Consider the following 56,163-nt stretch of genomic DNA (forward strand, 5'->3'; position numbering starts at 1 on the left):
AGAAGGACGTCGCGCCCCAGACCCGGGCGATCGCCGCCTGGGCGTAGTCGCGCTGCTCATTCGTCGAGTCCTGGGCGATGTAGACGCGCGCCACCCGGCTGTGCGCGACCTCGGCGGGCGGCGCCCACGGGGCCCGGTCGCCCCAGAGGACGCCGGTGTAGCTGAGCACCAGGTCGCCGCGGGACGCCCAGAACGCGGCGGTGCCGATCGGCGTCACGGACTCCTCGTCCTCCTCGAAGGTGACGTCGCCGTGCACGTCCCAGCCGGCGGCGGCCAGCCGGTCCCGGGCGCCCCTGGCGTAAGCGAGCACGTCACGGGTCCCGTCGTCGTGCTCGATCCAGTAGTCGGCGAAGCCGTAGACGGTCTGCTCGCCGTCACCACTGGGCACGAAGGTCTCCGCGTCGCCGCCGCCCCACACCTTCCGGCCGGGGAAGACGGTCTCGCCCAGCGCCCGCGACTCGGCGCCGGACGGCAGCGACGGGGCGGCCGCCCAACCGGCCCGGGCCGCCGCGGCCGCCCCGAGCAGGCCCGAGGCGAGCGCGATCAGGACGGCCAGGACCACCACCGCGGTGCTCGCCGGCCGGCCCAGGCGAGCGCGTAGGCCGTACCCCACGAGGTTGAGGATCTCCCGGCCGGTGGGCCGGACGCGCTCCGGCGGAGCGCACTCCAGGAGGGTCGCGAGCATCTCGGCGCGGCGCGGGCCCGGCGGAGAGAAGCGCAGCCAGAACGCATAACGCCGGGTGAGCCGGTCGCTCATGACGACACCGGCCCCAGGCCGAATCGGCGACGGGCCGCCAACTGGGCGGTGGCGGCCTCGACGCTCGCGCGCAGCCGCTCGGTCTCGGCGTCCAGCGCGGTCGCGCCGCCCGCGGTGAGCCGGTAGTAACGGCGGGGACGGCCGTCGACGGTCTCCTCCCGGTCGAGCTCGACAAGGCCGAGGGCGACGAGCCGGTCCAGGGCGGCGTAGAGCGTGCCCGCCTGGAGGGTGATCCGGCCGTCGGAGAGGCGGCTCACCTCCTGGATGACCGCGTAGCCGTAGCGAGGCTCGGGGGCCAGCGCGGTGAGGATCCAGAACGTCGGTTCACGCATGGGTGCGGGCGGCATGCGGCCCAATATAAAGATGATCTGACTATGGGGTCAACCGATGTTCGCCTTTGGCTGTTTGTGAACGAGTGGGCTCGAACGATCGCGTGAACGTTCACATCATTACCAAGGTGTTGCCAGACACGTTCCCCGCGTGGAAGGACGAGACCTTGAGACCCACCCTTCTCCGAGCCGTCATCGGCGGCCTCACCGCGCTGGCGCTGATCCCCCTCGGCGTCGTCACCGGGGCGTCCCCGGCGGCCGCCGTCACCAACCAGTTCCGCGGCATGAACTGGGCCGTGCTCGGCGACAACTTCAGCACCGGCCCGCTCGTCGTGCAGGGCCTGAGCCAATCCGACAGCAACGCCACCGTACGGGCCAAGGCCAACGCCCTCTACGACGACATGGCCGCGATCGGCGTCAACACGGTCCGGCTGCCGATCAACACGCACACCGTCGGAACGACCTGGTGGAACGCCTACCGGGGTGCGATCGACGCGGCCACCGCACGCGGCTTCAAGGTCATCCTCGCCTACTGGGAGGACGGCGCCGCATCCGGCGGGCGGATCACCAACATCGCCGCGTGGAACACCATGTGGTCCAACGTCACCTACCTGTACGGCGCCAACACCAACGTCTACTTCGAGCCGATGAACGAGCCGCACGGCTACAGCTCGGCCGAGTGGCGCAACGTGGCCGCGAACTGGATGAGCTACCACTACTCGGCGGTACCGGCCCGGACCCTGATCGGCGGCACCGGCTACAGCCAGGACCTGCGCGACGTCTGCAACGACAGCCGGTTCAGCGGGACGCTCCTGTCGTTCCATCACTACGCCTTCTTCTACAGCGCCATGACGTACGACGCCTTCCGCAGCCACGTGCAGACCCGCCTCGGCAACTGCGCCTCCCGCGCGGTCGTCACCGAATACGGCGCGCCCATGTCGACCGGCCTCAACTACGCCGATGCCGGCAGCACCGACAACTTCGTCCGCCACATCAGGGCCGTCACCCAGGTCATGCGCGACAACCAGATGGGCGGCGTCTACTGGCCGGCGCTCGGCGGCAAACCCACCGGGACCTCCGGCTTCGACTACTACTCGATGTTCGCGTTCAGCGGCAGCGGCACCAACCTCAACCTCGCGGTCCGCAACACGTCCGGCCGCGACCGCATCCGGTACGGGTGGGGCCTCTAGAGAGCGTTCGGAATCAGGGTGTGTGCCGGCGTCGGCTGGCCATAGCTCAGCCAGGTCATGACGTCGCCGGCAGCCCGTTCACGCCGCGGTTCACGGACTGGTCGCCGAGACGTCGCTGCCCTCGGCCCGGGGGACTGGCCACCAAGACGTCTCCGGCCCATCGCCCCGGGGGACTGGTCGCCGAGACGTCCGCTGCCCTTGCCCCGGGGGACTCGTCACCAGGACGGTCCCTGCCTTCGCCGAGCACGAGGACGAGCACAGGCGCACACGAACACCGATCGTGCGACCCCAGCCACGCCCCCACAACCACCAGCGCACACGAACACCGATCGTGCGACCCCAGCCACGCCCCCACGACCACCAGCGCACACGAAACCCCGATCGTGGGCTCTCACCAACGCCAGGGCGACGACCAGCGCACACGCAACCGCTACGTGTGCGCCCATCACCGCCAGCGACCACAGAGAAAATCGACCACACGGACCACTGACACGCGCGGGCCGGCTCGCCGACGCCGGTGCCGCGCCGCACTCGCACCCGAGCAGCGGTTCGCGCGGGCACAAAACCCATCACCGGGCCGTCCGGCGCACCCGGTAGGGGAACCCGGGCTCAGCCACCGACCGTAGACGGCGGCGAGAACACCCGAACCCGGCAGGTAGGCCGGCCCGGGGCGGCGGCGACCTGGCACAGACCCTGACCTCGGAAGCTCCCAGCCACCGAACCGGACCGGGGCGGCCGGGCCACGGCGTGGCCCGGCCGCCCCGAGCGAGCTGTGCCGAGGCAGACTCCGACTTCAAACGGTGGCTAGCCTCGAAGGATGATGCGCGACGAGTTGGTACGGCTGCGAGCGGAGTTCACCGCCTCGGCCGCGACGCTCGCCGCCGACCTGGAGGCGCTGTTCGAGGCGTCCCGTGACGTCAACGGCGACGACGAGCACGACCCGGAGGGCGCCACCGTCGGGTTCGAGCGCGCCCAGCTGACCGCGATGCTGGCCGCCGCACGGCAGCGCGTCGACGAAGTGGACGAGGCGCTGCGGCGGATGGAGACCGGGAGCTTCGGTGTCTGCGAGGGTTGCGGCCAGCCGATCCCGTCGGAGCGGCTGCGGGCTAGACCGTTCACCCGCAGCTGCGTGACCTGCGCCTGAGTGGGAATGTCGTACCCCCGTGGCAGGCTCGGGGGGTGTACGAGGAATGGGCGTCACCGCTGCCGCACGTCGTCGCATGGCGCAGTGTCACGCCGCCCGGCGAGGGCCGGGCGAAACGGATTCTGCCGGACGGCTGCCTCGACCTGATCTGGCAGGACGGCTCGGTCTTCGTCGCCGGACCGGACACCACGGCCCAGATCGGGCGTCCCCCACCCGGCAGCCGCTATGCCGCGCTGCGGTTCGGCGCCGGCACCGGGCCGGGCGTGCTGGGGGTGCCCGCCTGCGAGCTGGTCGACCGCCAGGTGCCGCTGGAGGCGCTGTGGCCGGCCGCCGAGGTCCGGGCCGTCGCCGAGGCCGACGACCCGATGGCGGCGCTCACCACCGCCGCGGGCCGGCGCTGGCAGGGCGCCGATCCGCTGATGGTCGCGCTGGCCGGGGCCGCGCGGGCCGGGTCACCGGTGGGCGCGGTCGCCGAGCGCTGCGGGCTCAGCCCACGGCAACTACAACGGAGGAGCAATGCCGCTTTCGGGTACGGTCCGAAGACCCTCCACCGGATCCTGAGGCTGCAGCGGGCCGTCGCGCTGGCCCGGGCCGGCCGTCCGTTCGCCGCCGTGTCGGCCGACGCGGGCTACGCCGACCAGGCCCACCTCGCGCGGGAGGTGCGGGCCATGGCCGGCGTGCCGCTGCGTGACCTGCTCTGACCCCGCTCCCGCCTGCTCCGGCTTCGCCTCCCGCACGCGCCCACTGCCACGCCCCCGCGAGCGCCGCCTTCCCGCGCCCCGCGAACGCCGCCTCCTGCACGCCTGCCGCGCCCCTACTGCCGCGCCCCCGCGAGCGCCGCCTGCCGCTACGCCTCCCGCGCGCCTGCTGCTATGCGTCCTGCTTCGCCCAGGCGAAGAGGTCGACGACGTTGCCGTCGGGGTCTTTCACCTGCGCATACCGCTGGCCCCAGGGGGCGTCCCAGGGCTGGTGGACCGACGGGTGGCCGGCGGCGACCAGGTCGGCGTGCACGCTGTCGACCTCGGCCGCGTCGGCGCAGAGGAAAGCCCAGCCGCCCGACGGTGACCCCGGCTCGTAACCGGGGTCGAAGGTGCGCAGGGAGGCGTGCGTGTCCCACATGAGCCGGATGCCGCCGGCGACCACCGCCTCGGTGTGCGGCTCGAGTTCGGCGCCGTCCGGGAACTCCAGGCCCAGCCGCCGGTAGAAGGACAGGGACGCTGCCATGTCGGCCACAGCCAGGCCGATCGCGTTGAAGGTGGGTGCCATGGACCTGACGCTACGAGACACCGGGAGGCCGGGTCTTGAACGAATCAGACATCGGCGTCGTAGGCGGTGCGGGCCGCGAGGACCGACTCCTGATGCCGCACCGACCAGTGCAGCAGCTCGGTCAGCGGGCCGGCCAGGGCACGACCGGGCGCGGTCAGCTCGTATTCGACCTTCGGCGGCACGGTCGCGTGGACCGTACGGGTGACGAGGCCGTCGCGTTCCAGACCACGCAGCGTGTGTGTGAGCATCCGCTGGCTGATGCCCTCGGCGGCGCGCATCAGCTCGGTGAAGCGGCGTGGTCCGGGCAGCAGCAGCACCACGACGATCACCGTCCAGCGATCGCCGATCCGGTCGAGGGTGTCACGCAGCGGGCACTGCTGTTTCATCGCTGGTGTCACCGTCATGCCGGGTGGCAGCAGTAGTGCGAGCTCCATCGGTTACTCCCGTGTGCCTGGGGCAGGAAACAGTGCGTTCTTCCGGGTGGGCGGATGCTCGCCGACGATGGGCGGCATGGGCAAACGAATTGCGGTCACCGGTGGGGCCGGGGCGCTCGGGTCAGCGGTCGTGCGCCGGCTCCGCGGCCGGGCGGAGCTCATCGTGCTGACCAGGCGGCCGGAGACCGTACCCGCGGGGGTGGAGGTTCGCCGTGCCGATTTCGACGACATCGGCCCCTCAGCGTTCGCCGGGGCCGATGCGGCGCTCGTGGTCAGCACCGATCACCGCGACAACCGTCACCGGGCGGCCCAGCATGCGGCAGCCGTCACGGCGGCGGCCGAGGCCGGAGTCGGGCATCTCGTCTACACGTCGCTGGTCGGCTGCGACGGGCCGCCCGACATGCTCAACGCGGCCCACCGGGCGACCGAGGCCTCGCTGCGCGCTTCCGGGGTGCCGTGGACGGCCCTGCGCAACAACCTGTACCTGGAGGGACTCGACGGTCTGCAGGCCGCCGCGGCGGCGACGGGACGGCATGTCAGCAACGCGGGCGGCGGCGCGGTGTCCTATGTGAGCCGGTCACGGTGCGCCGAGTTCGCGGCCGAGACGCTGCTGGGTCCGGCACGGGGTGTGGTCGAGGTGCACGGCCCGGTGCCCCTGGACACGGTGGCGGTGGCGGCCCTCCTCAGCGCGCGGCTGGGTCGCCCAGTCGAGCCGCTCCTGCTGGACGACGAGCAGTACACCGAGCACCTGTTGTCGACGAGCGCCCCACCACCGTTGGCGGCCGCGCTGGTCGCCCTGGGCCGGGCCGTACGAGCCGGCGTCTACACCGGCCCACCGGCCCACTCACGCTGAGCGAATCGCCGCCACGATGTGATCGTGCGCAACCTGATCGTGCGCGACCTGCCCCGGCCCGCCCATCACGCATGCCCGTCACAGCGAGCCGGACCCTGCGGGGGCCGTCCTGCTGTGCGACAGACGGCTCGTCGCCACGGCTTCGGTCGAGTTGCCGGCGGAGTTGCGGGCCGAGGCGGCCGGACGGCGGATCCTGCTGCATGCGATGCACTCCGTCTCCGACGCGTTGACGTTCGCGGTGTGGGAGGACGGGAGGCTGGTCCGCTTCCTGAGCCTCTCCCCGGATACCGGCGTCGTGCGGAATCTCGGCGAGCCGTTTCCCTTCGAGCGCCCGTACTGGGCCGGCGAGCACCCGGTCACCTCGGTCATCCCCGGCGTGGGCCCCTATCCGCTGCCGTTCCACCCGCTGGATCTCGGCGAGGAGGCGCTACGCGCATTGTTCGGCTTCATCATCGAAGGCCGTCTCCAACCTGACGACGTCGACGCCGAAGCCGTCACGCTGCACGGTTTCCGGGTCGCCGACCCGACCGGCCGGGAGACAGCCGAGACCCGGACAGCGCCGCCCCGAACGGCCGAGACCCGAATACCGTCGCCAACCGGCACGACGCTCCAAATGGCCAAGACCGGCAACGCTCCGGAGCGGCCCAGGCCCGCAAGGCTGCTCAGACCCGCAAGGCTGCTCAGCCGTCAGCGGCCCGGACCGCGGCGGCGACCGGTTCCAGTCCGGCGATCAGCTCGTCGAGCTCGTCGGGGGTGAGCACCTCGTACGGCGGAGCCGCCAGCTCGTCGGTGAGTGCCTCGATCCGCTCCCTGGTCTGCCGGCCGGCCGTGGTGAGACCGCCGTCGGCGTCCACGAGACCTCCGGCGCGTAACCCGTCGACGACCGCGGCCAACTGCGGCCGGGGCAGGTGGTGGACCCGGCCGAACTCCTCCGCCCGCATGCCGAGGGCGAGAGCGAGCAGGACGTGGGCCTCGGTGCCGCCGATGCCGTGGGCGACCAGGGCCACCGTGTGGCCGTCGCCGCGGTGCTCCCGCAGCAGCGTCGCCGCGTGCCAGAGCCGGGCGACCGTCTCGTCGGGCACGGCGAGCACCCGGAGCCCGGCATAGAGCGGCCGGCCCTCGGTCGGCGCGCTGACCGCGGCCCGGGTGGCGAGCTCGGCCAGGCGCGCCAGACCGGGCGAGTCGGCGAGCTCCCCGATCATCCGCCGCAGCGCGGTGGCGCTGCCCCGCTCGCGCACGACGATCGCCTCCCGCGGGGTGATCCTGCCCCACACCCACGGGATGTGGCGTGCCACCTCACCGTCGGCGAAGTTGTAGAAGACCGCGTGCACCACCTCGGCCGGCGCCGTGCCCAGCGGCGCGGCCCGGCCAGCGAAGTAGCCGTCCCAGTAGTTGCGCATGCCGACGGCCAGGAACGCCTCGTTCGGCACGTCGGAGAAGGTGACGGCGCCGATCGGCTCGACCAGCTCGAACATGCGGTGGATCTTGGCAGGTGGGTGTGGCATCGGGCGACGGCTCCCGGTGGTCGGCTATACGGGCTTCCAGGTGTACCGGATGTCGGGGGCCTTCTCCTCGTTTCCGGAGCCGTCGGTCGTCTCGGCCTCGGTGAAACCGTGACGGAGGTAGAGCTCCCGGGCCCGGCCGTTGGAGGCGAAGGTCCACAGCTGCAGGCCGTCCGGGCGGCGCGACTTGGCCAGCTCGACCAGGCGCGAGCCCAGGCCATGGCCGGTGGCGGACGGCTCGACGTAGAGCTGGTCGATCCAGTCGTCCTCCAGCACCAGCACTGCCAGCGGGCGGCCGTCCGGCGCCTCGGTCAGCCACACCTCGCGGTCGGGGACCACGACGGCGGCGACCCACGCCCGGATCTCGTCGTCGGTGTGGGCCGGCGGTGGGATCGCGTCGCCGGCGCCGCGCCGGGAACGGATCAGCACGTCGGCGACGGCCGGGGCGTCGGCCGGCCCGGCTCGGCGAGTCACGCCCGGCAGAGTCATGACCGCCATCCTTTGCACGGCCGGTCACGGGCGCAACCGCATTTCGAGTGTCCCGGCCCGGGCGTCTCCCGGCGGGTGACGATTCGTACGCTGCCGGGCATGCAGATCGAGTTGGTCGCCCTGATCGTCGACGAGTACGACCCCGCCATCGCGTTCTTCACCGGGGTCCTCGGTTTCGACCTCGTCGAGGACTCGCCGTCGCTCACCACCGACGGGCGAGCCAAGCGCTGGGTCGTCGTCCGGCCGCCCGGCGCGCGGACCGGCCTGCTCCTGGCCAGGGCCGACGGGGACCGCCAGAGCGCCGCGGTGGGCGATCAGGCGGCCGGCCGGGTCGGGTTCTTCCTGCGCGTCGACGACTTCGACACCACCTTCGCGCGGATGGTGGACGCCGGCGTCACGTTCGTCCGGCCGCCGCGCGCGGAGCCGTACGGTCAGGTCGCCGTCTTCCTCGACATCGCCGGCAACCGATGGGATCTGCTGGGCGCCCCGCCGGCCGACTGATTCCGGCGAAGGCCGACAGATTCCGGCGAAGGCCGGCTGACTCCGGCGAAGGCCGGCCGGGTCCACCGCCCGCCGGCTGATTCCGCCGCCGACCGTGAAGATCAACATCGAGCCCCGCCAATCAGAAGGGACACTGGGCTACGAGAGGCAACGATGGGTGGACAAACGATCGGCGAGGTGGACGTGGCGGGTCCCGATGCCGATGTCGCCGCGCTGCTGCGGTCGCGGACCGAGCCGGAGTGCTTCGCCGCGCTTTTCGAGCGCTATTTCGCGGCCCTGCACGGCTACGCGTCGCGCCGGCTGGACGGGGCGGGTGGCGACGATGTGGCCGCCGAGACGTTCCTCATCGCGTTCCGGCAGCGGGACCGGTTCGATCCGGCGCGCGGGTCGGTCCGTGCATGGCTGTACGGCATAGCGACCAACCTGATCCGGGCGAGGCGGCGCGAGGAGGCGCAGGGCTGTCTGGCGTACGCCCGGGCCGCCGCCCATCCGCCGGACGAGCCGGTGCACGACGAACGGACGGCCGACCGCGTCACGGCCGAGGCGGCCGGTAAACGGATCGTCGCGGCGCTCGCCGAGTTGTCGGCCGGGGACCGGGACGCGTTGCTGCTGGTGGTGTGGGGCGAACTGTCGCACGAGGAGACCGCGGCCGCTCTCGACATCCCGGTCGGCACGGTCGGCTCCCGCCTGCACCGGGCCCGCCGCAAGATCCGTGCCGCGCTGGACGACGTCGATCCGAGCCGCCCGACCGAGAGGACCGCCCGCCATGGATGAGCTCGATCTGCTGGCCGGCGCCCGGCCGGTCCCGCCACCGGACGCCGACACCACGGCGGCCGCCCGGGCCCGGCTGTTCGACCTGATCAACGCGGAGAAGACCGCGATGGGCCGGCACCGCTTCCGTCTGTTCGGGCCGGCGTTCACCACGAGGACCGCACCGCGGGCCCGGCTGTCGAACACGTCGGACCCGACGCGCCGGGCCCGGCTGTTCGGATGGGGCCTGGTCCCGGTGGTGGCCGCCGCCGTCGCGCTGGTGACGGTCCTGACGATGCCGTGGACGCCGCCGGACGATCCGCCCGGCCGTGACGTCGACATCGCCGACGCCGGCCCGCGTCCGCCGCAGGAGCTGCGGAATCTCCTGCTCGCCGCGGCGGATCGGACGGCCGGCGACGACCCGGCCGCCGGGCGCTTCTGGGTCTCCGAGGTCGAGTCGGGGACGCTGATGCAGGTGGGACCGGCCGACCGCCGGTACGCGATCATGGGCCGCACCCTGGAGACGACGTGGCACACGACCCGCGGCGACGACCGGGCCGTACACCTGCAGCAATGGGCCGGTGGCGCGCCCGCCTCGGGCGCCGACCGAGCCGCGTGGGAGCGTGCCGGCTCGCCGTCGAGCTGGCTGAAAGACGAGTCGTGCCCCGCGTCGGGCACCGTGACCGCCGGGCCGGGCGCGACGCGCACGGTGGTGAGCGAGCCGGGGGCGAGCACGTTCGCGATCGGCGGCGTCGACCTCACCGCGGCGCAGGTGCGTGAGCTGCCGACGGAGGCCGGCCGCCTGCAGGTGCACCTGATCGGCTCGCTGCTGCGGACCAGCCCGGAGCTGACCGCGGCCGAGCTGTCGGAGGCCCTCTTCCACTCCATGACCAACCTGCTCTTCCAAGCCCCGAGCACGCCGGCTGTCCGGGCCGCCGCCTACCGGCTGCTGGCCGATCTGCCCGGACTGCGCGACCTGGGACCGGTCACCGACCCGAAGGGCCGCGCCGGCAATGCCGTCACGCTCGTCACCAACGAGGAGACCCCGGGCGTACGGCAGGCCGACACCGGTGGCGCACGGGAGGAACGCCTGATCTTCGACCCGCGGTCGGGGCGGCCGTTGGCGCGGGAGACGCGGGTCCTGCGGCCGGCCGACTACCTGTCGTGGGTGCCGGCTCGTGCGGTCTTCGACTACGAGGTGGTCCTGCGGACGCGGTGGACCGGGGACGTCCCGCCGCCGACCGGGGGCGCCCTGCCGGAGGACGTGCTGGAGCAGCCGGCCTGTTGAGCCGCGGCCGTTCGCCGGGGCGTGAGGGGGACGCCCCGGCGGACGGCCGCCCCGGGCGAACACGTCGCCGACAGCCTGCCCCTAGTCGTGGCCGTGCAGGTCGGCCAGGGCCCGCAACCGGCGGACCTCGTCGACGACGAGCCGGTCGTCGGCCTCCGGGAGCCGCAGCACCGTCGCGAGCGTGGCGAGCAGGTCCCCGGACGGGGCCGCGTCGAGCTCGCGCAGCATCATCTGCACCGCCCCGTCCACCTGGGCCCGGTCGTAGCCGCGCAGCACGACGGTGAAGTCGGCCGCCCGCAGCGCCTCCCGTGCCCTCGCACGCTGTGCCGCGTCCTCGGCGTCGAGTGCCGCGGACGCCCGGCCGAGCTCCGCGTCGACCTGGCCCCGGTCGTAGCCGCGCAGCACGATGGTGAAATCGAGCCTCATGCCGGACATCCTAGAGACGACGCGCACCCGTCACCGGCGGCCGTCGGCGGGCTCGTCGTCGGTGGCCAGCCACAGCCAGACGACGAAGGCGATCGCCACCACCGCGGCGATGCCGGCCGCCCCGGTGACCATGGTCAGGCGGCTGGGCTCCGGGGAGGCCGCCGTCATGGCGTCGGACGACTTGCCCACGAGCAGCCCGGCGACCGTGGCGGGCACCCCGACGGCGGCGGTGATCAGCAGCGGCACGGTGGCCAGCCGGGTCGGGCGGCCGGGCGCGGCGACGGACCGGCGGGCACGCAGCAGCCGGACGCCGAGGACGGCGACGGCACCCCACGCCAGGACCACCAGCAGCGCGGCGATGATGTCACTGGGCCGGTGCCAGCGGGCCCACACGGTGCCGATCGCGATGGCCGCGGTGTAGCCCGCGCCGACCAGCGCGGCCGGCCCCCGCAGCGCCGCCGGTAACACGATGACCAGCGCGAACGCGACCGAGGCGGCGGCCGTGGTGTGGCCGCTGGGCAGCGAGTTGGGGTAGGTCAGGCCGTCCAGTGTGGGCCGGGGCAGCCAGTCCTTGAGCAGTTGGGTGGTGGCGTTGCCGCCCAGCACCAGGACGGCGGCCGCGATCGCGAGGTCGAGGCGCTTGCGGACCACACCGACGGCGGCCGCGATCAGGCACACCAGCACGAGGCCGGTCAGCGTGGTCGCGTTCAGGACGGTGCGGAGCAGGTCCTCCAGGCGCGGGTGGTGCACGTCGGTGCCGAGCATCGCCGCGGTGTCCAGCCACTGGCCGGAGATGGTGCGGACGAACACGTGGTAGGTGGCGAGCAGGCCCGCCCCGGCGGACACGCCGATGAGCACCGGCGCCGCCAGGTACGCCGCGCCGGGGCGTTTCCCGACGCGCTCCCGCACGCTGTCAGGACTCAGCGTGGTCATTCGTGGCCACCTCCCGGTTCGCCGTGACGGCCGAGCCTACGGACCGCCGTCAAACGCGCCGACGACGCCGAGGAGCTCCAGTCTGCCGTAGCTGTCGGAGCCCGGCACGGCCGTGTACACCAGTAATGAGTGTCCCTGGTCGGGGTCGAGCAATGCCTGGCAGGTCAGCTCCAGGGCGCCCACCTCGGGATGGACGAAGCGTTTGAGGTGGGCGTACCGGATGCCGATCTCGTGCTCGTTCCAGACGGCGCGAAACTCCGCGCTGCTCTCCAGCAGCAGGCTCTGCAGGTGGGCGGCCCGGGAGCGGGGGCCGCGGAGGGTGACCACATGACGCAGCCCGGAGGCGAACACGCGGGAGTGCATCGGGTGGTCGTCGGGGTGGTAGAGGGCACGGCAGGCGGGATCGGTGAACCAGCGGTAGCCGATGCTGCGGGCCGGCCCGGTGAACCGGGTGAGGTCACCGTTGAGGGCGACGCCGAGCCGGTTCTGCCGCAGGGTCTCGCCCAGCTCGGTGACGATCTCGGCGGGTGTGTCGGTGAGCCGGTCGAAGATGCGCAGCAGGCCGGGGCTGATGTGCTCGCCGGATCCGCCGCGGACCGGCGGGTGGTGCCCGGCGAGCCGGAACAGGTGGTCGCGCTCGTCGTGGGACAGGTGCAGGCCCTGCGCGATCGAGGCGATCATCTGCTCGGAGGGGTGCGGGCCACGCTCGCGCTCCAGCCGGCTGTAGTAGTCGGCGGAGATGTGGCAGAGCGTGGCCACCTCCTCCCGGCGCAGGCCGGACGTCCGGCGGCGTTGCCCGCGCGGCAGGCCGACGTCCTCGGGTTGCAGCGACTCGCGGCGCCGGCGCAGGAACTCGGCGAGACCGGCTCGATCGATCTGCATCACGTCACCGTATCTGCGCGAAAGACGTCTCGGTCAACTCCTCGGAGGTCCGCCACACCCGCTCGGCCTCCTCGCTGCGCAGACGCGAGTACAGCTTCTGCTCGGCCGGCGCGCCACCGAGGTGCCCCGGCCCGCTCGGTCCGTAGAAGCCGCCGTCACGCCCGGCCGTGGCGGCGAGAACGGCGGGCAGCGCCGCGGAGCCGGCCGTGCCGAGCAGGACGCCGCGCGCCGAGAGCGCGCCGATGAGCCTCCGGGCGACGGTCTCGCGGGATCGGCCGACCTCGGGGCGGGCGGCGAGCAGGCTGGTCGGCGCGACGCCGGGATGCGACAGGTTGCTGGTGACGCCCCACCCGTGCAGGCTGCTGCGCCGGGCCAGTTCAAGACCGAAGAGACCAAAGGCGATCTTCGACTGGCTGTACGCGCGCATGCCGTCATAGGAACGTTCCCAGTTGAGGTCGTCCCAGTTCACGGCGTTGGAGTTGGCGGCGACGCTGATCTGCGAGACGACTCGTGCCCGTCCGTCCCGTAGCAGCGGCATCAGGTGCGCGACGAGCGCGAAGTGCCCGAGATGGTTGGTCCCGAACTGCAGCTCGAAGCCGTCCGCGGTCACCTGCCGGTCGGGTGGTGTCATCACCCCGGCGTTGTTGACGAGCAGGTGGATCGGCCGGCCCTCGTCCCGCAGCTCCGCGCCGAGCGCCGCCACCGATGTCAGCGACGACAGCTCCAGGCTGCGCAGCGACAGTGCGGCGGCGGGGGTGCGCCGGCGGATCTCGGCGATCGCCGCCTCGCCCTTGCGGGGGTTGCGGACCGGTAGGACGATCTCGGCTCCGGCGGCGGCAAGGCGGGCGGCGATCTCGAGGCCGATCCCGTCGCTCGCACCGGTGATGACGGCGCGCTTGCCGGTGAGGTCGGGAACGGTGACGGTGGGTTGTCTGCGTGGCATGTGACCAGCATGCGGCCGTTCTCCGGGCGTATCCACGGCCTGACGATCCCAGGCTCGGGTGCGGTCAGCCGCGGCTGTTGAGGTAGCCGAGGACCAGGGCGGTCCACCAGGCGGCCTGCGAGATCGTCGTGGCCAGCCCGGAGCGGACCAGCAGGGACGTCGGCGGTTCGGGGTGGCGGGTCAGCTCGCGCAGGAGCACCGCGGCGTACACCCCGTTGACGCCGATGACCAGGACGGCGAGCGCCTTGGGGCCGGCCGGCATGCCGAGCAGGGCGCCGGAGGCCAGCAGACCGGCGAAACCGGCCCAGATCGGGACGTGGGTGCCCCGGGCGGTGCTCAGGACGTCGGCGAAGCCACGCCGGCCGGCCAGCCACAGCAGCCCGAACCAGTCGACGGTCAGCACCGCCCCGAACCCGATCACCATCGAGCCCAGGTGCACGAGCAGAGCCAGGTCGTGCACCCGCGGGGACACGTGCCGGTACGGGCTGACGGCGAGCACCGTCAGCCAGCACACCGCCACGAGCACGGCCTGCCCGACGGGCGAGGCGGGCCGCCGGTGCCGGCCGATTTCGACAACCACATACGGGAGACGGTGGCCGGCCCGGCGGACAACAGAAACTTCAGATCATGACCCAGGCGCGGGTACGCACGGAGTCGAGCACCGCATCGAGGACGGCGGCGGCCGCGGCCGCGTCGTCGAGGGTCGGGCCGTGCGGCGCGCCGTCGGCGATCGACCGCAGGAAGCCCGCCGCCTCGATGACCTTGGTGTCGTCGTAGCTCATGGCGATCCCGGCCCCCGGCTGGAAGGCCCCGAAGTCGCCCTGCCCCGGACCGGCGAAGACGGTCCGCCAGCTCTGTGACTGGAAGTCCTCGCCGGTGCTGACCGACAACTCCCCCATGCGGCGGAAGTCCCAGGCCAGCGCCCCGGTGGTGCCGTGCACCTCGAAGCCGTAGGTGTTCTGCTCGCCGACCGCCACCCGGCTCGCCTCCAGGACTCCGCGGGCGCCGCCGGCGAAGCGCAGCAGCGCGTGGACGTGGTCCTCGTTCTCGACCGGCCCGGGCGGTCCGTCGGCGCGCGAGAAGTGGCTGGCCGCGCCGGTGACGGTGGGCCGCCGCGGTATCACCGTGGTGGTGTCGGCGACCAGGGACTCGATGTCGCCGAGCAGGTGCCGGGCCAGGTCCACGGCGTGCGACGCCAGGTCGCCGAGCACGCCGCTGCCGCCGTGCGAGCGGGTGAACCGCCACGACAGCGCGCCCTCGGGGTGGGCCGCGTAGTCGCTGAAGAACCGGAACCGGGCGTTGGTGACCCGGCCGATCGCTCCACCGGCGATCAGGGCCCGGGCCTCGGCGACGGCCGGCGCGGCCCGGTAGTTGAACCCGACCGTGCTGCGCACCCCCGCTTTCGTGGCGGCGTCGGCCACCGCACGGGCGTCGTCGCCGGTCAGGCCGACCGGCTTCTCGATCCACAGGTGACGCCCGGACGCGGCGACGGCGGCGCCGATCTCCCGGTGCAGGAAGTTCGGGGCGGTGACGCTGACCGCCTCGACCCGCGGATCGCCGAGCAGCTCCCGCCAGTCGGTGGTCGCGCCGGCGAAGCCGTACTGCGCGGCGGCGGCCTCGGCCCGGCCCGGTTCCGGGTCGGCGACGGCGACGAGGTGGGGCGCGATCGGCAGGTCCGGGTAGTGGTGGCGCAGACGCAGATAGGCGCGGGTGTGCGCGTGCCCCATCCACCCGAACCCGACGACCGCGACACCGAGCGGCCGGGTCATCGGGCGACCCTGGTGAGAAGGCGGCCCGCCGACGAGGACGCCCCGGCGGAGAGGGTCATGACGGCTCGCGTTTCAGCTCGTGGGCGAGCTGGTCGAGCTCGGCGCCACCGGCCATCATTCGGGTCAGCTCGGCCAGCGACAGCTCGCTCTTGGCGAAGTCACCGAGGCTCTTCCCCCGGTTGAGCAGCAGGAACCGATCGCCCACCGGGTATGCGTGGTGCGGGTTGTGGGTGATGAAGACGACCCCGAGCCCCCGGTCGCGGGCCCGCGCGATGTAGCGCAGGACGACCCCGGCCTGTTTGACGCCGAGCGCCGACGTGGGCTCGTCGAGGATCAGCAGCCGCGCCCCGAAGTGGACGGCCCGGGCGATCGCCACCGACTGCCGTTCGCCGCCGGAGAGGGTGCCGACCGGCTGGTCCGGGTCGCGGATGTCGATGCCCATCTCGGCCAGCTCACGCCGGGTGGTCTCGATCGCGGTGGCCCGGTCGAAGCGACGGAACGGCCCCCACCCCTTGGTCGGCTCGGAGCCGAGGAAGAAGTTGCGCCAGATCGCCATCAGCGGCACCATCGCCAGGTCCTGGTAGACGGTGGCGATCCCGGCGTCCAGCGCCTCCCGCGGGCTGCCGAGCCGGACCGGTGCCCCGTCGATCAGCAGTTCACCGCCGTCCGGCTGGTGCACCCCGGACAGGATCTTGATGAATGTCGACTTGCCGGCGCCGTTGTCGCCGAGCACGCAGGTGACCTGCCCGGCGCGGACCGTCGTGGAGACGCCGCTGAGCGAGATCACGCTGCCGAACGTCTTGCTGACGTCGCGGATCTCCAGCAGTGGAGCGTCGGTCATCGCTACCTCCTCGACAGTTCGGCGAAGCGACGGATGTACTGGTTGGCCAGCACCGCGAGCAGCAGCATCGCGCCCAGGAAGAACTTGAACCAGTCGGCGTCCCACCCGGCGTAGACGATGCCCTGCGAGGTCATGCCGAAGATCAGCGCGCCGACCGACGCCCCGATCGCCGAGCCGAACCCGCCGGTGAGCAGGCAGCCGCCGATCACCGCGGCGACGATGTAGATCAGCTCCTGCCCGAAGCCGGCCTGCGCCTGGATCGAGGTGAGCCGCACGATCTGGGTGGTGCCGACGAACCACGCCGCGAACGACGTGATCATGAAGAGCGAGATCGTGGTACGCGCCACCGGAACCCCGACGTTGCGGCCCGCGTTCGCGTCACCGCCGGTGGCGAAGATCCAGTTGCCGAACCGGGTGCGCAGGAGCAGCCACGAACCCAGGATCGTCGCGACCACCCACCACAGGATCGCGATCTGGAAACTGGCCCCGGCGATCGTGATCTCACTGGCGAAGACGGCGTGCAGTACGTCGTACCCGATGATCTTGTTGAAGTTGTTGACCTGCACGGTGTTGGTCACGAGCTTGGTGATGCCCAGGTTGAGTCCCTGCAGCATGAGGAACGTGCCGAGCGTGATGATGAAGCTCGGCAACCCGGTCCGCACCACGAGATAGCCGTTGACGAAGCCGATGCCCAGGACGAGGGCCAGCGAGATCAGCAGCGCGACCCAGGTGTTGACGCCGTAGTAGGTGGTCAGCAGCCCGCTGGTGAGCGCCGCGGTGCCGGTCTGCACGCCCGCGGACAGGTCGAAGTGGCCACCGATCATCAGCAGCGCCACAGCGACCGCCATGATGCCGAGCGTGGAGGCCGGGTCGAGCCAGTTCGCCACCCCGGCCGCCGACCGGAAGACGTCGGAGAGGGCGGCGAAGAAGACGAAGACCAGGACGGCGCCGATCAGGGCGCCGAGCTCCGGCTTGAGCAGTACGCGTTTGAGCGGGCCGACCCGGGCCACACGTTCGTCCGGGCCGGCCGATGTGACGGTGTCTGCCGACATGTCAGCGGGTCCCGGCCGCCGCGAGCTGGGCGATCTGGGCCGCGTTGTCCTTGGTGACCAGGGCCGGGCCGGTCAGCACCTGCCGGCCGCCGCCGAGGACGTTGAGGTTCGACTTGTACTGGGTCAGCATGACGACCGCCTGGTAGCCCTGCAGGTAGGGCTGCTGGTCGACGGCGAAGAGGATGCTGCCGTCCTGGACTGCCTTGGCCACGTCGGCGTTCAGGTCGAAGGTGGCCAGTTTCGCGGCCGAGCCGGCCTCCTTGATGCCGGCGGAGGCGACGCTCGCGACCGGCCCGCCGAGGGTGACGACACCGTCGACGGCGGTGTCCGACTGGAGCTTCGACTTGATGGTGGCCTGCGAGGACTGCAGGTTGTTGATGTCGACCTGCAGGTTCTCGATCGGCGCGCCGAGCGTGCTCGCGACCGCGGCGCAGCGCTCCTCCAGGCCCACGTTGCCGGCCTCGTGGATGACGCAGACCGCCTTCTTGACGCCCTGGTTCTTCAGCTCGGCACCGACCGCCTCACCGGCGACCTTCTCGTCCTGTCCGATGTGGGTCAGGGCGCCGAACTCGGCAGACCGCGATGCACCGGAGTTGATGGTGATGACCGGGATGCCGGCCGCGACCGCCTTCTCCACGCTCGCCTTGAGGGCGTCCGGGTTGGCCATCGAGACGACCAGGCCGTCGACCTTCTGGTTCACCGCGGCGTCGATGAGCTGGGCCTGCTTCTGCGGGTCGCCGTCGCTGGAGTAGTTGACGGTGTCGCCCATGTCGGCGCCGGCCTTCTCCACACCGTTCTTCACGATGCTCCAGAAGGCGTCGCCGGCCGCCCCGTGCGTGACGACGGCGAGCTTGTATCCATAACCGCCCTTGCCACCGCTGGTGTCGGTGGTCTTCTCGGCGTTGACCGCGTTGTCGCTGCTGCACGCGGCGAGGACGAGCATCGTGGCGGACAGGGCGGCCACCGACGCCCACCTGCGAGACCTGCGCATCATCGGGGGATCCTCTCTATATATGTTTCGGCCGTGTTTCGCGACGTCTTGAGTGCAGCCTGTGACGCACCAAGACCAAGGTCAATACTTTGTCCTGACAATATTCGGAAGCCGGTGACAAGGCGCCACGATTGTCAGTACGCGCCACGGTAGGGCGCGGGCACGGCGACGGCACGCCGGAGGTCGTAACCGGGTTCGAGCGTGCCGAAGAGGCGATCCCACACGGTGGTGTAGAAGCCTAGGTTGTAGCGCGGATCGGCGTGGTGCCCGACGTGCATCGCCGGGGTGGCGACCCAGCGGAAGACCACGTGGCGGCGCACGGCCGGGGGCAGCGGCTCCACCCCGAGGTGGCCCAGGATCCCGAAGGCGAGGTTGAGGACCGCGTAGGCGCCCAGCGCCCACACCGAGAACGGGTGGACGGCGAGGATCACCAGCCACATCGCCCCGAACCCGACCGCTTCCAGCGGGTGCAGGGCGAACAGGGTGATCGGGCGGGCGTCGGCGAAGACGTGGTGCAGCCGGTGCACCCACGGGAACAGCACACGCAGGTGGACGGTGGCGTGACCGAGATACATCAGAACATCCATGACCAGGACCAGAACGGCGATTTCGGCGATCACGGCGAGGTCCAGCCCGGTCCGCAGGACGATGACGTCGGCCTTCCACAGCCACCAGCCGGCCACCGTGATCGCGGTGTTGACCACCGTCGTGCTCACGACCAGGGCCAGCTCGAGGCGCTCGACCGGGCCCGGATCGGGGGTGAGCCGCTGCGCGCCGGGCAGCCGGAGCGCGACGTGCCCGAGGAGGGCGCCGACGCCGACCAGGACCACGTTCTCCACCAGGGCGAGCAGCGTGAACCATCCCGGGTGCAGGCTATCGAGGAAGGTCAGCACGCTGGTCACGGGGCTGAGCGTACGGGGCAGGCCCGGCAAGGGGTGCCGGGCCTGCCTGTCCGTGGTGGTGGTTACTCCTGCTCGGGGGTGAGGACGATCTCGGCCGAGCCGGTCTGGCCGTCGGCGTCGGTGTACTCGGCGACGAAGACCGCCGCCAGGTTCTCCGCTCCGGCGTGACCCGGGTCGATGAACGTGGTGATCGAGCCGCTGCAGCCGGTGCTGGTGGAGAGCGGGTGCCCGTGCTGGTCGTGGCCGAGGATGTAGGACACCTGCACGTTCGCGCAGTTGACCGGGCTGTCGTCGACGATGGCGACCTCGTAGTTCACCGTGTCGCCGAACTCGAAGGGCTGGCCCTCGGTCGGTGTCACGAACGAGACGGTGGGCGCCACCGGGCCGACGTGCAGCAGGAACTCGGCGGAGGCGGACCGGCCGGTGGAGTCGGTGACCTTCAGGGTGGCCCGGTAGTCGCCGTTGACGGTGTACGTGTACGACGGGTTGGCCTGGCGGGAGTCGACGTCACCGTCGGCGTCGAAGTCCCATGCGTAGCGCAGCCGGTCGCCGTCCGGGTCGACGGTCCCGGCGCTGGAGAAGTCGACCGTGAACGGGGCCGAGCCGACCGTCGGCGTTCCACTGATCTTGACGATCGGGGTCTTGTTGCGCGGCGCGTAGTCGATCCGGGCGAGCTGCGCCTCCGGGTTCTCGGCGAAGTAGCCGTCACCGTACTCCAGGACGTAGAGCGCGCCGTCCGGGCCGAACTCCAGGTCCATCGGGTTGTCGAAGACGATCGACGGGAGCACCGACTCGATCGCGGTGACCTGGTTGCCGGTGCCGAGCGTCAACGCCTTGACGTAGTCACGGGTCCACTCGTAGAACAGCGGCTTGCCGTCGAAGTCGGCCGGCCACTTGAACGGCGACCGGTTGCGCCGGTCGTACTGGTAGGCGGGCCCACCCATCGGGCCGATGCCGCCGGTGCCGAGTTGCGGGAACTGGGCGCTCGCGCCGTACGAGTAGATGACCTCGGCCTTCTCGACCGGGGGCAGATTGCGCAGCCCGGTGTTGTTGGGCGACTCGTTGACCGGCTGCGCGCAGTTGAACGGCTGCCCGGAGGTGCTGGTGGCGAAGTCGTAGTCGACGTAGGGCATGTCCGGGGCGACGCAGTACGGCCACCCGTAGTTGGCGGGCCTGTCGATGGCCATCCAGCGGCCGTGGCCGGCGGGCCCGCGGGCGGCGTTGGGCTGGTTGGCGTCGGGCGAGTAGTCGGCCATGTAGATCACGCCGGTCTGCTCGTCGACGTCGAAGCGGAACGGGTTGCGCAGCCCCATCGCGTAGATCTCCGGGCGGGTCTTCGGGGTGCCCTTCTTGAAGAGGTTGCCCTTCGGGACCGTGTAACCGCCGTTCGGCTTGACCGTGATGCGCAGCAACTTGCCACGCAGGTCGTTGGTGTTGGCCGAGCTGCGCTGGGCGTCGAAGGCCGGGTTGCGGTCCGGGCGCTCGTCGATCGGCGTGTAGCCGGAGGAGGCGAACGGGTTGGTGTCGTCACCGGTCGACAGGTACAGGTTGCCGTGCCGGTCGAAGTCGATCTTGCCGCCGACGTGGCAGCAGATGCCCCGGTCGACCGGCACCTGCAGGATCTTCTGCTCGCTGCCCAACTGGAGGGTGTTGCCGCGCAGCTTGAACCGGGACAGCTGCAGGTGGCCCTTGAACGGGGCGAAATCGGCGGCCGTGCCGGTCTCCGGCGCGTTGCCCTCGTTGACGCTGGGCGTGGCCGGGTCGTCCTCGGGAGTGTTCAGCACCGGGGAGTAGTAGACGTACACCCAGTGGTTGCGGCTGAAGTCCGGGTCGATGGCGATGCCCTGCACGCCCTCCTCGTCGTGCAGGTAGACCGGGAGGGTGGCGGCCAGGACGTTGCGGCCGGTGCTGGGCTCGTGGATGCGGATCTGCCCCTTGCGGGCGGTGTGCAGCACCCGCTTGTCGGGCAGGACGGCCAGGGCGATCGGCTCGCCCGGGAAGTCGTTGAGGGTGACCTTCTGGAAGTCGGAGTCCGGTGGCGGGGCCGCCTGGGCGGGGCTGCCGAAGCCGGCGACCCCGGTGGTGGCCAGCAGGATCGCGGCTGCCGTGGCGAGGAGTCGTCGCATGTCAGTACCTCAGTCCGGTCAGGTACTGGTAGCCGACACGGGCGGTGTCCAGGGCCTGCGCGGGGGTGCGGGGCGGGCTGCCGGCGTCGTCGCGCTCCACGATGTACTCGATGAGCCCGGCCTCGTTCGCCCGGCGGAAGACCCGCTCGAAGTCGATCAGCCCGTCACCGGGGTCGGCGAAGCCGCTGTTGATGTTCATGTCCTTGACGTGGACCTGCTTGATGCGGCGGCGGTTGCGCTCGATCAGGTCGACCGGGTCGGCGGCACCGCGCCACGCCCAGTAGATGTCGACCTCCAGGTGGACCAGGCGCGGGTCGGTCTCCTGGGTGAGGATGTCGAAGCCGGTGCGCTCGCCGCCGTCCTGGCGCAGGAACTCGTTGTGGTGGTTGTGGTAGCCGAAGCTGAGCCCGGCCCGGCGGGCCAGCTCACCGGCCTTGTTGAGGTCGGCGGCGAAGGCCCGGTAGACGGCGCCGTTCCGGATCGGGCCGTTGGCGTCGGTGCCGAAGTACGGGTGGACGATGTACTTGTTGCCGACGATCGCGGCGTCTTCGAGCGCGCGCTTCCAGGTCTCGGCGTTCCACGGTTGCGGGATGCCGGCGTGCCCCGAGGTGGCGCGCAGCCCCGCGTTGTTCAGGGCGGCCCGGAACTGGGCGGCGGTACGGCCGACGAACCCGGCGTGCTCGACCCGCTTGTAGCCGATCGCGGCGAGCTGGGTGAAGCTGCCCTCGAGGTCGACGGCGAGCTGGTTGCGCAGCGTGTAGAGCTGCACGCTGATCTGGTCGCGGGGGACCCGGTGCGGTGAGGAGTGCCCGCCGGCCGCGGCCGGCGAGCCGAGCGCGGTGGACGCTCCGATGGCTGCGGCCCCGGCGGCCGCGGCGCCCAGGAGGCCGCGGCGGCTCAATGAGGACTGTTCGGGCGGTGACTCGTGCATGCGGTGGTGCCTCCGGTTTCGCATATTGAACACGGATGGCATGCGGGGGCACGGTGACGGCAGACCCGCATGCGGCAACTTTCGTGCAGAGCGGCTTCCGTACCGGACGTTACCGCGAATTCACGGTCGTCACTAGAGAAACATATGGATGAAACAAATGAAACTTTCGTCGCCGTAGACAAAAGGGCACGGCGGAGTGGCCGGGCGCTGTCGCACCCGGCCCCTTGCGGACGGCGGTTACTGGTTGGAGGAGAAGGCGGCGTCGAAAGCGGCCGACGGGGCGTCGAACGCGAGCCGGCGCACGAACTGCAGGGCCTCCGGCGCGCCGACGAGCCGGTCCATCCCGGCGTCCTCCCACTCGATGGAGATCGGGCCGTCGTAGCCGATCGCGTTGAGCGCCCGGAAGCAGTCCTCCCACGGCACGTCGCCGTGGCCGGTCGACACGAAGTCCCAGCCGCGCCGCAGGTCGGCCCAGGGCAGGTGGGAGCTGAGCCGGCCCCGGCGGCCGTCGCCGGTGCGCACCTTCGCGTCCTTGCAGTCCACGTGGTAGATGCGGTCGGCGAAGTCGAAGATGAAGTTGACCGGGTCGAGCTCCTGCCAGACGAAGTGCGACGGGTCCCAGTTCAGGCCGAACGCGGGCCGGTGGCCGATCGCCTCCAGCGTGCGCTTGGTGGTCCAGTAGTCGTAGGCGATCTCACTGGGGTGCACCTCGTGGGCGAACCGGACGCCGACGGAGTCGAAGACGTCGAGGATCGGGTTCCACCGGTCGGCGAAGTCCTGGTAGCCGCGCTCGATCATCGACGGCGGGACCGGCGGGAACATGGCCAGCGTGTGCCAGATCGACGATCCGGTGAATCCGACGACGGTACGCACGCCGAGCGCCGCCGCGGCCCGGGCGGTGTCCTTGATCTCCTCGGCCGCCCGCTGCCGTACCCCTTCGGGCTCGCCGTCGCCCCAGATCCGGGCGGGCAGGATGTCCTGGTGCCGCTCGTCGATCGGGTGGTCGCAGACGGCCTGGCCGACCAGGTGGTTGGAGATCGCGAACACCTGCAGGTTGTGCTTGGCCAGGGTCTCGCGTTTGCGCTCGATGTAGCCGTCGTCGGCGAGTGCCTTGTCGACCTCGAAGTGGTCGCCCCAGCAGGCGATCTCCAGGCCGTCGTAGCCCCAGCCGGAGGCCAGCCGGCACACCTCGTCGAACGGCAGGTCGGCCCACTGGCCGGTGAACAGCGTGATCGGTCGTGCCATGGTCTCACTTCCTCGCAGCAGGTCCCAGGATCGGTACACGGGATTCGATGCCCGGCGCGAGGAGCCGGAGAGGTGAGCGGTCAGGGCAGGCTGCGGCGGGGCATGCCGGGGTGGGTTGCGCCTCCCGTCCCGGACACCGCTGTGTCCACGGTCACCGCAACCCACCCTAGTAGCGGAGGTACGTCTAGGGAAGACGCCACTGCTGGTTCGCGGCGGTGTGACAGTCCCAGAGGTGGATCTGCTGACCGTCGGCGGAGCTGTTCTGCGACACGTCCAGGCACCGGCCGGACTGCGGGTTGCGGACCGTGCCGTTCGCCTGCGCCGCCCAGCTCTGCGCGCCGCTGCCGTTGCAGGTCCAGAGCTGCGCCTTCGTGCCGTTGGCGGTGCCGCCACCGGCCACGTCCAGGCACTTGCCGGACTGCGGGTTGCGCCAGGTCTGGCCGCTGATCGCCCAGACCTGTGCGCCGGAGCCGTTGCAGGTCCAGAGCTGGACCTTCGTGCCGTCCGCGCTGCCGCCGCCACTGATGTCCAGGCACTTGCCGGCCAGCCCGACGACCGGCCCGCCCGGCGAGGGCGACCCGGTCAGCTCCTTGATCCGGACGTTGCGGAACGAGGCGTCGTCACCGTCACCGTGGTTCTGGAGACCGATGTGGCCGGCGAGCGACCGTACCGGATCGGTGTTGGTGAAGTCGTTGATCTTGACGCTGTTGAGGAAGACCTGCAGGCGCTCACCCTCGACCAGGAGCTCGTAGGTGTTCCACTCCCCCGGCGGGTTGAGCGCGGCGTCGCGGGCGGCGATGTCGGCGGCCTTGAAGGTGTAGACCGAGCCGGTGGTGCGGTCGGCCGCGTCGGTGGCGTCGATCTGGATCTCGTAGCCGTTGTTCACCGCCGACCACGGGTCACTGGACGGCGGGAAGCCGATGAACACGCCGGTGTTGTCGTCCCCGGCCAGCCTCCAGTCGAGCTTCAGCGAGTAGTTCGTGAACTGCTTCGCCGAATACCAGAACAGGCCCATCCCGCCGGTCGACGTCAGGGTGGCGTCGGTGCTGGTGAAGGCGCCCGGCCCGGCCTGCGACCAGCCGGTGGTGGACCCGTTGTAGAGAGCGGTGTAGCCGGTCTCCGGACGGCAGTCGGCGTTGGTGCGCTTGGCCGTGTAGCGGATCCCGCCGAGCAGGTGCGCCCGGAACGCGGTCTCGCTGTAGGCCGACGCGGTGTGACCGCCGCCGGTGTAGAAGGAGCGGCCCGCGTCGACCGTCTTGCACCAGGCGTGCGGGTGGTCGGCGCCCATCTGCCCACCGGCGTACGAGCCCTCGTCGAGCGTGGCCAGCACGTGCGCGGTGCTGCGGGCGTTGGTGCGGTAGTCGTACCACTCGTCGGTGCGCGGCCAGGTCTGCGGCAGATGGGCGGTGGCCGCGTGCGCCCGGTCCTCCACCTTGACGGTGGCCTGCTGCACCGCCGGGTGCGAGGCGAAGTACGCGCCGACGAGCTGGCCGTAGAAGGGCCAGTCGTACTCGGTGTCGGCGGCCGCGTGCACGCCGGTGTAGCCGCCACCGGCCCGGATGTAGGACTCGAACGCGGTCTGCTGGCTAGCGTCGAGGACGTCGCCGGTGGTGTTGAGGAAGACGACGGTCTCGAAACGGGACAGGTTGGCGCTGGTGAACGCGGTCGCGTCCTCCGTCGCGGTCACGGTGAAGTTGTTGGCCGCGCCCAGGTCACGGACGGCCTGGACACCGGCGGCGATCGAGTCGTGCCGGAAACCGGCGGTCTTGGAGAAGACGAGCACGTCGTAGGCGGGGTCGGCGGCGACGGCGGGAGCCGCCACGGCGGTGAAGGCCACGGTGGTCAGTGCGGCCGTGAAGATACGTTTGAGCATGGTCTCTCTCCTCATCGAGGCAGGGTCCACTGCTGGTTGGCGGCGCCGAGGCAGTCCCAGATGTGGATCTGCTGACCGTCGGCGGAGCTGTTCTGCGAAACGTCCAGGCACCGGCCGGAGACCGGGTTGCGGACCGTCCGGTCGGTCTGGCCGGTCCAGTTCTGGGCGGCGGTGCCGTTGCAGGTCCAGAGCTGTGCCTTGGTGCCGTTGGCGGTGGCGCCGCCGGCCACGTCGAGGCACTTGCCGGACTGCGGGTTGCGCCAGACCTGCCCGTTGATCGACCAGACCTGGGCGGCCGAGCCGTTGCAGGTGTAGAGCTGGATCTTCGTACCGTCGGCGGTGCCGCCGCCACTGATGTCCAGGCACTTGCCAGCGAGACCGACGACCGGCCCGGTACGGGTGGTGGCGAGGGTGAACGCGTCGAGGTCGAAGAGCGCGCCTGCGCCGCCGCTGAACGTCAGGTACAACGTGGTGGTCCCCGCCGGCGGGTTGGTGATCGCGCCGCTGACGTCGGTGAAGACGTTCCAGCCGCCGGTCACCGGCACGGTCGCCGAGCCCAGCACGGTCCCGGTCGCCGATCCGGCCCGGACCTGCACGGTGCCGCCGGCTCCGGCCGACGAGGCGCGGACGGTGAAGCGGTTGACGTTGGCGAGCTGGTACGGCTGGAACGCGATCCAGTCGCCGTTGTGGATGTCGCCGACCGTCTTGCCGCCCTCGGCCTCCGGCTTGCTCATCTGTGCGATCCCGGCCGACGTCCGGTAGTGCTCGGCCTGCCGGTGTGCGGGCTGCAGGGTGTGCTGGGTGTGGGTGGTGAGCCCGCCCGCGTCGGTGTACTCGGCGTCGAAGACGGCGAAGATGTTCGCCGCGGTGTCGTGCTCGCCGTCGACCGGGATGGTCAGCGAGCCGGTGCAGCCGGTCGTCGAGGTGATCTGGTGGCCGTGCTGGTCGTGGCCGAGCACGTAGGTCATCTTGACCCTGGTGCAGTCGATCGACGGGTCCTCGGGGTCGGTGACGGTCACCGAGTAGGGGACGGTGTCGCCGAAGCTGAACACCCGGCCGTCACCGGGGGTGTCGATCCGGACGGTGGGCGCGGTGTTGCCGACGCCGACCCGGACGCTGTCGCTGCCGGTGGCGCCCTGCGGGTCGGTGACGGTCAGGGTCACGTCGTACGTGCCGTTGCCCGTGAACGTGTGCGACGGGTTGGCGGCGGTCGAGGTGCCGCCGTCACCGAAACTCCACGCGTAGGTGAGCGCCCCGCCCTCCGGGTCGGTCGAGCCGGCCGAGGAGAACTGGACGGTCAGCGGCGCCTGGCCGGACGTCTTGTCGGCGGTGGCGTTCGCGGTCGGGGACTTGTTGCCGCCGCCCACGTGGTCGTAGCGGTACAGGGCCGAGTTCTCGTCGCCGCTGAAGTAGCCGGTGCCGTAGTCGAGCACGTAGAGCGCGCCGTCCGGGCCGAACGCGAGGTCCATCACCTGCTTGCCGTTCCAGGGGAAGCTCGAGATCTCCCCGACCGCGCCGTCCGTGCCGACGTGGATCGGCTTGATCCAGCCGCGGCCGAACTCGGCGGCGAAGAAGTGGCCGTCCAGCGACTGCGGGAACTTCGTGGTGGACGGGTTCGCGGCGTCGTAGCGGTAGACCGGGCCACCCATCGGCGATTCCGAGCCGCCGCCGAACTCCGGTGGGGTGCCGGCGTCTCCGCCGTACCGGATCCATGCGCTCTTGGCCGCCGGAAGGGTGCTAAGCCCGGTGTTGCGCGGCGAGTTGTTGGCCGGGCCGCCCGCGCAGTTGAACTTGGCGCCGAGGGCGCCGGTGGCGAAGTCGTAGTCGGCGTACGTCTCGGCGCCGGTGTTGGTGCCGGTGCAGTACGGCCAGCCGTAGTTGCCGGGCGCGGCGACCCGGTCGAACTCGACCTGGCCGCTGGGCCCGCGGGTCGAGGACGATCCGGCGTCCGGTCCGTAGTCGCCGACGTAGACGGCGCCGGTGGCCTTGTCGACGGTCATCCGGAACGGGTTGCGGAATCCCATCGCGTAGATCTCCGGCCGGGTCCCGGCCGTGCCCGGCGCGAACATGTTGCCGGCCGGCGAGGTGTACGAGCCGTCCGCGCCGACCTTGATGCGCAGGATCTTGCCGCGCAGGTCGTAGGTGTTGCCCGCGGTCCGCTGCGCGTCGAAGGCCGGGTTGCGGTTGGCCCGCTCGTCCAGTGGCGCGTAGCCGTCGGACTGGAACGGGTTGCTGTCGTCGCCGGTGGACAGGTACAGGTTGCCGGCCGCGTCGAAGTCGATGTCGCCGCCGACGTGGCAGCAGATGCCCCGGGTGGCGGGCACGTCGAGGACGGTCCGCTCGGCGCTGAGCCTCCAGTCCGCGGTCAGGGTGAAACGGGAGAGCCGGTTGACGCCGTTCCAGGCCGAGAAGTCGGTGCCGGTGTCCGGGGCGTCACCGGCCGGGGTGCTCAGAGGCGGGGCGTAGTAGAGGTAGATGAACCGGTTGGTGGCGAAGCCGGGGTCGACGCCGACACCCTGCAGGCCCTCCTCGTCGTGGGTGTAGACGGCGAGCGTGCCGACCACGGCGGTGTTGCCGGCGGCGTCGGTGCGGCGCAGGGTGCCGTTGCGGGCGGTGTGCAGCACCGAGCGGTCCGGCAGCACCGCGAGGCTCATCGGCTCGCCCACCTCGGGCTCACCCTTGGCCAGCGTGACCTGCTGGAAGTCGGCGGGGTCGACGGGGTGTGCCCGGGCTGGGGCCTGCGCCGTCGCGAGGACGAGGATCACCACCGCCCACATGCGGCGGCGGAACAAAATGGACATGGCTCTGCCATCCTCTCGAAGCAGATTCCTTCGCCGCGCCGCCGGCGTCATCTTCCCGAAACAGTAAAGAAACCATCGACTTTTGTCACTACGAGCGGAACTTTCAGCGCTGACGGTGAACCGTCTCGTAGGCCAGGGCGGTCAGCGCGGCCTCCACCTCGGCCGGGATCCCCGCCCCGGCAAGCGCCGACAAGGCCGCGCCCACCCGCAGGTCGATCAGCCGCTCCACACCGTCCAGTGCGCCGGTGTCGATGATGATCGCGCGCAGCTCGGCCGCGCCGTCGGCGTCCAGATCCGGGCGGCCCAGCAGCTCCCGGATCCGGGCCGCCTGCCGGAAGTCGGCCGCCTCCCGGGCCAGCGCCATCATCACCGTGCGCTTGCCCTCACGCAGGTCGTCCACCACCGACTTGCCGGTCACCGCCGGATCACCGAAGACCCCGAGCACGTCGTCACGCAGCTGGAAGGCGTCGCCGAGCGGGTCTCCGAAGGCGGCGTACGTGTCCAGCAGCTTGTCGTCGGCGCCGGCCAGGGCAGCGCCGATCTGCAACGGGCGGGTCACCGTGTAGCGGGCCGCCTTGAGCCGGATGACCGTCAGGGCGCTCGCGGCCGAGCCGTCGCCGACACCGGAGACCAGATCCAGGTACTGACCGGCGATCACCTCGGTACGCATCGCGCCGAACACGGCGTACCCCCGGCTGATCTGCTCGTTGCTCAGCCCGCAGCCGTGGAACATCTGGTCCGCCCAGGCCGCGCACAGGTCGCCGCAGAGCAGCGCGGTGTTGCGGCCGTAGCTGGCCGCGTCGCCACGCCACGCCGACCGGGTGTGCAACTCGGCGAAGAGCGCGTGCACCGACGGCTCGCCCCGCCGCCGGTCGCTGCCGTCCATGATGTCGTCGTGGATCAGCGCGAACGCGTGGAAGATCTCCAGCGCCGCGGCGGCCGTGACGATGCCGGGCTCGTCGTCGCCGCCCGCGCTGCGCCACCCCCAGTAGCAGAATCTCGGGCGCAGCCGTTTGCCGCCGGCCAGCACGAACCGCTGGATCGTGCTGAACAGTCCGCGTGGCGCACCCTCCGGCCATTGTGGACCCTGACCGGTGAGGAAGTCGGTGAGCCGGGCATCGAAGCGGGCCCGCAGCGTCACGGCCCCTCCCCTACCGGCCGGCCAGGCGCAACAGCAGGCTCTTCACCTCGGTCGCGGCGATCCGATCGACGGCCGCCGACGGGTCCGAGCAGAGCAGCACCGGGGCGTCCTCGGCACTGTCCGGCAGGCGGCCGTGCGAGCCGCGTACCGCCCGGGCCCCGGCGTCCAGGCCGACCACCTGCATCAGATAGCGCATGCCGAGCTTCTTACGCGCCAGCGCGACCGCGGCACGGCGTTTCGCGGCGGCCGGACCGGCCGGGTCGAAGAACAGCTCCGCCGGGTCGTAGCCGGGCTTGCGATGGATGTCGACCAGGCGCGCGAAGTCCGGGGCTCGGTCGTCGTCGAGCCAGTAGTAGTAGGTGAACCAGGCGTCCGGATCGGCGACCAGCACCAGCTCGCCGGACCGCTCGTGGCCCAGGCCGTCGTGGACCTCGGCGACCCCGTCGAGATCACCGAGCAGCGCCGCGACCTTCGGGACGTCGGCCGGGTCCCGCACGTACACGTGGGCGACCTGGTGATCGGCGACGGCGAACGCCCGGGACGTCCACGGGTCCAGGTACTCCATGCCCGCCTGGGTGTACACCCGCAGCAGACCGTGCTCCCGCAGCAGCCGGTTGACGTCGACCGGCCGCCGGACCGGGGTGATGCCGTACTCGGACAGCGCGACGATGGTCGCCCCACGGGCCTTCGCGGCGTCCAGCAGCGGGCCGAGCACCTCGTCCAACTCGGTGGCGGCAGCCGCCGCACGCGGATCATCCGGGCCGAAACGCTGCAGGTCGTAGTCGAGGTGCGGCACGTAGACCAGGGTCAGATCGGGGTCGTGGACGGCCATCACCCGCTCCGCCGCCCGGCAGATCCACCGCGACGACGCCAGACCCGCGCCGGGACCCCAGTAGGAGAAGAGCGGGAACGTGCCCAGCGCCGCCGTCAGGTCGTCGTGCAGCTCCGGCGGATCGGTGTAGCAGTCGGGGTCCTTGCGCCCGTCGGCGTGGTAGATCGGACGGGGCGTGACCGTCCAGTTCACGTCGGCGCCCATGGCGTACCACCAGCAGATGTTGGCCACCGTGTAACCGGGATCGGCGCGCCGGGCCGCCTGCCAGACCTTCTCCCCGCCGACCAGGGCGTTGTGCTGCCGCCAGAGGAAGACCTCGCCCAGGTCCCGGAAATACCAGCCGTTGCCGACGATGCCGTGCCCGGCCGGCGTCTCCCCGGTCAACAGGGTGGCCTGCACGCTGCAGGTGACGGCCGGGAGCACCGGGTCGAGACGGGCGGCGGCGCCGACCGCCCGGAGGCGGGGCATGTGGGCGAGCAGGCGCGGGGTCAGCCCGACAACGTCGAGGACCACGAGTTTCGTCATGCGTTGACTCCGGTCAGCTGGTCGCGGGTCCAGGCGAGCTCACCGGCGATGCCGTCGGCGAGCTCGGCCGGTGAGGTGGGGCGCTGCCCGGCCGGCAGCACGTCCCAGGTGTAGGTCTCGACGTCGAAGTGGTCGCACTCGACGACCGACAGGGCGTCGCGCAACAGCGGGGTGGTGGCGGTCAGCGGCGGCGCGGGTGCGGCGTGCAGCGGAACGTGGAAGTGGATGCGCCACGGGCCGGGCGGGTTCTCGGCCAGGGCGAGGTCCAGGTCGTCGCAGGCATGGCCGGCGGCACTGCGGGTCTGGTGCAGGAAACGCGGCTCGGCGTACTGCTCCAGCACCGGCCGGGCCGCGACCGGGTCGGCGACCTCCAGGGCGGCCGACACCTGCACCTTGACGATCGGGATCCCGGCCGTGGCCAGCCGCTGCACGGCCTCCGCCGGGTCCTCCCAGGCGCAGGCCAGGTGAGCCAGGTCCAGGCAGACCCCGAGCCGGTCGGTGTCGGCCCCGGCGAGCATGTCGACGGCCTGCGCGGTGGTCTCGGCGACACAGCCCGGCTCGGGCTCGAAGGCCACCCGCACCACCCGGCCGGTCTGCCAGGCGATCTCGCCCAGCCCCGCGGCGAGCCGGTCGAGCATGTGCCGGGCGGCGTCACGCTGAGCCGTCGACCACGGCTCGCGCCAGGCCAGCGGCAGCGTCGACACCGAGCCACGGTCGGCGTCGTCGGGCAGCAGGTCGACCAGGACGCGGGCCAGGTCCAGGGTGTAGTCGAGACGGGCGGTGGTGGTCCAGTCCGGCCGGTAGACGGCGTGTTTGACGACCGGGGCCTGGAACGCCTCGTAGGGGAAGCCGTTGAGGGTCACCACCTCCAGGCCGCGCGCGTCGAGCTCACGGCGCAGCAGGCGGCGGGCCTCACCGTCGTCGGCCAGGGCGGCGGCCACCGGCGCGGCCAGCCACAGACCGAGACCCAGCACGTCGGCGGAGAGGCGTTCCCGGACCGGTACGGCGTACGTGTCGAGCTGCCCGATGATCCCCGGCAGGTCCTCGGCCGGATGGACGTTGGTGCAGTAGCTCAGATGCACCGTTCGCCCGTCCGTACGGCGTACCCGCATCAGCTGCCCCCTCGCAGGATCGAGCTGCCCTCGAAGAGCGGCCCGGTGTCGGCCACGTCGCTGAGGTCGAGCCGCCCGGACTGCCCGTAGAACGCGACCGGGTTACGCCACAGCACCCGGTCGACGTCGTCCTCGCTGAACCCGGCCGCGAGCATCGCCTCCCCGGTCCGCACGGTCAGCAGCGGATCCGACCGGCCCCAGTCGGCGGCCGAGTTGACCAGCACCCGGTCCAGGCCGTGCTCGCGCAGGATCTCCACCATCCGCGGCGGCGACATCTTGGTGTCGGGGTAGATGGAGAACCCCATCCAGCAGCCCGAGTCGTGCACGGCGGCAACGGTCACCTCGTTGAGATGGTCGACGACCACCCGGCCCGGGTCGATGCCGCTCTCCCTGACCACGTCGAGGGTCCGTTTCACGCCGTGCGCCTTGTCCCGGTGCGGGGTGTGCACGAGCGCGGGCAGCTCGTACTCGACGGCCATCGCCAGCTGCCGGGTGAACGCGTCGTCCTCCTCCGGCGTCATCGCGTCATAGCCGATCTCCCCGACCGCCACCACCGAGTCCTTGTCCAGGTAGCGCGGCACCAGGTCGAGCACCGGCCGGCAGCGCGGGTCGTTGGCCTCCTTCGGGTTGAGCGCGATGGTGGCGTGGTGCCGGATGCCGAACTGGGCGGCCCGGAACGGCTCCCAGCCGACCAGGGAGTCGAAGTAGTCGGTGAACGAGCCCGGGTTGGTGCGGGGCTGGCCCAGCCAGAAGGCCGGTTCGACGACGGCGCGGACACCGGCCGCCGCCATCCGCTCGTAGTCGTCGGTGGTGCGTGAGGTCATGTGGATATGCGGGTCGAGGATGCGCACGGGACCTCCAGGGCGATCAGGGGACGGAGTCGAGCAGGCGGAGCGCGTCCGGGGGCAGCCGCCGCCCGGCCGCCTCGCGCTCCGCGCGCAGAGCGGCCACCATCGCCGTCAGCTCACGGTCGGCGCGTTCGTCCAGGTCGGCGACGTTCTCCAGGGGTACGGCCAGAAAAACGCACTTGAGCACGGCATGCCGCCACGCGTGCTGGTCGAGGTGCCGGGCGTACGGGCCGAGCGCCGCCGCGAGCAGCCGGGTGTCGTTGGCGCGTACCGCGTCGTGCAGCAGGGGTACGGCCTCGTCGCCGAGCGGCAGCTCGGGCAGCGCGGAGAGGACGGCCAGCTTCTCGCTGTTGTCGCCGTGCCGGTACAGATCGTCGATCCAGTGGGGCAGGACGTCGGCCGGCAGCGCGAGCAGCAGTCGTGTCCTCGCCGCGACCGGGTCGGCGCAGTGGCGGCCCGCCGAGGCGAACAGCCGCACGATCGTCTTCGGTTCGGCGCTGACCTTCGCGACGGCCTCGGTGAGCCACGCGTTCTGTTCCATGACGCCTCCTCTAGCTCTTCCGGGCGGCTCGCAGGAACTCCAGGGACTGTGCCGCCACGGTCGGGGCGGCGTGGGAGTGGCGGGGCAGCTCGACGGCGACGAGCCCGGTGTATCCGGCGGCGGACAGGGCGGCCAGCACCGGCGGGAAGTCGATCTCCCCGGTGCCGAGCTCGAGGTGCTCGTGCGTACCCCGTCGCATGTCGTCGATCTGCACGTTTACCAGATGGCCGGCGACCGCGGTGACGCAGTCGGGGACCGGGTCGGGCTCCAGGCAGCGGCAGTGCCCGATGTCGAGGGTGATGCCGAACCCGGCCGGCTCGCCCAGAGCGGCGTGCAGCCGCCGCCAGGCGGCGATGTCGGGGACGAGCATGCCCGGCTCCGGCTCGAAGCCCAGCGTGACGCCCCTCTGCCGCGCCCGGTCCAGGGTCTGCGCGCAGCCGTCGACCAGGCGGTCCCAGGCGAGGATGTCGTCGACGTCGGGGGGCCGGACGCCGGCCCAGAACGACACCGCCTCGGCGCCCAGGTCGGCGCCGATGTCGACAGCCCGGCGCAGGAAGTCCAGCCGCAGCTCACGGCCCTCCTCCAGCAGGGTCGGTGAGTGCTTGCGCCACGGGTCGAGCAGGTATCGGGCACCGGTCTCGATCACCACGCCCAGGCCCAGCCGCTGCAGCCGCTCACCCACGGCGGCGACCCGGCGGGGCAGCTCCGGGGCGAACGGATCCAGGTGGTCGGTGTCGAGGGTGAGCGCCACCCCGTCGTAGCCGAGGTCGGCGATCACCGCCAGGGCGTCGTCGAGCCGGTGGTTGGCGAACCCGTTGGTCCCGTAGCCGAACCGCAGCGTGGCCGGGCCGGGTCCGGTCGGGTCGGGCTCCGGTACCGGGATCATGTCGGGCTCACCACCTTCGCCAGGCGTTTCGCGGCGACTGCGGCCCCCGCGACCGCGATGCCCGCGACCGGGGAACCGGCCCGCGCGGTCAGGGCACCCTGCAACGCGGGGAACGCGGTGATCCCGGCGGCGACCGCGTTCTGCAGGGCGGCCGCGTCCGGGCGGGCACGAGCGGCCTGCTGGGCGGCGCCGAAACGGGCCGCGTACCAGGCCGAGAGCAGCCCGGCGGCCGGAGTCTCCCGGGAGACGGCCAGCCCGGCCACGACCGCGGTGCCGGCGAGGGTCACCGACGGCAGCGCGGCATCGGCGCCGGTGGTCTCCCGGCGGGACAGGACCGTGATGAGGTACGTGTGAGCGGCCACCGTGACAGCCGCGGGCAGTGCCGCGCGATGCCGCCCGGGGCCCACGCCGAGCAGCACGTCGAGTCCACGGCAGGCCGCCATCACGGCCGGTCCGGCCGGCGTGCTCTTCGCCGCCAGGTCGTAGGCCCAGACCGCCCCGGCCAGCGGCACCGCGACCGCGAGCGCCCGCCGCCCCCGGCAGCCGCCGCGAGGGCCAGGCCCGCGCCGGTCAGTCCGGCGGCGATGCCGAGAGCCGTGCCGGGCCGGACCCGCCCGGACGGGATGGGCCGGCCGGGCCGTTCGACGGCGTCGATGTGCCGGTCGGCCCAGTCGTTGGCGGCCATCCCGGCCCAGTAGAGGCAGACCGACGCCCCGGCCAGGCCCAGGGTCCGCGGCCGCAGCGTGCCCGCGGCGGCCGCGCCGGCGACGACGTCACCGGGCACCGACAGGGCAGCGGGCGCGCGGACCAACCGGGCGATGTCCCGCCAGCTCGTCATGCCGCCGCTTCCGGCCCGAGACCGGCTACGAAGTCCACCAGCAGCCGCCACTGGTCCGCCAGGCCGTGCGGGACGTCGCCGAGCGGGTCCTTGAAGAAGAACGCCAACTCGGTGAGCGGCCCCGATCGTCCGGCGGCGTGTGCGGCCGCGGTCAGTCTCGCGAGGTCGAGCACGAGCGGGGCGGCCAGCGCGGAGTCGCAGCCGTGCCAGGTGAACTCCAGACGCATCCGGGTGCCGAGGAACCCGGCGAACGTCACCAGGTCCCACGCCGTCTTGAAGTTGCCGATGTCCTCGACGTACTCGATCCGGACCGTGCCCTGCGGCTGCTGCCCGAGCGTCTCCTGGAGCACCCGCTGCTTGCTGGCGCTCTTGGCGCTGTTGGCGGCCGGGTCGGCCAGGTTGGCGCCGTCGCCGCCGCCGAGCAGGTTGAACCCGGACCAGGTGCGCACCTCCAGGTGCCGCTGGGCGAACATCGGCGCGAGCACCGACTTGAGCAGGGTCTCGCCGGTCTTGCCGTCACGTCCGGCGTACGGCAGCCGCTGTCGTTCGGCGAGCTCGGCCAGGGCGGGCAGCCGGGCGCCGGTCGACGGGGTGAAGTCGACGTAGGGGCAGCCGGCGCGCAGGGCGGCGTAGGCGTACAGGGCGCTGGGCGGCAGCACCGGCCGTTCCCGCTGCAGGGCCGCCTCCAGCAGGGCGAGGCTCGCGTGGGCGGGATCGTCGTCGGGCACCGGCTCGGTGGAGGAGACGTTGACGACGACGACCCGGTCCAGGCCGTGCCGTTCCCGGAACTCGACCAGGTCGGCGACGATGAGCCCGGCGGTCGCCGCCTGGGTGGCGGCGTGCGGCAGCGGCCGGATGTCGGCGTCCACCACGGTCAGATCGGTGTGCACGGCGGCCACCAGCGATGCCGGGACCACTCCGGCGTCGGCGAGCGCCTCGGCCTTCTTGGTCAGCGGCACCGGGGACGGGTCGTGGCCGCCGAAGACGAGGTCACCGAAGCCGGGCAGCGCGTCGCTGCGCAGGTCGGGTAGTTCGGTGACGCAGCCGGTCGGCGCGGCCAGGCCGGCGCGCAGGGCGAGAGCTCCGACGATGCTGGTGACCGCGACACTGCCGCGGCCCCCGACGAGCCAGACACCCAGGGACATGACTCCTCCGATTCGTTGGCGGCACTGGCGGGCAGGCGGAGCCGGTGCGGCGTTCCGGCTCCGCCTGCCGGTCATCGGGCCACCCGGGCGGGGTACTGGCGAATCCCGTCCGCACCTCGCCGGGTGGCGGTCTCTCCGCGCCGCCCGTCCGGACACGGGGCGCACCGTGTGCCGGACCCTCGCGGGCGGCGGGAGAGCTCAAACGGCAGTGGTCAGGCGGCCACCTCCGCGAGGATCGGCTCCACATCGGTCCAGCCGGAGCCGCGTTCGGCGGAGCGGATGACGGCGTCCAGCACCAGCTGCACCTGCAGGGCGTCGGCGAACGACGGCGTCGGCCCGCTGCCGGCCGCAATCGCTTCGACGAGGTCGCGCGCCTGATGGGTGAAGGCGTGCTCGTAGCCGATCCCGTGGCCCGGCGGCCACCACGCCGACAGGTACGGGTGATCCGGCTCGGTCACCAGGATGCGGGTGAAGCCCTGCTCGTCGGAGGGTTCGGTGGCGTCGTAGAACTCGAGCTCGTTCATCCGCTCGAAGTCGAACGCCACCGACCCGCGCGAGCCGTTGATCTCCACCCGGAGCCCGTTCTTGCGGCCGGTGGCGAATCTCGTGGCCTCGTACGTGGCGATGGCCCCGCCGTTCAGCCGGGCCAGGAACAGCGCGGCGTCGTCGACCGTGACGGGGCCGGTGGCCGGCGTACCCCCGTTGCCGTCTCCCGCCGCGGCGCTGAGCCCGCTGGAGGCCTGCGGCAGCGGCCTCTCCTTGACGAACGTCTCGGTCAGCGCGGTCACCCCGGTGATGTGCTGGCCGGTGACGAACTGGGTGAGGTCGATGATGTGCGCGCCGATGTCGCCGAGCGCGCCGGAGCCCGCCTTGTCCTTCTGCAGGCGCCAGACCAGCGGGAACTGTGGATCGGTGATCCAGTCCTGCAGGTAGGCGGCGCGGATGTGCCGGATCTCGCCGATCCGCCCGTCGGCGACCATGCGCCGCATCAGGGTGACCGCTGGAACCCGGCGGTAGTTGAATCCGCACATCGACCGGACGCCGTTCGCCTCGGCGCGGACGGCCGCGGCGGCCATCTCCCGTGCCTCGGCGATCGTGTTCGCCAGTGGCTTCTCGCAGAGGACGTGCTTGCCGGCTGCGAGAGCCGCGATGGCGATCTCGGCGTGGCTGTCACCGGGCGTGCAGACGTCGATCAGGTCGATGTCGGCACGGCTCACCAGTGATCGCCAGTCGGTGGTGTGCTCGTCCCAGCCGAGACGCTCCGCCGCCGCGGCGACGCTCGCCTCGTCACGGCCGCAGACCGCCGTCATCCGGACGTGCAGTGGCAGGTCGAAGACACGGTTCACGGTGCGCCACGCCTGGGAGTGCGCGGCGCCCATGAACGCGTAGCCGACCATGCCGACCCGCAGGGTTGATTGCGTGGACAAGATGGGTCTCCCCCGTACGCGGTCAGAACCCGAGCTGGATGTAGCTGCTCGCGTTCTCCTTCGTGATCGTCTCCGAGGCCAGCACGATCTCCTTGGGCACCTGGAGCTCCACCAGGTCGGCCAGGCCCTTCTTCTGGCCGATCAGCCGGGCCAGGGAGATCGCCGAGGAGGCCATCGACGGGCTGTAGGTGACCGTCGCCTTGAGTACCGTGCTGTCGGCCTGGATCGTCTCGATCGCCTGCTTCGAGCCGGCACCGCCGACCATGATGAATTCCTTACGGCCGGCCTGGTTGATCGCGGCGAGCACGCCGACGCCCTGGTCGTCGTCGTGGTTCCACAGGGCGTCGATCCTGGGCAGTGCCTGCAGCAGCTGGGACGCCTCCTGCTGTCCGGAGTCGACGGTGAACCGGGCGGCCCGCCGGTTGGCGACCTTGAACCCGGCGGACGCCAGCGTGTCGGAGAAGCCCTTGGACCGGGTCTGGGTCAGCTCCAGCTCGTCCATGCCGGCGATCTCGCCGATGACCGGGCTGGCCACGCCCTTGGCCTTCATCTGGGCGATGATGTAGTCGGCGGCGGCCACGCCCATGCCGTAGTTGTCGCCCATGATCTGGGTGCGGTAGGCGCGAGCGTCCGGGAAGGCCCGGTCCAGGTTGACCACCGGGATGCCGGCGGCCATCGCCTCCAGGCCGAACGAGTTGAGCTCCTTGCCGTCGTGCGGCAGCAGCACGATGACCGTCGGCTTCTGGGCGATCAGGGTGGACAGGGCGGCCCGCTGGGCGGCCGCGTCCGCGCCGGCCTCGACCGACTTGAACTCGACGTCGCTGAACGTGGCGGCCTGCGCCTTGGCGTTGTTGGTGATGGCGGCGATCCAGCCGTGGTCGGCGGCCGGCGCGGAGAACCCGATGGTGACCTTCGTGCCGGGGGCCGCGTTGCCGCCGCCGCTGGTGTCGCCGGCCTTGGTCTGCGCCGGGGTGGGCGCCGCCTCGTTGCCGGTGCAGGCGGTGAGAAGGGCTCCCGCACCGACCGCGGCGCCGCCGAAGAGCAGCCTGCGTCGTGACAGGTCGGAATTGATCTTGGACATGACCATCTCCTATGTCTTATGAGAATGGAGCGAATCAGGGTGTACGGATCCCGGCGGCCGTCGGCGTGGACGGTCACCCGGTGGAGACGTGTCGCTCTAGGCGCGGGAGAACAACCGCGTGACGGACTTGAAACGGAACTGCTGGACCAGCACTGCGGCGACGATGATGCCGCCCTTCACCATGTTCTGGGCCTCGGTGGAGAGACCGTTGATGGCGAACAGATTCGTGATCGTCGCGAAGATCAGGACGCCGAGGATGGAGCCGACGATCGTGCCCCGTCCGCCGCTGAGCAGGGTGCCCCCGATGATCGCGGCGGCGATGGCGTCCAGTTCGTAGAGGTTGCCCATGGCCGCCTGCGCGGAGGTCGCCTGCGAGGTGAGCATGATCGCCGCGATGCCGCAGCAGAGACCGGACAGCCCGTACAGGAGCATGGTGTGGCGTTTGACGTCGATGCCGGCCAGGCGGGCGGCCTCCGGGTTGCCGCCGACCGCGACCGTGCGGCGGCCGAAGGTGGTGCGGTTGAGCAGGACCCAGCCCGCCACCGCCACCGCGGCGAGGATGTAGACCAGCACCGGGATGCCGACGACCTTGGTGCTGGCGATGCCGTTGATGAGGCTGTTCGAGGAGATCTGCGTCTGCTTGCCGGAGATCGCCGCGGCCAGGCCGCGGGCGGCGACCAGCATCGCCAGGGTCGCGATGAAGGGCACGAGGCGGCCGTACGAGATGAGCAGCCCGTTGACCAGCCCGACCGCCACCCCGACCACCAGAGCCGTGAAGATCATGCCGCCGGCGCCGTAGGACTGGGTCGCCAGCGTCGTGCACCACACCCCGGCCAGGGCCACGATCGCGCCGACCGACAGGTCGATGCCACCGCCGATGATCACGAAGGTCATCCCCACCGTGACGACGCCGACCACCGATGCGAGTTGCAGGATGGACAGGATGTTCGTCCACACCCAGGTCGAGTTGCCGTAGAGCTCCGGCTGGGTGATCGCGCCGATCACGATCAGCGCCACCAGCACGCCGACCAGGACCAGGTTGCGGGTCACCGATTCGCCGGCCTCACCGGCCCACGACCGTTTGCGTCCGCCCGGCAGAGCGGGCTCGGGTCCGGCCGGAGCCGGCGTCTGCAGCCCGGTGCCTTCACTGAGGGTCACGCCGGCGCTCCTTCCATGAGTGACCCCGCCATGACGAGGTCGAGGACGGTGTCTTCGTCGATTTCGGTGGAGGGCGCCTGGTGCACGACCCGGCCCTCGCGCATCACCAGCACGCGGTCGGAGAGGCCGAGCACCTCGGGCACCTCGCTGGAGACCAGCAGCACGCCGACGCCCTCGGCGGCGAGACGGCGGATCACCCGGTACAACTCGGCGCGGGCGCCGACGTCGACGCCGCGGGTGGGCTCGTCGAGCAGCAGCAGCCGGGTGTCGCCGAGCAGCCACCGGCCGACGACGACCTTCTGCTGGTTGCCGCCGGACAGCGTGCCCACCGGGCGGCGCACGTCGAGCGGGCGCAGGTCCAGCGAGCCGGCGATCCGGTCGGACTCGGCGCGTTCCCGGCGGGCATTGGTGAAACCGAACCGGGCCAGGCCGGTGAAGGTGGCCAGGGTCATGTTGCGGTAGATCGGCTCGCCGAGCAGCAGCGCCTGGCTCTTGCGCTCCTCCGGGGCCATGCCCATACCCGCCTTCACCGCGGAGCCCACGCTGCCCGGGCGCAGGGGCCGCCCGTCGAGCTCGACGGTGCCGGTGTCCGGGCGGCGGGCGCCGTAGATCGTCTCCAGCAGCTCGGAGCGACCGGAGCCGACCAGACCGGCGATGCCGACGATCTCGCCCGCGGCGACGCTGAGCGACACGTCACGGAACTCCCCGGCCCGGCTCAGGTCCCGGACGCGCAGCAACTCCCGGCGCGACTCCGGCTCGGTGGGTCGGGGCGGGAAGACGTACTCGATGGTGCGCCCGGTCATCCGGCTGACCAGCTCGCTGGTCGGCGTCTGCGCGGCGGACAGGTTCGCCGCCGTGGTGCGGCCGTCCTTGAGGACGGTGACCCGGTCGCCGATCTCCCGGATCTCCTCCAGGCGGTGCGAGATGTAGATGACGGCGATACCGCGGGCCGTCAGCCGCCGGATGATCCGGAACAGGTTCTCCACCTCGTCATGGGCGAGCACCGCGCTCGGCTCGTCCATGATCAGCAGCTGGGCCTCCTGCGACAGCGCCCGGGCCATGCTGACCACCTGCTTCCCCGCGGCCTGCAGGGCGTGCACCATGCGGCCGGCCGGGATCTCGTCGTGCCCCAGCGAGCCGAGGATGCCCCGGGTGCGCTCGGCCATGGCTCCGCGGCGGACGAAACCGAGACGGCGCGGCTCGTGGCCCAGGAACACGTTCTCGGCAACCGAGAGGTCGTCCACCAGGTCGAGCTCCTGGTAGATGGTGGCGATGCCGGCCTTCATGGCGGCCTGCGGGTTGCTGAAGGAGACCGGCTGGCCGAGCCATTCGATGGTGCCGGAATCGGGGCGGTGCACCCCGGAGAGCACCTTGATCAGGGTGGACTTGCCGGCGCCGTTCTGCCCCAGCAGGCAGTGCACCTCACCGGCCCGGACCTCGAGTTGCACGCCGTCCAGCGCACGGACGCCGGGGAACGTCTTGACGAGGTCGGTGAGCCGGAGCACCACGTCAGGCTCCACGGCGGACTCGTTGGGAACGCCCGCGCCAGAACCGCCCGCGCCGGAACCGCCCGCTCCGGGGGTGCCCGCTCCGGGAACGCCCGCTCCCGGGGTGTCCGCTCCGGGGGTGCCCGCTCCAGGGGCGCTCATGACGCCTGCTCGAAGGCGACGTCGCTGGCCAGGACGGCAGCGCCGGTGACTCCGGCGCGTGAGCCCAGCTCGGAGAGGACGATCGGCAGGTTGCCGGTGGCCAGCGGCAGCGACCGCCGGTAGACGGCGCTACGGATCTCGGCGAGCAGGATGTGGCCCAACTGGGCGAGCCCTCCCCCGATCACGATCATCGACGGGTTGACGAAGCTGACCAGCGACGCCAGCACCGAGCCGATCCGGTGGCCGCCCTCGCGGATCAGCTTGATGCAGGCGACGTCACCCTCGGCGGCGCCCTCGGCCACGTCGCGGGCGGTGAGCGAGCCGTTGGCGGCGAGCCGGTCGGCGAGCGCCTGGGAGGCGCCCGAGCGTGCCGCGACCAGGGCCTCCCGGGCCAGCGCGGTGCCGCTGAACAGCGCCTCCAGGCAGCCGACGTTGCCGCACGAGCACATCGGGCCGTGCGGGTCGACCTGGATGTGGCCGATGTCGCCGGCGCATCCGTCGGTGCCGCGGTAGACCTCGTCGTTGAGGTAGATGCCGCAGCCGATGCCGGTGCCGACCTTGACGAACAGGAAATCCTGCACGCTGTGCGCGACCCCGCCGTGCTGCTCGCCGACGGCCATGATGTTGACGTCGTTGTCGACCACCGCCGGGCAGCCGTGCTCACGGGTGAGCAGCTCCCGCACCCCGAACCGGTCCCAGCCCGGCATGATCGGCGGTGAGACCGGCACCCCGTCGCGGAAGCTGACCGGCCCGGGAACGCCGATGCCGATGGCGTCGAGCCGGTCGTAGGCGCCGTCGACGCGGGCCTTGGCGAGCAGTTCGTTGACCCGGTGCAGGATGACCTTGGGGCCGGAGCGGATGTCGGCCTCCTCGGTGTAGGCGGCGACCGGCTCCAGACGGCCGTTGGTGACCTCCACGTCGATGGAGCTGGCCCCGAGATCGACAGCGGCGAACCGGAGCCGGGAGTGGAGCTCGACGAGGGTGGAACGCCGGCCGCCCCGGGAGGCGGCCATTCCGGCCTCGACGACGTAGCCCTGGGCGACCAGACGCTCGACCTCAGCGAGCAGTCGCGGCCGGGGAAGTTGCAGGCGATCGGCCAGCTCAGCCCGCGAGATGGCGCCCTCGTTACGCAGCAGGCGCAGTAGCTGCAGGTAGGGGGATCGATCGTCATACGCACGGTTGACCTCATATCCGCACGCCACGGCGTGCCCGAGCCCGTCGGGTGTGACATCCATGTTTCGTCGATGTGTTACATGCGCCACAGTAGAAGCCTTTGCTCTCCATGTCCACAGCTTCTTCATGATCTACATCTAACTTTTGACAGATTCTGCAAAAGCCTCGTGACGCGCCCGGCCGTGTGCGCTCGATCATGGCCGTCCGGGGAGCCCCCCGTTAGGGTCACCGCCATGCCGGAACCCGCCGCCCTGCCGTACGACGCCGTGCTCTTCGACTGCGACGGGGTCCTCGTCGACTCCGAGGCCATCACCAACGCCGTGCTCCGGACGATGCTGCACGAGCTGGGCTGGCAGATCTCCGAGGCCGACTGCTTCCGGCTGTTCGTGGGCCGGGCGCTGCGCGACGAGACCGCCGTCATCGAGGCGCACACCGGCTTCACCGTGACCGACGAATGGCTCGGCGACTTCCGCAAGCGCCGCAACGACGCGCTCGTCCTCGACCTGCTGCCGATCCCGGGGGCGGTCGCCGCGGCCCGCGAGATCGACCGGCTCTACCGCGGCAACCTGGCCTGTGCCAGCGGCGCCGACCGTCACAAGGTCGAGCTGCAGCTCACCAAGGTCGGCCTGGACACGGTCTTCGCCGGCAAGGTCTTCAGCGGGATGGAGACGCCGCGCAGCAAGCCCGCCCCCGACGTCTACCTGGCAGCCGCGGCCGCGCTCGGCGTCGACCCGGCCCGCACCGCGGTCGTCGAGGACACTCCGACCGGCGTTCGCGCCGGAGTGGCCGCCGGCGCCACCGTGTACGGCTACTGCCCGCCGGACAGCCCCTCGCACAGCACCCCGCGGGCGCTGCTGGACGCCGGCGCCTCCTTCATCCTCACCGACATGGCGCGGCTGCCCGCGGAGCTCAGCGGTTGACGTAAGCGGCCAGGCCGCCGAGCTCCTCACTGGCGATGAACACCGACCGGACGGTGATGATCGCCTCCTCGACATGGGCGGAGCAGCCCCATGCCGCGTCGCCCCACGAGTCGGCCAGTTTGATCTCCGCCGGCTCGTCGCATCCGGCGGCGCCGCCGAGCTGACAGTGCTCCGGATGCGGGGCGGCCACCTGCGCGGCCGCGGCCGCGCGCACCTGCGCGGCCAGGTCAGCCGCGGCGGCGGCGCGCTGCTCGGCCTCGGCCCGCAACCGCTGCTCGGCCCGGACCGCCTCGGCCAGCGCGTCATGAGCGGCCCGCGCACGCTCCTCGGCGGCGAGTCGCGCCTGCTCGTCGTGGTGCCGCTCGATGGCCAGCGCGGCCGTGCCGGCGAACACCCGGGCCAGGGCGAGATCGGACTCCAGCGGCACGCTCGGGGCACGGTGGTACATCGCGAAGGTGCCGAGCAGGCGGCCGTCACGGGCCAGGATCGGCGTTGACCAGCAGGCGGCCAGCCCGGCCCGTCCGGCGAGGTCACGGAAGTCGGTCCAGAAGTCGTCGACGCCGATGTCGGTCACGATGACCGGCTCCCGCCGGTGCGCCGCGGTGCCGCACGACCCGACGCCCTCACCGGTGGCGATGCCGTCGATGGCCTCGTTGTAGAAGTCCGGCAGGCTCGGCGCGGCGCCGTGGCGCAGGTGACGGCCGTCCTCGTCGGCGAGCAGGACCGAGACGAGCACCTCCCGCGGCGCGAGGCTCTCGATGCTGCGGGCCATCCCGTCGAGCACGTCGGACAGGGGCGCCTGCCGGGCGATCTGCTCCAGCAGGGCACGGTGTTCGGCCATCAGCTGCTGGGCGTGCTTGACCTGGGTCGTCTCCACGCCGATCAGGTGGATCCCGGTGACGTCGCCGCCGGCGTCGCGCCGCGGCTCGTACGTGACGTCGAAGAACGCCTCCCGGACCTGTGGGCCGTCGCGCAGCTCGACCCGGACGTCGCGCCCGGTATAGGGCACACCGGTGCGGTAGACCTCGTCCATCACCGCGATGAGGCCCTGGCCGGCCAGCTCGGGTGACAGCTCCGCCAGCGCGACGCCACGGTCCCGCGGGTCGCCGCCGACGGCGTCGAAGAACGCCTGGTTAGCCGTCTCCACCAGGTGCCGGGGCCCGCTCAGCGACGCGAAGAGGGCGACCGACTGCCCGAACAGGGCCCGCTGGTCCTCCTCCGGGCGCCCGCCCGTCACCGCTGTCATGCCGTTGCCGCCTCTCGCTGGGTCCCTCAACCTAAGGGACGGCCTGGCCGGGCGCGACTCGAGTGCGGTCAGGAGGGGGACGTGTCGCGAGATCGCTCGATCAGGGCCTCCGCGTGCTCGGCCGGCATGGGGCGGGCCAGCAGGTCGCCCTGGCCCAGGCGGCAGCCGGTGGCGTACACCGTCTCCAGGTCGTCGTCGGTGGTCAGGCCGTCGGCTATCACGTCCAGGCCGAGCCGCCGCCCCAGCATCACGGCGACGTCCATGATCGCGCCGGCCGCGACCGGGACGTCCTCCGGCCGGGTGAAGACGGCCCGGTCGACCTTCAGCACGTCGACCGGGAGCACCCGCAACCGGCTCAGCGAGGTGGGACCGGCCCCGAAATGCCCCACCGCGGTACGCACATCGCTCATCCGCAGACGCCTCAGATGATCGACGAGCCGCTCCCCGGCCTCCGCCCCGTGGTGCAGGTCGTCCTCGCTGATCTCCACGACGAGCGCCGACCGTGGCACCCGGTGCGCCGCCAGGACCTCGTCGAGCCCGGAGTGGAACAGCTCGTCGCCGAGCTCCCCGGGCCGTACGCCGATCGAGAACCAGAGTGGACCGTACCGCTCCCGCCAGGCCGCGACCTGACGGCACGTACGGTGCAGCGCCCACCGCCGCAGGTCGCCGAGCACACCCAGGTCCTCGGCCAGGGCCAGCAACTCGCCGGAGGGCAGCCGCCCCAGCACCGGATGCCGCCAGCCGAGCACCGCCTCGACCCCGACGGGATGCCGGCCGGACAGCTCGAAGACCGGCTGGAAGAGCAGCTCCACCTCGTTGCGGTCCATCGCGGTCGGCAGATCCTGCTCGAGTGTCGACCGGCGGACCAGCCGCTCCTCGATCACCTCGTCGTACCACTCGACACCGCCGGGCGGCTGGGACCGGGCCACCCGCAGGCCGAGGTCGGCGCGGCGCAGCACCTCGTCGATGTCGGTGTCCGGGCACAGGTCGCTGAGCCCGGCCCACACCTGCAGATGAGCGCTCGCGCCGTCCAGCTCGTACGGCGCGGTGAGCACCGTGACCAGCTGGTTGGCGAGCAGATGCGCCCGCACCGCGCCGTTGCGGGTCAGCACCGCGAGCCGGGCGTCGCCGACACGGGCCGCGACGTCGGTGTCGCCGATCCTGGTCCGCACCCGCCGAGCCGCCTCGACCAGGACCGTCTCCGAGCGCTCCGGCCCGTGCACGTCGGTGATCGCGGTGAGGCCGCCGAGCTCCAGCAGCAGCAGCGCGCCTCCGTCGGACGCGGGCGGGCCGGCCCGTCGCAGCCCGCGGGTGGTGGCCAGGCCGGTCAGCGGGTCGAGGTGTGACGCCTGCTGCAGGGCCTCCTCGAGCTCGCGCTGGTCGGTGACGTCGCGGATGTGCAGGACGAGGCTGCGGCCGGGCATCGCCGGGTCGGCGCCGCCGACGGTCCACTCGGTGTCACGCCAGCGGCCGAAGCCGTCCCGGAACCGGGCCGAGACCGAGCGCGCGTCGGCGAGGTCGACCCGGTCCTCGTGGAGCCGCTCGGTCAGGAACGCCCCGACCGGGCCGGACTGCTCCGGACGGACGTGCGAGGTGATCGGGCGGCCGAGCACGTCCTGATCGGACAGGCCGAAGAGCCGGGCCGCGGCCGGGGACTGCCAGCAGACGGCCAGGCCGGTGTCCAGGACCATCGCCACGTCGGAGGAGCCGAACATCAGGCTGCGCAGCCGGTTGCCGTGGTGGGTGAGCAGCTCGGCGTGCCGGCGCAGGGCGATGGCCGAGACGAACTCGCGGGCCGCCACGGCCAGCAGGGCGATCGCCGCCAGCGCGATGGCGGTGGCGTCCAGGTCGCCGCCGTGCAGCAGCCGGGCCATGACCGCGACCGACGAGCCCAGAACCGGCAGGGCGAAGAGCGGGAATCCGGCGGCCGGCTCACCACCGGCCGGAACCGGTGGCCCGGCGTCGGGGTCGACCCGGACGGTGCCCCACCACATCACCCAGGCCGCGACGTTCACCGCGGCCCCGGCCGCGACCGCGGCGAGCGCCGAGTTGGGGTTGGCCGGGTTGTCGGCGGCGATCACCTGCGCGGTGAGGCAGACCAGGGTCAGAGCGACGCCGGGGCCGGCCCAGCGCAGGGCGGCGCGGTGCCGGGTGGCGTGCACCCCGGCGACCGCGGCGGTGGCCGTGGCGATCGCGCCGAGGAACGCCCCGATCGCCGAGGGGCCCCGCAGGTAGCCGTCGCTGAAGATGAGCACCCAGGTCGGGAGGATGAGGCAGGCGGACACCCCGACGACGTCGAGGCAGACCCGCAGCCGGCCGAGCGGGTCGCGGTGCTGGTGCGGGCGCAGCAGGCCGGGTGTCATCACCAGGACGGTCACCACCAGGGTGACCAGGTGGAGACGGGCGGGCGGCGGGACGCCGTCGGCGCCGGCGCCGGGCTCGACGAGCGTGAGGACCGCGCCGGCCGCACCGGCGAGACCGGTGAGGAGCAGGCCCGCGCCGAGCAGCTGGGCACGGAACCGTGGGCCGGACCGCAGCATCAGGACGGCGGGCACGAGCACTCCGGCGGTGAGCAGCCCACCGGCCACGGCCAGAGGCAGCAGCACGACCGACAGGGCGCCGATCGCGCCGATGACGACGAAACCGGACGGACGCACCGTCCGCAGGACATTCATGGCGCACATCCTACGGATCCACACCCGATCTGATAACCGGCCGTAACCGATCGATGACTCCTTCCGGTGTCTTGTGCCTCTTCAGTGGCGGATCACCCTGCCGATGGGTAGGCCACTGCCCGGCAGCGATGAGGAGACGGATGAACGGCGAAGCCACGGCCCGGCGTACCGACGCTAGGCCGCCGCTACGGTTCGGCCTCGACGGGCTGACCCTGCTGCTGGCCACCACGGCGTTCGCGTGGCACTTCGTGGCGCGGCCGGTGATGGACGCCCGGTTCAGCGCCCTGGCCGTGTTCGCGGTGCTGTTCGGCGTCGTCGCGGTGTGCCGGGCCGCGCCCGCCCTCCGGCGGCTGCCGACCTGGCTGCCCTACCTCGCGCTGGCCGCGGTCGACGCGTTGCTGCTGTTCCTGATCGCGCAGGGCCATGCCGACGCGCTGCCGACAGCCGGCGTCGCGGTGGTGCTCACCGGTCTGATCGTGGCCCGGCAGCGGACGGTGTTCCGGGAGAACGCGAGCCTGGCCGCCCGCCTGGACCACGGCGCCACCCACGACACCCTGACCGGGTTGCCCAACCGGGCGCTGTTCACCGAGCGCCTCGGCGCCGCCCTGTCCGCCGGTGACCGGGACACCCCGGTGAGTGTCGCGCTGATCGACCTGGACGACTTCAAGACGGTGAACGACACGCTCGGTCACGGTGTCGGCGACGCGTTGCTGGTCGTGGTCGCCGACCGCCTGAACGGCGCGATCCGCGCCGGGGACACGGTGGCCCGCCTCGGCGGTGACGAGTTCGTGGTGGTGCTGGAGGACATCGACGCCGAGGCGGCCGAGGCGGCCGCGCACCGGATGATCGAGGCCCTCGCCGAGCCGGTCGTCGCCGAGGGCCATGAGCTGCTGGTACGGGCGAGCATCGGGCTCGCGAACGGCCACAGCGGGCAGGACGCCGCCGACCTGCTGCGGCGCGCCGACATCGCCATGTACGCCGCGAAGCACGACGGCGGCAGCGGCGTGCAGAGCTACCGCGACGGGATGGCCGTCGCGATCGCCGACACGGCGGGCCTGGGCGCGCAGTTGCAGCACGCGATCACCGACGGCCAGCTGTTCCTGCAGTACCAGCCGATCGTCGCGCTCGGCACCGGCCGGCTGCGCGGGGTCGAGGCGCTGGTGCGGTGGGCGCATCCGGAGCGGGGGGTGGTGCCTCCGGTCGAGTTCGTGCCGGTCGCGGAACGTACCGGGCTGATCGTGCCGCTGGGTGACTGGGTGCTGCGGGAGGCCTGCCGGCAGCTGGCCGCCTGGCGCGACGAGCACGGTGACCGCGCGCCCGGCGTGCTCAACGTCAACGTCAGCGCCCGACAGCTGCGCGAGGCCGGTTTCGTGGACCGGGTCGCCGCGATCCTCGACGAGACCGGCGTGCCGGCGCACCGGCTGACGCTGGAGATCACCGAGAGCACCGCGGTCGCGCTCGGTGAGGCGGTGACCCGTCTGGACGATCTACGCCGGATGGGGATCCGGATCGCGCTGGACGACTTCGGCACCGGGCAGTCGACGCTGACGCTGCTGCACGAGCTGCCGGTCGACCAGCTCAAACTGGACCGGTCGTTCACCCAGGGCACCGACACCGGCCGCCGCGACACCATGCCGGCCGCCGTGATCGCGCTGGCCGACGCGGTCGGGCTGGACCTGGTCGCCGAGGGTGTGGAGACCGGCGACCAGGCCGCCCGGCTGGCCGAGCTGGGCTACCAGCACGCCCAGGGCTACCACTTCGCGCGTCCGCTTCCGGCCGCCGCCGTCCGTGAGCTGATGGTCCGCGAATTGGCGGCCGCAGACAGTTAAGACAGCGCCGGGATCAGTCGATCCTCGGGCTGGGACCGGATCGGTCCGTCGTCACGATCGCAGGGAGAAAATCGGTGCTGGCACGACGGTGGGTGGCATGTACGGCTGTTGCGGCGGTGCTGATCACCACGAGCGGCTGTGACGACGGCGCCGAGTCCGCGGCGGCCCCCGCCTCGGACCGGGGCACGGTCGGGCTGGCGATGCCGACGAAGAAGTCGGAGCGCTGGATCGGTGACGGCCAGAACATGGAGCGGCAGTTCCAGCTCCTCGGCTACCGCACCGACATGCAGTACGCCGACGACGACATCCAGAAGCAGGTCGAGCAGATCGACGGAATGGTCGAGGACAAGGTCCGCGCCCTGGTCATCGGCGCCATCGACGGCACCGCGCTCAAGAGCGTGCTGGCCAAGGCGGCAGCCGCCGACATCCCGGTGATCGCCTACGACCGGCTGATCCGTGACAGCGGCGACGTCGACTTCTACGCCACCTTCGACAACTTCAAGGTCGGCGTGCAGCAGGCCGGCGCGATCGTGGACGCGCTGAACCTGAAGAGCGGCGGGGGCTCGTACAACCTGGAGCTGTTCGCGGGCTCTCCGGACGACAACAACGCCACGTTCTTCTTCAACGGGGCGATGAGCGTGCTGAAGCCGTACATCTCCTCGGGTCGTTTGAAGGTTCGCAGCGGCGAGACGAAGTTCGAGCAGGTGGCCACGATGCGGTGGGATGCCGCCGTGGCGCAGAAGCGGATGACGCGGCTGCTCGGCAGCGACTACGGGCAGGCCCGGGTGGACGCGGTCCTGTCGCCCTACGACGGGATCAGCCGCGGCATCCTGACCGCTCTGGAGGCCGGTGGGTACGGCGCCAAGGGCCGGAAGCTGCCGGTGCTCACCGGGCAGGACGCCGAGCTCGACTCGGTGAAGCTGATCGCCGCCGGCAAGCAGACCGAGACAGTCTACAAGGACACCCGTGAGCTGGCGAAGGTCGCCGTGCAGATGACCAACGCGCTGCTCATCGACGAGAAGCCGATGATCAACGACACCGAGCAGTACCACAACGGGGTCGAGATCGTGCCGACCTTCCTGCTGCAGCCGGTGAACGTGGACCGGTCCAACTACGAACGCGTCCTCGTCGACGGTGGCTATTACACCGCCGCCCAGATCTCCTGACGCCCGGCCGAGACGAAGGAGGCCCTGAGATGTCCTACCGCACCCTGCTCGCCGATGCCTCGGTCAGCACGAAACTGACCGCCCTGGTCACGTCCGGTCTGCTCGCCGTCGGCACCTGTGTCGGCGTGACGCTCTACAACAACCGGGTCGCGGACCGTACCGCCGACGAGCTCGCCGCTCTGAACTCCGCCAGCACGCTGGTGCTGCGACTGGACCGGGCGGCCAGCGACTACAAGACGCATGGACTGCAGGCGATCACCCGCCGCACCCCGCAGGAACAGAACGCCCTGCTGAAGGACGAGCTGGCCAAGGCCGAGAAGCTGCTGGACGAGCTGGAGGGGATCGCGCTGCCCGGTGACCTGTCCGCCTCGGTGGGCCGGATCCGGACCGTGTACAACGACTACGGCCAGGTGATCGAGCAGTTCGTGGCCGGCGCGGTGGCCGAGCAGAGCCAGGCCCGCCTGTCGTGGGAGCAGATCGACGTCGACAACTACCTGACGAGCGCGGTGCTGGAGAACGAGCGCACCCTGTTCGCCGCCACCATCGACAAGGCCAGCGCCGACGCGACGGCCAGCCGTGACCAGGCGCAGACGATCCTGCTCGCCACGGCGCTCGCCGCGATCATCGTGCTGTGCCTGCTGGCCCGGATCATCGTCACCTCGATCACCCGGCCGTTGCAGCGGGTCCGTACCGCCCTGAAGGCGATGGCCGAGGGCGACCTCACGGTCACCACCGACGTCACCTCCGGCGACGAGATGGGCCAGATGGCCCGGGCTCTGGACGAGGCGCAGGGCAACATGCGTACGGTCGTCGCGCAGGCCGCGGCCTCGGCGAAGGCCCTGTCCACCGCGGCCGACGACATGACCGCCACCGCCGGCAGCATCGCCGACGCGGCGCTCGGCTCGTCGCAGCAGGCCCGCACGGTGTCCGGGACGGCCGAGTCGGTGTCGTCGAACGTCAGCGCGGTCGCGGCCGGCGCGGCCGAGATGGCCGAGTCGATCCGGGAGATCGCGCAGAGCACCGCCCGGGCCGCCGAGGTGGCCGGCCAGGCCGTCGACGTCGCCCGCTCGACCAGCTCGCACATCGACAAGCTGGGCACCTCGTCGGCCGAGATCGCCGCCGTGGTCGGCGCGATCACCAGCATCGCCGAGCAGACGAACCTGCTGGCCCTGAACGCGACCATCGAGGCCGCCCGGGCCGGCGAGTCCGGCAAGGGCTTCGCCGTGGTCGCCAGCGAGGTGAAGGACCTGGCGCAGGAGACCGCGCGGGCCACCGAGGACATCACCCGCCGGGTGACGGCCATCCAGCAGGACACCGCCGGCGCGGTCGAGGCGATCAGCCAGATCACCTCGGTCATCGAGCAGATCAACGACTTCCAGGCGACGATCGCGGCGGCGGTGGAGGAGCAGACCGCCACGACGGCGGAGATGAACCGGGGCATCAGCGCGGTCGCCGGCGGCGCCGGTGACATCGCGGCCGGAGTGGCCGGGCTCGCGTCGGCGTCGGAGGTCACCACGGCCGGTGCCGCGCAGTCGAAGCAGGCGATCACCGAACTGAGCTCGATGGCCCGGGAGCTCCAGGGCCTGGTGGCGCGATTCCGGGCATAACGCCTTTCCACATACCGGGATGATCGACTCCACCCGGCCGGCTTTACGCTGGTCGGGTGGAACTCATCGACGTCATCGGGTGGGGCGGCTCGGCCCTGCTCGTCTGGTCACTGCTGCAGAACCGGCTGCTGCGCCTGCGCGCCCTCAACCTCGTCGGCTGCCTGGTGCTGATCGGCTTCAACGCGGCGGTCGGCGTCTGGCCGATGGTGGGCCTCAACGTGGTCCTCGCGGTGATCAACGTCTGGTACCTGTGGCGGATGCTGGCGACCCGCCACGACGACAAGGTCTACCAGGTGGTCGAGGTCCGCACCGATGACGCGTTCCTGCTGCACGTGCTGCGCAACCACGACGCCGACATCAGGGGATTCAACCCCGGCTTCGGTACGGAGGCACTCGCGCGCCCCGGCGCCGCGGCCTTCCTGATCGTCAACGTCGACGAGGTCGCCGGGGTGGTGGTGTTCCACACCGCCGGTGACGGGGTGGCGCAGGTGGACCTGGACTACGTGATCGAGCGGTACCGGGACGTCACCCCCGGCGAGTTCGTGTTCCGGCGCAGCGGCTACTTCACCGACCGTGGCTGCCGGGCGGTGATCACCCCGCCGGGGATGCGCGCTCCCTACTACAGCCGGCTCGGGTTCGAGCGCAGCGGCGACTCGTACCGCCTGGATCTGGCCTAGAGACCCCGGGATCGGGGTCCACCTCTCTACGCCGCCACCGGGGTGTGCCGGAAGGTGCGCCGGTAGCTGTGCGGCCCGACCCCGGTGACCGCCCGCAGATGCATCCGGAACGACGCGGCCGTGCCGAAACCGGCCCGCTCGGCGACCCGCTCCACCGGCAGGTCGGTGGTCTCCAACAGGTGCCGGGCCAGGTCGACGCGCCGGCTGATCAGCCACGATCCGGGGGTGACGCCGGTCTCCTGCCGGAACCGCCGGGTGAACGTGCGGATGCTCATCCGGGCGTGCCCGGCGAGCGCGGCCAGGTTCAGTGGCTCGTCCAGGTGCCGCAGCGCCCACTCGCGGGTCGGCGCGGTCGACGTCTCGGCCCGCTCCGGAACCGGCTGCTCGATGTACTGCGCCTGCCCACCGTCACGCCACGGCGGCACCACGCAGCGGCGGGCCACCGCGTTGGCGACCTCGCTGCCGTGGTCGCGGCGCACGATGTGCAGGCAGAGGTCGACACCGGCGGCGGCGCCGGCGGAGGTGAGCACGTCGCCGTCGTCGACGAACAGCACCGTCGGGTCGACCGCCACCGTGGGGAACAGCCGCTGGAAGTGATCGGCGCAATACCAGTGGTTGGTGGCCGGGCGGCCGTCGAGCAGCCCGGCGGCGGCCAGCACGTAGGCGCCGGTGCAGATCGACACGAGCCGGGCGCCCGGCCGGAGGTGCGCGAGCGCGGCACGGACCGGCTCGCTGAGGACGCCCTCGGTGAACATCGGCGCCAGCGGGGCGAGCGCCGGCACGACGACCGTGTCCGCCGTGGCCAGGATCTCGGGACCGTGCTCGACGGTGATGGCGAAGTCGGCGTCGGTCGGCACCGGGCCGGCGCTGAGACCGGCCGTGACCACCTCGTAGAGCGGCACGCCACCGCTGTCGACGACGCTGCCGAAGACCCGCTTGGGGATCCCCATCTCGAACGGATAGACGCCGGGCAGGGCGAAGACGACGACGCGATGCATGGCCAGATCCTTGCACATCTCGTCATTCAGGCCACTGTTTCGGTACGCCCGGTCCCGCGACGCTGTACCTCATGCGCGTCATCACTCAAGATCAGCTGGGCGGTCCCGACGTTCTCCACGAGGGCACCGCGGACCGTCCGTCGCCCGGGCCGACCGAGATCCTCGTCCGGGTGCACGCCGCCGGCCTCAACCCGGTCGACGTCAAGTCCCGGGCCCACGGCGGCTTCCTCGGACAGCCCCCGTTCGTCCTCGGCTGGGACGTCTCCGGCGTCGTCGAGGAGGTCGGCGTCGGCGTGACCCTGTTCGCTCCCGGCGACGAGGTGTTCGGCATGCCGTGGTTCCCGCGGCCGGCGGGCGCCTATGCCGACCACGTGACCGCCCCGGGCCGTCACTTCGCCCACAAGCCCGCCGCCGTGGACCACGTGCACGCGGCCGGCCTGCCGCTGGCCGGCCTGACCGCGTGGCAGGCGCTGACCGACCGTGCCCGGGTGCGGCCCGGCCATCGGGTCCTCGTCCATGCGGCGGCCGGCGGGGTCGGTCATCTCGCGGTTCAGATCGCCAAAGCCCGGGGGGCGTACGTGATCGGCACCGCCCGGGCAGCCAAGCACGACCTGCTGCGCGACCTCGGAGCGGATGAGGTGATCGACTACACGGCGGTCGACTTCACCGAGGCCGTCGAACCGGTGGACGTGGTGATCGACCCGATCGGCGGCGCGGACGGCCCCCGCTGCCTGCGGGTGCTCCGGCCCGGCGGCGTCCTGGTGTCGCTGAGCTCCCCGGCCGAGCAGCACCTCGTGGCCGAGGCCGAACGACTCGGGGTTCACGCCGGCTTCCTGCTGGTCGAGCCGGACCGGGCCGGCCTGCTCGCGCTGGCCGGCCTGGTCGACGCCGGGCGGTTGCGGGTCCTCGTCGAGGCTTCGCTGCCGTTGGCCGAGGCGGCGAAGGCCCACGAGCTGAGCGAGACCGGCCGGGTGACCGGCAAGATCGTCCTGACCACCGGCGCGAGCTGACCGCAGCGGAGCCGCTCCACGCGGGCACCGGGCTCCGGGTCTTCGGGCACGGCACGGCTCCCGGCCGCCCGCGGGCTCCGGATGGTTCGTGAGGTCCGCCGCCGCTTCGGTCAGCGGGCGGGTTCCGGGGCTCGCCGCCGGTCCGCGCTCAGCGTGCGCGTTCCGGCGCCCGCCGCCAGGAACACGCCGCCGAGCAGGATCCAGCCCGGCAGGCCGAGACCGACGGCCGTCGACGTGACCACCACCGGGGCGACGGCCCGGCCGATGGCGACACCGGCCTGGCTGACCCCCTGGTAGGCGCCGGAGCTCGCCGGATCGGCCCACTCGAAGGCCAGCTCCCAGCCACCGGTCTCGGTGACGATCTCGCCGAGGCTGTGCGCCACGACCGCCACCACCAGCAGCGCCGTGGCGAGCCAGGCGCCGCGCGGGTGACCGGCCGCCGCATAGCCGAGACAGGCCACCAGCAGCAGGACCGAGCCGCGGAATACGGCCCGGCCCGCCGACGGCACGTCCCCGACCAGCCGGGTGGACCAGACCTGAAGGCACGAGACCAGGGCGGTGTTGAGCAGCAGCAGCACCGCGACGGTGACGTCCGGTGCGGAGGTGTGGCCGGTCACCCACAGCGGCATCCCGACGGTGAGCAGCAGGAACTGCATGCTCACCACGGCATGCAGCGCCGTCGCGGTGAGATAACGGCGATCGCCCAGCGGGGACCGGCCACCCTCCTCCGGCCGGCCCCCGCCACCCCGGTCAGCGCGGGCAGGGCCTTCAGGGGAACGAGAGCGAGCAGGAGGAGTACGGCCGCGACCAGCACCGCCGTCACGTACGCGGACCGGCTGCCCACCACCAGCGCGACCGCGGCGAGCCCGGAGCCGGCCGCGATGGACACGTTGTCCACGACCCGCAGCCAGGCACGGACCCCGACCCGGTCCGGACCGGTGAACGCGCGAGCCAGCAGCGCGACATGCGCCGTCCGCTGGACGCTCTCCGCACCGACCGCCACGCAGGCGACCAGCACGAACGTGGCCGCATCGCGGGTCAGGCAGTAGCCCGCGAGCGCCGCGCCCTGTGCCGCGGCCGCCACCAGCAGCACCCGCCGGGGTCCGAACCGGTCACACAGCCGCCCGGCCGCGAACGCTGTCACCACTCCTCCGGCCCCGGCGATCGTCAGGCCGACTCCCACGGTCGCCGGGCTGATCCCGGCCACGGTGGTGAAGAACAGCGCGCTGACGCTGAACATCACCCCCTTGGCTGTCGAGGCGGCCACGGTGGCCCAGGTCAGTACTCGTCTCACAGGCACGGGAACAGTCGACCGGGCCGGGCCTATCAGCGCGATTGATGTAGCGTTCTGCTTCATGCCGGTGCGCTACAGGCTGGTCGGCCCCGATCTGGCCGGGGTGCGGTTCGCCGTGTCGCCGCTCAACGAGCTGGTCCTGTCGCTGCGCAGCTGGCGCGATCCCG

The 56,163-nt window shown here is 71.9% G+C and carries 55 protein-coding genes (2 of these 55 cut by a window edge); 15 read left to right on the top strand and 40 right to left on the bottom strand.

Going from position 1 to position 56,163, the window contains the following annotated elements; all coding sequences use genetic code 11:
- On the bottom strand, window positions 1–757 hold the 5' portion of the coding sequence (locus tag ACQPZW_RS33625) for a hypothetical protein (protein ID WP_433790037.1). 197 nt of this gene lie to the left of the window's left edge; only the first 757 of its 954 coding nucleotides appear in the window; it begins with the start codon at window positions 755–757; its stop codon lies off the left edge, out of view.
- Complete coding sequence (locus tag ACQPZW_RS33630; protein ID WP_433790038.1) at window positions 754–1,104, bottom strand: PadR family transcriptional regulator; 351 nt, start codon at window positions 1,102–1,104, stop codon at window positions 754–756. Before ACQPZW_RS33630 ends, ACQPZW_RS33625 begins: the two co-directional genes overlap by 4 nt.
- Before the next feature lie 149 nt (window positions 1,105–1,253).
- Between ACQPZW_RS33630 and ACQPZW_RS33635 the strand changes: the two genes are divergently transcribed.
- From ACQPZW_RS33635 to ACQPZW_RS33645, 3 genes are all read left to right on the top strand, one after another.
- Entirely contained in the window at window positions 1,254–2,276 is a 1,023-nt protein-coding gene (locus ACQPZW_RS33635) for a glycoside hydrolase family 5 protein (protein ID WP_433790039.1), read from the top strand.
- An 817-nt stretch (window positions 2,277–3,093) separates the two neighbouring features.
- The gene (locus ACQPZW_RS33640) at window positions 3,094–3,420 is read left to right on the top strand and encodes a TraR/DksA family transcriptional regulator (protein ID WP_433790040.1); all 327 of its coding nucleotides are present in this window, start codon (window positions 3,094–3,096) and stop codon (window positions 3,418–3,420) included.
- A gap of 35 nt (window positions 3,421–3,455) precedes the next feature.
- Window positions 3,456–4,121, top strand: coding sequence for a helix-turn-helix domain-containing protein (locus tag ACQPZW_RS33645; RefSeq protein WP_433790041.1), 666 nt, complete (start codon window positions 3,456–3,458; stop codon window positions 4,119–4,121).
- A 169-nt stretch (window positions 4,122–4,290) separates the two neighbouring features.
- Here ACQPZW_RS33645 and ACQPZW_RS33650 read toward each other — a convergent pair whose 3' ends face one another.
- Window positions 4,291–4,686: a VOC family protein gene (locus tag ACQPZW_RS33650; protein WP_433790042.1), complete on the bottom strand. Its 396-nt coding sequence runs from the start codon at window positions 4,684–4,686 to the stop codon at window positions 4,291–4,293.
- Window positions 4,687–4,730: 44 nt separating this feature from the next.
- Window positions 4,731–5,120, bottom strand: a complete 390-nt coding sequence (locus tag ACQPZW_RS33655; RefSeq protein WP_433790043.1) for a winged helix-turn-helix transcriptional regulator — start codon at window positions 5,118–5,120, stop codon at window positions 4,731–4,733.
- Window positions 5,121–5,196: 76 nt separating this feature from the next.
- Here ACQPZW_RS33655 and ACQPZW_RS33660 point away from each other — a divergent pair, with 76 nt between their 5' ends.
- Complete coding sequence (locus ACQPZW_RS33660) at window positions 5,197–5,973, top strand: NAD(P)H-binding protein (protein ID WP_433790044.1); 777 nt, start codon at window positions 5,197–5,199, stop codon at window positions 5,971–5,973.
- Window positions 5,974–6,124: 151 nt separating this feature from the next.
- Window positions 6,125–6,730 carry a DUF6928 family protein gene (locus ACQPZW_RS33665; protein ID WP_433790045.1) on the top strand — a complete coding sequence of 202 codons (606 nt, stop codon included), beginning with the start codon at window positions 6,125–6,127 and terminating at the stop codon, window positions 6,728–6,730.
- Here ACQPZW_RS33665 and ACQPZW_RS33670 read toward each other — a convergent pair.
- Window positions 6,654–7,448, bottom strand: coding sequence for an SCO6745 family protein (locus ACQPZW_RS33670; RefSeq protein WP_433790046.1), 795 nt, complete (start codon window positions 7,446–7,448; stop codon window positions 6,654–6,656). The two genes, ACQPZW_RS33665 and ACQPZW_RS33670, sit on opposite strands and share 77 nt — an antisense overlap.
- A gap of 54 nt (window positions 7,449–7,502) precedes the next feature.
- Entirely contained in the window at window positions 7,503–7,964 is a 462-nt protein-coding gene (locus ACQPZW_RS33675) for an N-acetyltransferase family protein (RefSeq protein ID WP_433790047.1), read from the bottom strand.
- Between the two features lie 99 nt (window positions 7,965–8,063).
- On the opposite strand from ACQPZW_RS33675, the gene ACQPZW_RS33680 reads away from it, so the two are divergent.
- The 3 genes from ACQPZW_RS33680 to ACQPZW_RS33690 all read left to right on the top strand — a co-directional run bounded on the left by ACQPZW_RS33680 (window position 8,064) and on the right by ACQPZW_RS33690 (window position 10,503).
- A complete protein-coding gene (locus ACQPZW_RS33680; RefSeq protein ID WP_433790048.1) occupies window positions 8,064–8,465 on the top strand; it encodes a VOC family protein in 402 nt (133 codons plus the stop codon).
- A gap of 153 nt (window positions 8,466–8,618) precedes the next feature.
- A complete protein-coding gene (locus tag ACQPZW_RS33685) occupies window positions 8,619–9,239 on the top strand; it encodes an RNA polymerase sigma factor (RefSeq protein WP_433790049.1) in 621 nt (206 codons plus the stop codon).
- Window positions 9,232–10,503, top strand: coding sequence for a CU044_5270 family protein (locus ACQPZW_RS33690; protein ID WP_433790050.1), 1,272 nt, complete (start codon window positions 9,232–9,234; stop codon window positions 10,501–10,503). Before ACQPZW_RS33685 ends, ACQPZW_RS33690 begins: the two co-directional genes overlap by 8 nt.
- Before the next feature lie 81 nt (window positions 10,504–10,584).
- Here the strand turns inward: ACQPZW_RS33690 and ACQPZW_RS33695 are convergent, their stop codons facing one another.
- The 29 genes from ACQPZW_RS33695 to ACQPZW_RS33835 form a co-directional block, all read right to left on the bottom strand.
- On the bottom strand, window positions 10,585–10,929 hold the full coding sequence (locus tag ACQPZW_RS33695) for a hypothetical protein (protein ID WP_433790051.1): 345 nt from the start codon (window positions 10,927–10,929) through the stop codon (window positions 10,585–10,587).
- A gap of 30 nt (window positions 10,930–10,959) precedes the next feature.
- On the bottom strand, window positions 10,960–11,862 hold the full coding sequence (locus ACQPZW_RS33700; RefSeq protein ID WP_433790052.1) for a phosphatase PAP2 family protein: 903 nt from the start codon (window positions 11,860–11,862) through the stop codon (window positions 10,960–10,962).
- A 36-nt stretch (window positions 11,863–11,898) separates the two neighbouring features.
- Window positions 11,899–12,744 (bottom strand): helix-turn-helix transcriptional regulator, encoded by an 846-nt coding sequence (locus ACQPZW_RS33705; protein ID WP_433790053.1) that lies wholly within the window; start codon window positions 12,742–12,744, stop codon window positions 11,899–11,901.
- A 4-nt stretch (window positions 12,745–12,748) separates the two neighbouring features.
- The gene (locus tag ACQPZW_RS33710) at window positions 12,749–13,687 is read right to left on the bottom strand and encodes an SDR family oxidoreductase (RefSeq protein WP_433790054.1); all 939 of its coding nucleotides are present in this window, start codon (window positions 13,685–13,687) and stop codon (window positions 12,749–12,751) included.
- A gap of 64 nt (window positions 13,688–13,751) precedes the next feature.
- Entirely contained in the window at window positions 13,752–14,267 is a 516-nt protein-coding gene (locus ACQPZW_RS33715) for a hypothetical protein (protein ID WP_433790055.1), read from the bottom strand.
- Window positions 14,268–14,307: 40 nt separating this feature from the next.
- Window positions 14,308–15,456 carry a Gfo/Idh/MocA family protein gene (locus ACQPZW_RS33720; RefSeq protein ID WP_433790056.1) on the bottom strand — a complete coding sequence of 383 codons (1,149 nt, stop codon included), beginning with the start codon at window positions 15,454–15,456 and terminating at the stop codon, window positions 14,308–14,310.
- 55 nt (window positions 15,457–15,511) lie between these two features.
- Window positions 15,512–16,297, bottom strand: coding sequence for an ATP-binding cassette domain-containing protein (locus tag ACQPZW_RS33725; RefSeq protein WP_433790057.1), 786 nt, complete (start codon window positions 16,295–16,297; stop codon window positions 15,512–15,514).
- A gap of 2 nt (window positions 16,298–16,299) precedes the next feature.
- The gene (locus ACQPZW_RS33730; protein WP_433790058.1) at window positions 16,300–17,349 is read right to left on the bottom strand and encodes an ABC transporter permease; all 1,050 of its coding nucleotides are present in this window, start codon (window positions 17,347–17,349) and stop codon (window positions 16,300–16,302) included.
- 1 nt (window position 17,350) lies between these two features.
- Window positions 17,351–18,343 (bottom strand): sugar ABC transporter substrate-binding protein, encoded by a 993-nt coding sequence (locus ACQPZW_RS33735; protein WP_433790059.1) that lies wholly within the window; start codon window positions 18,341–18,343, stop codon window positions 17,351–17,353.
- A 131-nt stretch (window positions 18,344–18,474) separates the two neighbouring features.
- Window positions 18,475–19,242 carry a sterol desaturase family protein gene (locus ACQPZW_RS33740; protein ID WP_433790060.1) on the bottom strand — a complete coding sequence of 256 codons (768 nt, stop codon included), beginning with the start codon at window positions 19,240–19,242 and terminating at the stop codon, window positions 18,475–18,477.
- A 62-nt stretch (window positions 19,243–19,304) separates the two neighbouring features.
- The gene (locus ACQPZW_RS33745) at window positions 19,305–21,368 is read right to left on the bottom strand and encodes a PQQ-dependent sugar dehydrogenase (protein ID WP_433790061.1); all 2,064 of its coding nucleotides are present in this window, start codon (window positions 21,366–21,368) and stop codon (window positions 19,305–19,307) included.
- A gap of 1 nt (window position 21,369) precedes the next feature.
- Window positions 21,370–22,299 carry a sugar phosphate isomerase/epimerase family protein gene (locus ACQPZW_RS33750; RefSeq protein WP_433790062.1) on the bottom strand — a complete coding sequence of 310 codons (930 nt, stop codon included), beginning with the start codon at window positions 22,297–22,299 and terminating at the stop codon, window positions 21,370–21,372.
- A 237-nt stretch (window positions 22,300–22,536) separates the two neighbouring features.
- Complete coding sequence (locus ACQPZW_RS33755; protein WP_433790063.1) at window positions 22,537–23,544, bottom strand: sugar phosphate isomerase/epimerase family protein; 1,008 nt, start codon at window positions 23,542–23,544, stop codon at window positions 22,537–22,539.
- 184 nt (window positions 23,545–23,728) lie between these two features.
- Window positions 23,729–25,417 (bottom strand): ThuA domain-containing protein, encoded by a 1,689-nt coding sequence (locus ACQPZW_RS33760; protein ID WP_433790064.1) that lies wholly within the window; start codon window positions 25,415–25,417, stop codon window positions 23,729–23,731.
- Between the two features lie 11 nt (window positions 25,418–25,428).
- Complete coding sequence (locus ACQPZW_RS33765) at window positions 25,429–28,218, bottom strand: PQQ-dependent sugar dehydrogenase (RefSeq protein WP_433790065.1); 2,790 nt, start codon at window positions 28,216–28,218, stop codon at window positions 25,429–25,431.
- Window positions 28,219–28,321: 103 nt separating this feature from the next.
- Window positions 28,322–29,359, bottom strand: a complete 1,038-nt coding sequence (locus ACQPZW_RS33770; protein ID WP_433790066.1) for a polyprenyl synthetase family protein — start codon at window positions 29,357–29,359, stop codon at window positions 28,322–28,324.
- Window positions 29,360–29,369: 10 nt separating this feature from the next.
- Complete coding sequence (locus tag ACQPZW_RS33775; protein ID WP_433790067.1) at window positions 29,370–30,716, bottom strand: alkaline phosphatase family protein; 1,347 nt, start codon at window positions 30,714–30,716, stop codon at window positions 29,370–29,372.
- Window positions 30,713–31,828, bottom strand: coding sequence for a metabolite traffic protein EboE (gene eboE / locus ACQPZW_RS33780; RefSeq protein WP_433790068.1), 1,116 nt, complete (start codon window positions 31,826–31,828; stop codon window positions 30,713–30,715). Before eboE ends, ACQPZW_RS33775 begins: the two co-directional genes overlap by 4 nt.
- Window positions 31,828–32,679, bottom strand: a complete 852-nt coding sequence (locus tag ACQPZW_RS33785; protein ID WP_433790069.1) for a TatD family hydrolase — start codon at window positions 32,677–32,679, stop codon at window positions 31,828–31,830. Before ACQPZW_RS33785 ends, eboE begins: the two co-directional genes overlap by 1 nt.
- A 16-nt stretch (window positions 32,680–32,695) precedes the next feature.
- Entirely contained in the window at window positions 32,696–33,217 is a 522-nt protein-coding gene (locus ACQPZW_RS33790) for an EboA domain-containing protein (RefSeq protein ID WP_433790070.1), read from the bottom strand.
- A gap of 10 nt (window positions 33,218–33,227) precedes the next feature.
- On the bottom strand, window positions 33,228–34,103 hold the full coding sequence (locus ACQPZW_RS33795) for a sugar phosphate isomerase/epimerase family protein (protein ID WP_433790071.1): 876 nt from the start codon (window positions 34,101–34,103) through the stop codon (window positions 33,228–33,230).
- Window positions 34,100–34,615: a hypothetical protein gene (locus ACQPZW_RS33800; RefSeq protein ID WP_433797898.1), complete on the bottom strand. Its 516-nt coding sequence runs from the start codon at window positions 34,613–34,615 to the stop codon at window positions 34,100–34,102. Before ACQPZW_RS33800 ends, ACQPZW_RS33795 begins: the two co-directional genes overlap by 4 nt.
- Entirely contained in the window at window positions 34,546–34,941 is a 396-nt protein-coding gene (locus tag ACQPZW_RS33805) for a UbiA family prenyltransferase (protein WP_433790072.1), read from the bottom strand. Before ACQPZW_RS33805 ends, ACQPZW_RS33800 begins: the two co-directional genes overlap by 70 nt.
- Entirely contained in the window at window positions 34,938–36,086 is a 1,149-nt protein-coding gene (locus ACQPZW_RS33810) for an inositol-3-phosphate synthase (RefSeq protein WP_433790073.1), read from the bottom strand. Before ACQPZW_RS33810 ends, ACQPZW_RS33805 begins: the two co-directional genes overlap by 4 nt.
- 212 nt (window positions 36,087–36,298) lie before the next feature.
- Entirely contained in the window at window positions 36,299–37,483 is a 1,185-nt protein-coding gene (locus tag ACQPZW_RS33815; protein ID WP_433797689.1) for a Gfo/Idh/MocA family protein, read from the bottom strand.
- A 52-nt stretch (window positions 37,484–37,535) separates the two neighbouring features.
- Window positions 37,536–38,594, bottom strand: coding sequence for a substrate-binding domain-containing protein (locus tag ACQPZW_RS33820; protein ID WP_433790074.1), 1,059 nt, complete (start codon window positions 38,592–38,594; stop codon window positions 37,536–37,538).
- Window positions 38,595–38,690: 96 nt separating this feature from the next.
- The gene (locus ACQPZW_RS33825; protein ID WP_433797690.1) at window positions 38,691–39,692 is read right to left on the bottom strand and encodes an ABC transporter permease; all 1,002 of its coding nucleotides are present in this window, start codon (window positions 39,690–39,692) and stop codon (window positions 38,691–38,693) included.
- 56 nt (window positions 39,693–39,748) lie between these two features.
- A complete protein-coding gene (locus ACQPZW_RS33830; RefSeq protein ID WP_433790075.1) occupies window positions 39,749–41,272 on the bottom strand; it encodes a sugar ABC transporter ATP-binding protein in 1,524 nt (507 codons plus the stop codon).
- A gap of 125 nt (window positions 41,273–41,397) precedes the next feature.
- On the bottom strand, window positions 41,398–42,636 hold the full coding sequence (locus tag ACQPZW_RS33835; protein ID WP_433790076.1) for an ROK family transcriptional regulator: 1,239 nt from the start codon (window positions 42,634–42,636) through the stop codon (window positions 41,398–41,400).
- A 171-nt stretch (window positions 42,637–42,807) separates the two neighbouring features.
- Here ACQPZW_RS33835 and ACQPZW_RS33840 point away from each other — a divergent pair, with 171 nt between their 5' ends.
- The gene (locus ACQPZW_RS33840) at window positions 42,808–43,494 is read left to right on the top strand and encodes an HAD family hydrolase (RefSeq protein WP_433790077.1); all 687 of its coding nucleotides are present in this window, start codon (window positions 42,808–42,810) and stop codon (window positions 43,492–43,494) included.
- On the opposite strand, the gene ACQPZW_RS33845 is transcribed toward ACQPZW_RS33840, so the two are convergent.
- On the bottom strand, window positions 43,484–44,740 hold the full coding sequence (locus ACQPZW_RS33845) for a GAF domain-containing protein (protein ID WP_433790078.1): 1,257 nt from the start codon (window positions 44,738–44,740) through the stop codon (window positions 43,484–43,486). The two genes, ACQPZW_RS33840 and ACQPZW_RS33845, sit on opposite strands and share 11 nt — an antisense overlap.
- 68 nt (window positions 44,741–44,808) lie before the next feature.
- Complete coding sequence (locus ACQPZW_RS33850) at window positions 44,809–47,415, bottom strand: EAL domain-containing protein (RefSeq protein WP_433790079.1); 2,607 nt, start codon at window positions 47,413–47,415, stop codon at window positions 44,809–44,811.
- 140 nt (window positions 47,416–47,555) lie between these two features.
- On the opposite strand from ACQPZW_RS33850, the gene ACQPZW_RS33855 reads away from it, so the two are divergent.
- The 4 genes from ACQPZW_RS33855 (at window position 47,556) to ACQPZW_RS33870 (ending at window position 52,694) form a co-directional block, all read left to right on the top strand.
- Entirely contained in the window at window positions 47,556–49,244 is a 1,689-nt protein-coding gene (locus ACQPZW_RS33855) for a putative bifunctional diguanylate cyclase/phosphodiesterase (protein WP_433790080.1), read from the top strand.
- A gap of 74 nt (window positions 49,245–49,318) precedes the next feature.
- On the top strand, window positions 49,319–50,410 hold the full coding sequence (gene chvE, locus ACQPZW_RS33860; RefSeq protein WP_433790081.1) for a multiple monosaccharide ABC transporter substrate-binding protein: 1,092 nt from the start codon (window positions 49,319–49,321) through the stop codon (window positions 50,408–50,410).
- 29 nt (window positions 50,411–50,439) lie between these two features.
- Complete coding sequence (locus ACQPZW_RS33865) at window positions 50,440–52,017, top strand: methyl-accepting chemotaxis protein (RefSeq protein WP_433790082.1); 1,578 nt, start codon at window positions 50,440–50,442, stop codon at window positions 52,015–52,017.
- 56 nt (window positions 52,018–52,073) lie between these two features.
- Entirely contained in the window at window positions 52,074–52,694 is a 621-nt protein-coding gene (locus ACQPZW_RS33870; protein WP_433790083.1) for a hypothetical protein, read from the top strand.
- A gap of 26 nt (window positions 52,695–52,720) precedes the next feature.
- Here ACQPZW_RS33870 and ACQPZW_RS33875 read toward each other — a convergent pair whose 3' ends face one another.
- Window positions 52,721–53,692 carry a GlxA family transcriptional regulator gene (locus ACQPZW_RS33875; RefSeq protein ID WP_433790084.1) on the bottom strand — a complete coding sequence of 324 codons (972 nt, stop codon included), beginning with the start codon at window positions 53,690–53,692 and terminating at the stop codon, window positions 52,721–52,723.
- 71 nt (window positions 53,693–53,763) lie between these two features.
- Between ACQPZW_RS33875 and ACQPZW_RS33880 the strand changes: the two genes are divergently transcribed.
- A complete protein-coding gene (locus tag ACQPZW_RS33880) occupies window positions 53,764–54,702 on the top strand; it encodes an NADP-dependent oxidoreductase (RefSeq protein WP_433790085.1) in 939 nt (312 codons plus the stop codon).
- Between the two features lie 110 nt (window positions 54,703–54,812).
- Here ACQPZW_RS33880 and ACQPZW_RS33885 read toward each other — a convergent pair whose 3' ends face one another.
- Window positions 54,813–55,364 (bottom strand): hypothetical protein, encoded by a 552-nt coding sequence (locus ACQPZW_RS33885; protein WP_433790086.1) that lies wholly within the window; start codon window positions 55,362–55,364, stop codon window positions 54,813–54,815.
- Window positions 55,361–55,996: an MFS transporter gene (locus ACQPZW_RS33890; protein ID WP_433790087.1), complete on the bottom strand. Its 636-nt coding sequence runs from the start codon at window positions 55,994–55,996 to the stop codon at window positions 55,361–55,363. Before ACQPZW_RS33890 ends, ACQPZW_RS33885 begins: the two co-directional genes overlap by 4 nt.
- A 61-nt stretch (window positions 55,997–56,057) precedes the next feature.
- Between ACQPZW_RS33890 and ACQPZW_RS33895 the strand changes: the two genes are divergently transcribed.
- Window positions 56,058–56,163, top strand: partial view of a DUF5937 family protein gene (locus tag ACQPZW_RS33895; protein ID WP_433790088.1) — the beginning only. The gene runs 869 nt beyond the window's last position; only the first 106 of its 975 coding nucleotides appear in the window; the start codon lies at window positions 56,058–56,060; the stop codon falls past the right edge of the window.

The sequence above is a fragment of the Actinoplanes sp. CA-252034 genome (genome assembly GCF_050956125.1).
In the GTDB taxonomy this organism is placed as follows: Bacteria; Actinomycetota; Actinomycetes; order Mycobacteriales; family Micromonosporaceae; genus Actinoplanes.

Coding starts and splice junctions, on each gene's coding strand:
- ACQPZW_RS33630 (WP_433790038.1), bottom strand. CDS start 1,104: ATGCCGCCCGCACCCATGCGTGAACCGACGTTCTGGATCCTCACCGCG.
- ACQPZW_RS33640 (WP_433790040.1), top strand. CDS start 3,094: ATGATGCGCGACGAGTTGGTACGGCTGCGAGCGGAGTTCACCGCCTCG.
- ACQPZW_RS33650 (WP_433790042.1), bottom strand. CDS start 4,686: ATGGCACCCACCTTCAACGCGATCGGCCTGGCTGTGGCCGACATGGCA.
- ACQPZW_RS33655 (WP_433790043.1), bottom strand. CDS start 5,120: ATGGAGCTCGCACTACTGCTGCCACCCGGCATGACGGTGACACCAGCG.
- ACQPZW_RS33660 (WP_433790044.1), top strand. CDS start 5,197: ATGGGCAAACGAATTGCGGTCACCGGTGGGGCCGGGGCGCTCGGGTCA.
- ACQPZW_RS33670 (WP_433790046.1), bottom strand. CDS start 7,448: ATGTTCGAGCTGGTCGAGCCGATCGGCGCCGTCACCTTCTCCGACGTG.
- ACQPZW_RS33675 (WP_433790047.1), bottom strand. CDS start 7,964: ATGACTCTGCCGGGCGTGACTCGCCGAGCCGGGCCGGCCGACGCCCCG.
- ACQPZW_RS33680 (WP_433790048.1), top strand. CDS start 8,064: ATGCAGATCGAGTTGGTCGCCCTGATCGTCGACGAGTACGACCCCGCC.
- ACQPZW_RS33685 (WP_433790049.1), top strand. CDS start 8,619: ATGGGTGGACAAACGATCGGCGAGGTGGACGTGGCGGGTCCCGATGCC.
- ACQPZW_RS33690 (WP_433790050.1), top strand. CDS start 9,232: ATGGATGAGCTCGATCTGCTGGCCGGCGCCCGGCCGGTCCCGCCACCG.
- ACQPZW_RS33695 (WP_433790051.1), bottom strand. CDS start 10,929: ATGAGGCTCGATTTCACCATCGTGCTGCGCGGCTACGACCGGGGCCAG.
- ACQPZW_RS33700 (WP_433790052.1), bottom strand. CDS start 11,862: ATGACCACGCTGAGTCCTGACAGCGTGCGGGAGCGCGTCGGGAAACGC.
- ACQPZW_RS33705 (WP_433790053.1), bottom strand. CDS start 12,744: ATGCAGATCGATCGAGCCGGTCTCGCCGAGTTCCTGCGCCGGCGCCGC.
- ACQPZW_RS33710 (WP_433790054.1), bottom strand. CDS start 13,687: ATGCCACGCAGACAACCCACCGTCACCGTTCCCGACCTCACCGGCAAG.
- ACQPZW_RS33720 (WP_433790056.1), bottom strand. CDS start 15,456: ATGACCCGGCCGCTCGGTGTCGCGGTCGTCGGGTTCGGGTGGATGGGG.
- ACQPZW_RS33725 (WP_433790057.1), bottom strand. CDS start 16,297: ATGACCGACGCTCCACTGCTGGAGATCCGCGACGTCAGCAAGACGTTC.
- ACQPZW_RS33730 (WP_433790058.1), bottom strand. CDS start 17,349: ATGTCGGCAGACACCGTCACATCGGCCGGCCCGGACGAACGTGTGGCC.
- ACQPZW_RS33735 (WP_433790059.1), bottom strand. CDS start 18,343: ATGATGCGCAGGTCTCGCAGGTGGGCGTCGGTGGCCGCCCTGTCCGCC.
- ACQPZW_RS33745 (WP_433790061.1), bottom strand. CDS start 21,368: ATGCGACGACTCCTCGCCACGGCAGCCGCGATCCTGCTGGCCACCACC.
- ACQPZW_RS33750 (WP_433790062.1), bottom strand. CDS start 22,299: ATGCACGAGTCACCGCCCGAACAGTCCTCATTGAGCCGCCGCGGCCTC.
- ACQPZW_RS33755 (WP_433790063.1), bottom strand. CDS start 23,544: ATGGCACGACCGATCACGCTGTTCACCGGCCAGTGGGCCGACCTGCCG.
- ACQPZW_RS33760 (WP_433790064.1), bottom strand. CDS start 25,417: ATGCTCAAACGTATCTTCACGGCCGCACTGACCACCGTGGCCTTCACC.
- ACQPZW_RS33765 (WP_433790065.1), bottom strand. CDS start 28,218: ATGTCCATTTTGTTCCGCCGCCGCATGTGGGCGGTGGTGATCCTCGTC.
- ACQPZW_RS33775 (WP_433790067.1), bottom strand. CDS start 30,716: ATGACGAAACTCGTGGTCCTCGACGTTGTCGGGCTGACCCCGCGCCTG.
- eboE (WP_433790068.1), bottom strand. CDS start 31,828: ATGCGGGTACGCCGTACGGACGGGCGAACGGTGCATCTGAGCTACTGC.
- ACQPZW_RS33790 (WP_433790070.1), bottom strand. CDS start 33,217: ATGGAACAGAACGCGTGGCTCACCGAGGCCGTCGCGAAGGTCAGCGCC.
- ACQPZW_RS33795 (WP_433790071.1), bottom strand. CDS start 34,103: ATGATCCCGGTACCGGAGCCCGACCCGACCGGACCCGGCCCGGCCACG.
- ACQPZW_RS33805 (WP_433790072.1), bottom strand. CDS start 34,941: ATGACGAGCTGGCGGGACATCGCCCGGTTGGTCCGCGCGCCCGCTGCC.
- ACQPZW_RS33810 (WP_433790073.1), bottom strand. CDS start 36,086: ATGTCCCTGGGTGTCTGGCTCGTCGGGGGCCGCGGCAGTGTCGCGGTC.
- ACQPZW_RS33815 (WP_433797689.1), bottom strand. CDS start 37,483: ATGGTCGGCTACGCGTTCATGGGCGCCGCGCACTCCCAGGCGTGGCGC.
- ACQPZW_RS33820 (WP_433790074.1), bottom strand. CDS start 38,594: ATGTCCAAGATCAATTCCGACCTGTCACGACGCAGGCTGCTCTTCGGC.
- ACQPZW_RS33835 (WP_433790076.1), bottom strand. CDS start 42,636: ATGGATGTCACACCCGACGGGCTCGGGCACGCCGTGGCGTGCGGATAT.
- ACQPZW_RS33840 (WP_433790077.1), top strand. CDS start 42,808: ATGCCGGAACCCGCCGCCCTGCCGTACGACGCCGTGCTCTTCGACTGC.
- ACQPZW_RS33845 (WP_433790078.1), bottom strand. CDS start 44,740: ATGACAGCGGTGACGGGCGGGCGCCCGGAGGAGGACCAGCGGGCCCTG.
- ACQPZW_RS33850 (WP_433790079.1), bottom strand. CDS start 47,415: ATGAATGTCCTGCGGACGGTGCGTCCGTCCGGTTTCGTCGTCATCGGC.
- ACQPZW_RS33855 (WP_433790080.1), top strand. CDS start 47,556: ATGAACGGCGAAGCCACGGCCCGGCGTACCGACGCTAGGCCGCCGCTA.
- ACQPZW_RS33865 (WP_433790082.1), top strand. CDS start 50,440: ATGTCCTACCGCACCCTGCTCGCCGATGCCTCGGTCAGCACGAAACTG.
- ACQPZW_RS33875 (WP_433790084.1), bottom strand. CDS start 53,692: ATGCATCGCGTCGTCGTCTTCGCCCTGCCCGGCGTCTATCCGTTCGAG.
- ACQPZW_RS33880 (WP_433790085.1), top strand. CDS start 53,764: ATGCGCGTCATCACTCAAGATCAGCTGGGCGGTCCCGACGTTCTCCAC.